Here is a 57,671-nt window from a genome sequence, read left to right as displayed (position 1 = left end):
GTCGGACAGGAGTTAACCCAATGACCATCAAAAGCGACAAGTGGATCCGCCGCATGGCAGAGCAGACCGGCATGATTGAGCCGTTCGAGCCCGGCCAGATCCGGGAAAGGGAGGGGCGCAAGATCATCAGCTACGGCACCAGCAGCTATGGCTACGACATTCGGTGTGCGCCGGAATTCAAGGTGTTCACCAATATCCACAGCACGGTGGTCGATCCGAAGAATTTCGATGAGAAGAGCTTTGTCGATTTTCATGGGGACAGCTGCATCATTCCGCCCAACAGCTTTGCATTGGCACGCACGGTGGAGTATTTCCGGATCCCGCGCAATGTGCTGACCATCTGCCTGGGCAAGAGCACTTACGCGCGCTGCGGCATCATCGTCAACGTCACGCCGTTCGAGCCGGAATGGGAGGGTTATGTGACTCTTGAGTTCAGCAACACCACGCCCTTGCCAGCTCGCATCTACGCAGGGGAAGGCTGTGCCCAGGTTCTTTTCTTTGAAAGCGACGAAGTCTGTGATGTCAGCTACAAGGACCGTGGCGGCAAGTACCAGGGGCAAGTCGGCGTCACGTTACCAAAGGCGTGACGTATCGGCTGCGAGTCGCCGAGGTTAAGGCGCCGTCCTACGAGGCGATTGCGTGCGTTCGCAACAGGCAAGACTTTTACGCCATGTAGCATCTGGACTCATTCTCTGAACGCCGCGAAAGCGTTGTTTGGACGGTTCGAAACGACTGAGGAGTCGCCATGCTTGCTGCTTACATGCCTGCTACCCGTTCCGGTCGCTCCGACTTGGCCTCGATGTCGCAAACATCCCCGGCTGGCAATCAGCCTGGTTGGGCCCGCTGTACTGAAGCGTACTGGCCGGCCCATGCACTGGACGGATTTCTGCTGCGAATGGCCGCGCACGGCAAGTGCGTCAGCGCTGCCATGATGCTGGGTGATCGGCGATACGCCGCCGAGCAGTTGGAATGTGCCTGGGCTTTTACAGGTGACGCTCAACTGCACGCCCTTGCCACCGAGCTGGCCCCGTACTTCGTTGGCTCTTCGCCGTTTGCGCGAAACAGCTGATGTGACGGCTTGAAGCGAAAGGGCTGCGCGCGTCTCGTTTGAAGCCGGCCGTAAAGGATCCGTCCTACAGATCCTTTCGGGAACGGCTGCAAGAAGCGGCTCAAACCTCGCCCTAGCATTCTCAGCATCGCCAATCACGAGGAATGCTCGATGCCTACCATCAACTTGTCTGCCCAACAACAATCTCAGCACGTGCATGCAGGATCATCCCGCCCGTGGGTGCTGGGTGCCGGAGCCGTGGTGATCGCGATGCAGTTGGCTGCGGTGGGTGTGGTGGTCAGTCGGCAGGTGGAGCAGGCAGCGGCCAAGCAGGCGACCGCACCACTGCAAACAAGCTCGTCAGTGGATCGGCATCCTGCCAACATGGCGCAATGAGCCCCCCTGAGGCCACTTGGGGCCCATGGTTGGCGCACCCGATGTGTTCCTTGCCGCCTGAGCATGAAAGTTTGCACTGAATGAAGATTGACCGCCTTTTGTCGGACGCGCAAAGCAGTTCCGGCGGGCACCCGATTTAGTATTCGTGTCTTATGGTTAGGGCGCCTTGCGAGGCGTAAGGGAGCATTGGCATGAAGTGGGAAGGCAATCGTGAATCCGACAATGTGGAAGACCGGCGCGGCAGTGGCGGCGGAGGTGGCGGGTTCCCAGTCTTCGGAGGCCGCGGAATCGGCATTGGCACGATCGTCATCGCATTGTTGGGCGGCTGGATCTTCGGCATCAACCCGCTGACCCTGCTGGGAATGCTCAGTGGCGGTGGCGCTCCGGCGCAGGTTCAGCAAGCCCCTGTGCAACGCCCACCCGCAGACGACACGATGGCCCGGTTCGTATCCACGGTGTTGGCCGATACCGAAGATGTGTGGGGCGGCATTTTCCGCCAGGGCGGTAGCAATTACGAACAGCCACGATTGGTACTGTTCCGGGGGCGCACGCCGACGGCCTGTGGTACCGGGCAGTCTGCCATGGGGCCCTTCTACTGTCCGGCCGATCACAAGGTCTACATCGACCTGGACTTCTATCAAACATTGAAGACACAGCTGGGTGCGCCCGGCGACTTTGCCCAGGCCTATGTCATCGCACATGAGGTGGGCCACCACGTACAAAATCTGCTGGGCATCAGCGGCAAGGTCGACCAGATGCGCGGCCGAGTCAGTCAGACGGAATACAACCAGCTGTCGGTGCGCTTGGAGTTGCAGGCAGACTGCTTTGCGGGCGTCTGGGCCCACCATGCTCAAAGCGCGCGGCAGATTCTGGAGCAAGGCGACGTGGAAGAAGCGATGAACGCGGCGGCCAAGATTGGTGACGACGCGCTGCAGCGGGCCAGCGGCGGCGCGGTCGTGCCGGACAGCTTCACCCACGGGTCCAGCGCGCAGCGTCAGCGCTGGTTCCATGCCGGGTTGAAGAACGGTAGCGTCAAAGGCTGCGATACCTTTTCTGCCCGCACGCTCTAGTGCGGCTGTGAACACGGCGATTGGGCATGAAAAATGCCCAGATCGCTTATGTATCAAGCGCAATGCGCTATATATTTAATAGCTAAATAAGGGTGTCCTTACAACGCCCGCACGCGCTGTGAGGCCGCGTTTTCATCAAAACATGGCCTTGTCACGCCCTGGTGCGACAATAGAAGGCTCAAATGACAAGTTCCTTTTCCAATCTATCGCTGGCTGAGCCGCTGGCGCGCGCCGTGGCCGACATGGGCTACGAGTTCATGACGCCCATTCAGGCGCAGGCCATTCCCGTCGTGCTCACCGGCAAAGACGTGATGGGTGCAGCCCAGACCGGCACCGGCAAGACGGCTGCCTTTTCGCTACCGTTGCTTCAGCGAATGATGAAGCACGAAAACAGCTCGACCTCGCCTGCGCGGCACCCCGTGCGTGCGTTGGTGCTCCTGCCTACGCGCGAACTGGCCGATCAAGTGGCACAGCAGATCGCGCTCTACGCCAAGCACACCAAGCTGCGCAGCACGGTGGTGTTCGGCGGCATGGACATGAAGCCGCAGACGCTTGAGCTGAAAAAGGGCGTGGAAGTGCTGGTGGCTACGCCAGGTCGTCTGCTGGACCACATCGAAGCCAAGAACGCAGTGCTGAACCAGGTCGAATATGTCGTGCTCGACGAGGCCGATCGCATGCTCGACATCGGGTTCCTTCCCGACCTGCAGCGCATCCTGTCGTACTTGCCCAAGCAACGCACGACCCTGCTTTTTTCGGCCACTTTCTCGCCCGAGATCAAACGCCTGGCCAGCAGCTATCTGCAAGACCCGGTGACCATCGAAGTCGCCCGCCCGAACGAAACCGCGTCGACTGTCGAGCAGCGCTTTTATTCCGCTTCGGACGACGACAAGCGCCGCGTGATCCACAAGGTGCTCAAGGATCGTGGCATACGCCAGGCTTTCATCTTCGTGAACAGCAAACTGGGGTGCGCACGCCTGGCACGCTCGCTGGAGCGCGAGGGGCTTAAGACCACGGCACTGCACGGCGACAAGAGCCAGGACGAACGCCTGAAGGCCCTGGAGTCTTTCAAGAAGGGTGAAGTCGACCTGCTGGTGTGTACCGACGTGGCCGCGCGCGGGCTTGACATCAAGGATGTGCCGGCAGTCTTCAACTTCGACGTACCGTTCAACGCTGAAGATTACGTGCACCGCATTGGGCGCACGGGTCGTGCTGGCGCATCAGGCCTGGCCGTGACGCTGGTGTCCAGTAGCGACGCTCGTCTGGTGGGCGACATCGAGAAGTTGATCAAGAAGAAGATCGAACTCGAACCCGTCGAATTCGAGGCAGAGCGCCCCACCGGCCGCTTCAACGATGGCCGTCGTGCTTGGCGTGAAGAGGAAGAGGGCGGCAATGGTGGTGGCCGCGAGCGCCGCGAAGCGCGCACTTACCGCCAGTCGGCGCCTGCACGCGACCCATTCTTTGACAAGCCGTACGAGGCTACGGGTAATGCAGTCGACGGTGCACCAGGCTGGGAAGCCGCAGCAAAGGCACAGCCCTCGCGCAGCGGTATTTCCGCCAACATCAAGCACAAGCGCAAAGTAGCTGCCCTTTTCAAGGCGCCGCTGCCAGAGACGTCCGAGCAGTCTTGATTTGGAAGGGGAGTGACCTCGCGCCGAGGTCGTCTCGCCCCACTTTTCGTCCTGCTGCGCTGGTTCGCTCGTGCCAGGTGCGGCCCGGCTGTCTTCAGTCTGGTGTCTGCGACGGCTCGCATTCCACTTTCAGGTGTTCGCGGTCGGCCAACGAGGCACCGAAGCGCACCGCGCTGAGGCAGCCGCCCCAGACGCAACCCGTATCCAGCCCCAGCAGGTGGGGCCGCTCGAGCCAGCCCAGGGTTGACCAATGCCCGAACGCGATCAACGTGCCTTGGGTACGGCGTTCCGGGGCTTCAAACCACGGCACGAGGCCTGCGGGCGGCTGTGCTGCCGATTCCGTGCTGTCGAAATTCATCACGCCCTCCGGCGTGCAAAAGCGCAGACGGGTCAACGCATTGACGATCACGCGCAGCCGGTCGGTGCCCTGAAGGTCGGCATTCCACTGGTCAGGTGTGTTGCCGTACATCGTGTGCAGAAATTCGGACAGATCGGAGCTACGCAGCACTGATTGCACTTCGCCGGCATAAGCCAGCACATCGCTACTCGTCCAATCAGGCAGCACACCTGCGTGCACCATCAGCAAATTGTCTTCACCGAGCGTCAATGTTCTCGCCAGCGGTTGCTGGCGCAGCCACTCGAGCAGGATGGCTCTGTCTGGCGCCTGAAGGACGTCGTCCAGCGTGTCTTTGCGCGACGGTTTGCGGGCGCCGTGGGCAGCGGCCAGCAGGTGCAGATCGTGATTGCCCAAAAGCGCGCGGGCACTGTCGCCCAACCTCATGCATCGCCGCAAAACGTCGGCCGATGCAGGGCCGCGATTCACGAGATCGCCCAGTAAATAAATGGTGTCACGGCTTGCGGAGAAATCGATGCGATACAGAAGCTTCTCAAGCGCCGCATCGCAGCCTTGCACGTCGCCAATACAGTAGATAGCCATCGCAGATCGCGTTCAGGATGAAAGTGAACCATTTTGCGCTATTGCCTGCGCGCCATTCCGTAGCACGCCATATTCTTCACGGCGTTTCACCAGCCAAGGGTTCGAAACGGAGACTGGCGTCTATGTGACCGACTTTTGGGGCATATAAATGGCCGAGTGTTGCGTCGTCATTCGTCCCAAGCTTTCGCGTTTTCTGCGGTTGCCTCGGGGTGGATTAGGCCAGATCTTTTCATTTTCTATCGCAGTGGACTTCAAACTACCAAGATTCTTTCCTATAATTTAGCCTTATCTTCATTTTGTGCGGCACATTCCACTATGACTACCAGCTACAAAGACCTTTTGAAGCAGCGCGAAGCGCTTGAGCAGCAAATCGGCGAGGCCCGGCGCCGTGAATTGTCGGACGCCATTGGGCAAGTGCGTGGCCTGATTGCTGAATATGGCTTGACCGCACAAGACGTATTCCCTGCTGGTCGTTCTTCGACGCGCTCTTCTACCAGTGGCACCAAGGTGGCTCCTAAATACCGTGATCCTGCCACGGGCCAGACGTGGACCGGCCGCGGTAAAGCGCCAAAGTGGATTCAAAACGAAAATCGCGAGAAATTCGTCATTTAACGGAATCATGGCAGCCGCATGATGCGTTCGTGCGGCGTCTATCGGGGGTCTCTTGCGCCCGATATTGAAAAGCCTGCAGACAACTGCAGGCTTTTTTGTTTGGAGCCTGCGCGAAATGAACGCACTGCTGACTGGAACGCCGTCGTGGCAGCCTGTGCGGCATGCCCGCTGACACAGGCGTCATAGAAAGCATTGCACAATGGCTGACTGTGTTGAAGGCGCCAAAACAGGGTTGCCATCCGACACGCTTCTTTGTGAGGGCCTCGCTGAGGCAGGACCTTCGCACTCTCCCAAGTGGTTGCGAGTGTGAGGTTAATGGGGTTTTATGACCTGCTCCTGTCTTCATAAGACCCTTAAATGGCAACGGTTTGGGGCGCTGCCAGAATAGGCGCCAGAACTCAGAAGTCTTCTTTTCCCCACAGGAGCACATCATGACCACGACCGCCGCCCCTTCTCACGCGTTTTCTTCCACGCTTCAGCCATTTACGACCGCCTCTGGCAAGCAGGGCCATCTGTATTCGCTGCCCGCGCTGGCCAAGCAGTTTCCATCGGTGAGCCGACTGCCTGTATCTCTGCGTATCGTGCTGGAATCGGTGCTGCGCAATTGCGATGGTCGCAAAGTCACCGCCGAGCATGTGCATCAATTGGCGCATTGGCAGCCGCATGCTGCGCGCACCGATGAAATCCCTTTTGTCGTTTCTCGCGTGGTGCTGCAGGATTTCACGGGTGTCCCGTTGCTGGCGGATTTGGCAGCCATGCGCAGCGTTGCGCTCAAGCTGGGAAAGAATCCTAAAAAGATCGAACCCCTGGTGCCGGTGGACCTAGTGGTAGATCACTCCATCATGGTGGATTATTACGGGACCAAGAAGGCGCTCGATCTGAATATGAAACTTGAGTTCCAGCGCAACCGCGAGCGCTACGAATTCATGAAATGGGGCATGCAGGCATTTGCCACCTTCGGTGTGGTTCCTCCGGGCTTTGGCATCGTGCACCAGGTGAATCTTGAATATCTGGCGCGCGGCGTGCACCGTGCGAAAGACGGCGTGTACTACCCCGACACTTTGGTGGGTACGGACAGCCACACCACCATGATCAACGGCATTGGTGTGGTGGCCTGGGGCGTGGGCGGTATCGAGGCCGAGGCGGCCATGCTGGGCCAGCCGGTGTACTTCTTGACGCCTGACGTGGTGGGCTTTGAATTGACCGGGCGGCTGCGAGAGGGCGTGACGGCCACCGATCTGGTGCTGACGGTGACGGAAATCCTGCGCCGCCACAAAGTGGTGGGCAAGTTCGTGGAATTCTTCGGCGAAGGCACCCGCACCCTGTCGCTGCCCGACCGGGCCACCATCGGCAACATGGCGCCGGAATATGGCGCCACGATGGGCTTTTTTCCTGTCGATGAAAAGACCATCGAGTACTTCAAGGGCACTGGCCGCACCAAGGGCGAGATCGAAGCGTTCGAGGCCTACTTCAAAGCGCAGGGCCTGTTCGGCGTGGCGCAGGACGGCGACATCGACTATTCGCAGGTGGTGCGCCTGAATCTGGCGGACGTGACGCCCAGTTTGGCCGGCCCCAAGCGGCCGCAAGACCGCATTGAGTTGGGCAAGGTGGCGGGCCAGTTCGCGTCGCTGTTCTCATTGCCCGCCGGCGAAAACGGATTCAACCGGCCGGCCGATCTGCTGCACACACGCCACCAGATCCACCGCAAGAGCGAAGAGCCTGTCGCCCGCCCACCCGCAGAGAAACCAGCGCCTGAAGGGGGCCCGCGCTTCCTGGTGGAAATGGAGCAAAACAAGCCGCAGCTGGCTGTCAAACATGCTGATGCTGCCGTGCGGGTGCCCGCCAAAGGCGCCGATCCCACCATTGGCAATGGCGACGTGCTGATCGCCGCCATCACCAGTTGCACCAATACCTCCAACCCGAGCGTGCTGCTGGCGGCAGGTCTGCTGGCCAAAAAAGCCGTCGAGGCGGGCTTGAAAGTGCAGCCGCACATCAAGACATCACTGGCACCGGGTTCGCGCATCGTCACCGAATATCTGACCGAGGCCGGTCTGTTGCCTTATCTTGAAAAGCTTGGTTTCGCGCTGGCGGGTTACGGCTGCACCACCTGCATCGGCAATTCCGGCGACCTGGCTGCGGAACTGAACGAGGCCATCACCAGCAACGAGCTGGTGTGCGCTGCCGTGCTGTCGGGCAACCGCAATTTCGAGGCGCGCATCCATCCCAACATCAAGGCCAACTTTCTTGCCAGCCCGCCGCTGGTGGTGGCCTACGCCATTGCCGGAACGGTGCTGCGCGACCTGATGACCGAGCCCGTGGGGCGCGGCAAGGGCGGACGGGACGTGTACCTGGGTGACATCTGGCCCACCAGCGACGAAGTGCAGGCGCTGATGAAGTACGCCATGAACGGCAAGGCGTTCAAGGAAAACTACGCCAAGGTCAAGACCGACCCGGGCGCCCTGTGGAACAACATCAAAGGCGTGACGGGCGACACCTATGTCTGGCCAGCCAGCACCTACATCGCCGAGCCACCGTTCTTCGCCCAGTTTGCTATCGATTCGATAGCTGTTGGCGCTGATGGGACGGGCGCTGCAGGCCTAAAAGGCTCTGAAACGGTGCGGGGCGCACGCATCATGGCGCTGTTTGGCGACTCGATCACCACCGACCACATCTCGCCTGCCGGCTCCATCAAGGAAACCTCGCCAGCCGGACAGTGGCTCTTGCAGCATGGCGTGCTGAAGGCAGACTTCAACAGCTACGGCGCGCGCCGGGGCAACCATGACGTGATGATGCGCGGCACCTTCGCCAACGTGCGCATCAAGAACCTGATGATTCCGCCTTTGGCCAGCGGGTCGCGCGAAGAGGGCGGCGTCACGCTGTTCCAGAACGACGGACCGCTGCAAGGCTCCAAGATGCCCATCTTCGATGCGGCCATGCAGTACATCGCTCATGAAACGCCCACGGTGATCTTCGCCGGCGAGGAATATGGCACCGGCTCCAGCCGGGACTGGGCGGCCAAGGGAACGCAACTGCTGGGCATCAAAGCGGTGGTAGCGCGCAGTTTCGAGCGGATTCACCGCTCGAACCTGGTGGGCATGGGCGTGTTGCCATTGCAGTTCCGGGGCGACGACTCCTGGGAATCCCTGGGCTTGAAGGGCGATGAGGTGATCGACGTGCTGCCCGATCCTGCCCTTGCGCCGCAAAGCGAGGCCCGGCTGGTAATCCATCGCGCCGACGGCTCGCAGCAGAACGTGCTCGTCACCCTACGCATCGACACACCCATCGAAGTGGATTACTACCGGGCGGGCGGGATCCTGCCGTATGTGCTGCGCCAGCTGCTGAGCTGATTGGAGTGGGGGAAAGTAAGCCGGCAACGTTTGCGAGAGTATCGGCAGGCTGACGATTGGCCACTGAACGGCTTACCAGGCCGTTCCCGCGTGGGCTCCTCAAATTCGCCGATGGACGGGTGGTAGGCGAGGTCTATACACTTGTGTCGATATGTACCGGCTTACCCACCCCGTCCCTTCATGAGCCCACCGTCTCCACGATCGCAGGACACATGCTCGCCGTTGCCCAACGCGCCGGCGTTGACCGTCGTGTTGGTCGTAGGGGCGCTGGCACTGTTCTTGGTGCCGGTGCTGCGTCTGCTGGGCTCGGGCCTGGACGGCCTTTTTGGACTGGAGCCGTTCTTTGATCTCGTCGTCGTGCTGCTGGGCTTGCTGGCCGTGGCGTTGTCGATACATACGCTCGACTCCGAGCCAGATCGCCGCAACCACTTGCTGGCCGGTGGCCTGGCCGTGGCAGCCGTGTGCGGCTTTCTGCACGCCATGCTGTTGCAGTCGGAAGGCCGTGGCACGGCGATGCCGGAGCGGGAGCACGTGTCAGCGTTCTTCAGTATTGGCGCGCGCTGGGTGGAGAGCATTGCGCTGCTGCTGTTCGCCTTGGGCGTGCGTGCCCCCGGGTCGGCGCGCGCCTGGGTAGCGGGGGCGGCCGTTTTCGCACTGGGCCTGGTGTGGCTGGGCGCAGGGGGTCTGCCGGATCGGCTCACGCTGGCATGGCCCTCCGCGCACCTCACGGGCTTGCTGCTGCTGAGCATGGTGTGCATGGGTGTGGCAGCGGCGCTGCTCTGGCGCGGTCGCGCCGCCATGGACGCGGGGCGGCACCACCTGCTGGCCTGGGCTGCTGCCGTGCTGGCGCTGGCGCAGGGCGCTGCGCTGCTTCAACCAGCGTGGCCGCAGGCGGGCGACATGGCGGCGCACACGTTGCGGGTACTGGCGTACGCCCTGCTGTTCCAGGCCATGTTCACCACCGGCATCCGCTGGCCCTACGTGCGGGCCCGCGACGTCGAGGCCCAGTTGCGCGAAAGCGAGATGCGCCTGCAACTGCTGGGCCGCAACCTTCCCGACAGCGTGACCTACCAATTGGTGCGCGAGCATGACGGCCGCCGCCGCTTCGTCTACGTGGGTGACGCGGTGGAGCGTCTCATCGGCGTGCGGGCCGAAGACGTGCTGCGCGATGCGGCGCTGCTCTACGACTGCATCCTGCCCGAGGACCGCAATGCGAACGGGCTGGTGGAAGATCAGTCTTTCCGCTCCATGGGAGTCAGCGACAACGTGGTGCGCTTGCTGCGCGTCGACGGGCAGGTGCGCTGGATGCGAATGAGCTCGTCGCCCCGCCAGCTGCCCGATGGCCGTGTCATCTGGGATGGCGTGGCGACCGACGTGACCGCACAGCGCGAAAACGAGTTGCTGGCCCGGGGACGCGACCTGCAACTGGGCGGGCTGCTGCGCAACCTGCCAGGCGGGGTTGCGCGCATCGGGCCCGACATGCGGCTGTTGTACGTGAACCCGCTGCAGGCGGACTGGCTGCAGACCGACGTTAGCGCGCTGGAGGGACAGTTGCTGGAAGACGTGCTGCCCAGCGACGTGCTGGACCGCACATGGCCGCATCTGCATCGCGCGTTTGGCGGCCAGTCGGCGGTGTTTGAAACCCGCATCGACTACCCCGACGGCCCGCAGTTTCGCCACACCACTTTTGCGCCGGAGTTCGGCCCGGACGGCAGTGTCGTGGCCGTGGTCAGCTTTGCCTATGACCTGACCGCGCAGCGCCGCATGGCGCATGAGCTGGACCAGCAGCGCAGCCGGCTTGCGGGCCTGGTGAGCGCCATTCCCGACATGGTGTTCCTCAAGGATGCCGACGGGCGCTATCTGTCGGCCAATCCGGCGTTCGAGCGCTTCATCGGACGGCCCGAGCGCGACATCCTGGGCAAGACTGACGAGGACTTCTGGTCGCCGGCCGAAGCCCAGCGCATGCGTGCGCTCGACGTGCGCGCCATGGAGGCGTGGCAGCCACTGGTGTACGAAGAAGACCTGACGCTGGCCGACGACGGCTACGCCGGCTGTTTCGAGACCATCAAGACCCCGATCCGCGACGTGCATGGCCGCGTCACGGGCGTGCTGGGCGTGTGCCGCGACATCACCGACCGCAAGAAGGCCGAGCACGAGATCGAGCGGCTGGCTTTCTACGACGCGCTCACCAGCCTGCCCAACCGCCGCCTGCTGCTGGACCGGCTGCAGCGCGCCACCGCGATCTGCCAGCGCAGCAACCAGCTTGGCGCCTTGCTCTTCATCGATCTGGACAACTTCAAAGACCTGAACGACACGCTGGGCCACGACATGGGCGACCGCTTGCTGGCCCAGGTGGCGCAGCGGCTGGTGGCCTGCGTGCGGGCGACCGACACCGTGGCCCGCTTCGGCGGCGATGAATTCGTCGTCATGCTGGAGAACCTGGACGGCGTGATCACCAACGCTGCCGCGCAGGCCGAGCACGTGGCCGACAAGCTGCTCGCACGCCTGAACGAGCCGTTCGAGCTGGCCGCCCAGCAGCACTACAGCACGCCCAGCATAGGCATCACGCTGTTCGGCGACCAGCCCTGCAGTGTGGACGAGCTGCTCAAGCGCGCCGACCTGGCGATGTACCAGGCCAAGGCCGCCGGCCGCAATACGCAGCGCTTTTTCGACCCCCACATGCAGGCGCAGGCCAACGCCCGGTCGCACCTGGAGGCCGACTTGCGCCAGGGCCTGGCCCGGGGCGAACTCTGCGTGCACTACCAGCCCATCGTGGACGGGCGCACCCGCATCTGCGGGGCCGAGGCGCTGGTGCGCTGGCCGCACCCCGGGCGCGGAATGATCAGCCCGATGGACTTCATTCCACTGGCCGAGCAGACTGGGCTGATCCTGCCGCTGGGACGGTTCGTGCTGAAGTCGGCCTGCGAGCAACTGGTGCGCTGGAGCCGGCATGCCGACACGCGCCACCTGAGCGTGTCGGTGAACGTCAGCGCACGTCAGTTCCGCCAGCCCGGCTTCGTGACCGAAGTGCTGGATGTGCTGCGCGTCACCGGCGCCGAGCCGCGTCGCCTGAAGCTCGAACTCACCGAGAGCATGCTGCTGGGCGACATCGAAGACACCATCGGCCGCATGAGCCAGCTCAAGAGCGAAGGCGTCGGATTCTCGCTGGACGATTTCGGCACCGGCTACTCGTCGCTGAGCTATCTGAAGCGGTTGCCGCTCGACCAGGTCAAGATCGACCAGGGCTTCGTGCGCGACGTGCTCACCGACCCGAACGACGCGGCCATCGTGCGCACCATCCTGGCACTGGCCGACAGCCTGGACCTGGACGTGGTGGCCGAGGGGGTGGAGACGATGGGCCAGCTGTCGTTCCTGAAGCTGCACGGCTGCAACGGGTTCCAGGGCTATCTGTTCGGCCGGCCTGGCCCTGCCGAGGCGCTGGAAGGCGCCATGGCCAGCGCCCAGGTCTGAGCGCTCTCTGAACCTGCAGCTGTCTTCCTTGACGCAGGCCAGCAGGCACAGCACGGGGCGCCCGCACAATCGCGGCATGCAGAAAAAAAACGAGTGGGTGTTGATTGCGGGGGGTGGCATCGGCGGGCTGGCGGCGGCCATTGGCGCGTCGCGCGCGGGGTGCGAGGTTCGGCTGTTCGAGCGGGCTGCCGCCTTCGCCGAGGTGGGCGCGGGCGTGCAGATCGGGCCGAACGTGGTGCGGCGCCTGCAGGACTGGGGGCTGCAAGACGCGTTGCACGCCGTGGCGGCGTTTCCCGAGCGGCTGCAGGTGCGCAGCGCGCTGTCGGGCGCCGAGCTGGCCGCGCTGCCGCTGGGCGCGCACATCGCCCGGCGCTACGGCGCCGCCTACGCCACCATCCACCGGGCCGACCTGCACGGCGTGCTGCTGGCTGCCGCGCAGGCGCACGGCACGGTGCAGTGGCACCTGGGCGACGCAGTCGTGCGGCATGGCGACGACGGCGGGCAGGTCGTCGTCGGCCTGGCCAGCGGGCACGTCGCCGCGGGCGACGCACTGATCGGCGCGGATGGCCTGCACAGCGGCACGCGTGCGCGGTTGCTGGGCGAGGCGCCGGCCCGCGTGTCTGGCCACCTGGCGTACCGCGCCGTGGTGCGGCAAAGCGATTTGCCGGCGGCGCTGCGCACCGCGCAGGTCACCGCATGGCTGGGCCCGCGGCTGCACGTGGTGCAGTACCCGCTGCGCCGGGGCGAGCTGATGAATGTGGTGGCCATACGCCATGGCGAGCCGCCGGCCGATCTGGAGGGCTGGGATCACGCGGCCAACGCGGTCGATCTGGAATCGGCCGTGGCCGGCACCTGCGCGGCGCTGCAAGACCTGCTGCGCGCCGTGCCGCAGGCGGGCACGGGCTGGCGGCTCTGGCCGTTGTCCGACCGGCCGCCGGTACGCGGCGCGCAAGAGATGGCGAAAGGCCGCGTGGCGCTGCTGGGCGATGCGGCGCACCCCATGCGGCCCTATCTCGCGCAAGGCGCAGGCATGGCCATCGAAGACGCAGCGGCGCTGCAAGCGGCGCTGTCGCTGGGTGACCTGCCCATGGCCGAGCGGCTGCAGCGCTACGCCGCCCGGCGTTGGCAGCGTGTGGCGCGGGTGCAGGAGCGGTCGCGGCGCAACGGCCGCATCTTCCACGCCGTGGGCCCGGTGCGCTGGGGGCGCGACCTGGCGCTGCGCCTGGCGGGCGACAAGCTGCTGGACTTGCCATGGCTGTACGGCGACGACACGGCCGTGCAGTCTGTAAATTAATAAACGCTATAAATAATATAGCTGCCTGCGCTTGATGGATAAGCGCTAGAGACCGATTTGGCTTGAATTTCTGCCTGGGACAGCTACATCGCCTTGAACAGATGCGCGTACAGCCGGCTGACGGGCAGCCGTTCGGGCCGGTCGCGCAATTGCACGAACAGGCGCCCCGATTCATCACGCGTGGCGGTGGCGATGGCGGCTGCGCGCACCAGCGTGCCGCGGTGCACTTGCCAGAACTGCTGCGGATCGAGCTGCGCTGCCAGTTCCTTGAGGGGCGTGCGCACCAGGTATTCGCGTGTGGCGGTCAGCACGCGCACGTATTTGTCGGCGGCCTCGAACACCAGCACGTCCTGCACCGGCACCAGGTGGATCTGCGAGCCCACGCCGGCCTGTAGCACCTGCAGCGGTGCGGACGGCGCCGTGTGCGTCGCGGGCTGGGCCGTGGTCAGCGCGCGCAACTGGCCCAGCAGCGTTTGCATGGCGTCGCCCGCATCGGCGCTGGCGTTGCGGCGCGCCAGGGCCTCGCGCACGCGCTCCACGGTGCGGGCTAGCCGGTGCGGCTGCACGGGCTTGAGCACGTAGTCGATGGCCTGGGCCTCGAAGGCCTGCACGGCGTACTGGTCGTAGGCAGTGACGAAGACGAGCGCAGGGAACGGTGTCGCTGGGGGCGTGCCGGGTGGCGGCCAGGCGTCGGCCAGTTCGTGGGCGGCATCGAGCCCGTCCAGCCCCGGCATGCGGATGTCGAAGAACAGCACGTCGGGCTGCAGGGCCAGCGCCTCGCGCACGGCGGATCGGCCGTCGCCGACGGTGGCAGCGATCTGCAGCTCGGGCCAGGCGCGGGCCAGTTCCTGGCGCAGGGCCTGCGCCAGCAGCGGCTCGTCTTCGGCGATCAGGGCGCGGGGTGCAGCGGGCATGGCGATGGGGTGGGGTAGAGGTCAGACAAGGGCTGTGCGAAAGTGGAATTCAAAGGAAAAACCACTCGAGCGCTTGTCCCGCCGGCGCTGGTTGCTATCAATTCAAGAGTGGCCTGGTCGCCGAACAGCGTAGCCAGCCGTTCGCGCACCTGCACCAGGCCGAAGTGGCGGGTGGCGTCGACAGTCGCTGCCGGCGCCGTGCTGCCAGCGGCCAGGCCGGCGCCGTTGTCCTGCACGGTCAGCTCCACACGGGCCGGCAATGCGCCGGAGGCCTCCAGCTGGCGGGCGCGCACGGTGATCGTGCCGCCCGCCAGCATCGGCTCCAGCCCGTGGCGAATGGCGTTTTCCGCCAGGGGCTGCAGCAGCAACGGCGGCACGGGCACCGCCTGCAGCTCCGCAGGCAGATCGAGCGTGAACGCCAGGCGCGAGCCCATGCGCACGGCCATCAGCTCCAGATAGTCGTTCAGCCGTGCGAATTCATCGGCCAGCGGATGCAGCGGCGCGCGCGAGGCCCCGAGCGTGGCGCGCAGGTAGTCGATGAGGTGGTCCAGCATGGTCTGGGCGCGCGGCGGGTCGGTGGCCACCAGCACGCGCAGGTTGGCCAGCGTGTTGAACAGCATGTGCGGCTCCAGTTGCGACTGCAGCAGCGCCAGCCGTGCCTCGGCCGCGTCGCGCTGCGCCCGGGCGATGCGCGCCATCAGAAAGCGCGAGCGGCCCTGGCTGTAGAAGAAGAACGAGGTGGCAGCGCTGGCGGCGGCCGTAATGAGCAGCGGGTGCGAGCCACCTTCGCCGCGCAGCAGATCGGCGAGGTCCCATTCGCGTCCGCTGTAGATGTGGCCCAGCGCCATTCCGACCACGAAGCCGAACAGCGTGCCCGCGACCACCACCAGCCAGCCTGCCAGACCGTGCAGTCCTTGCGGCCACCGTATCTCCTGGCGCCGGGTCAGCCACAGCCGGCCTACGGTGATGGAAAGGCACGACGCCATGCCGATGCCCAGCGAGTAAACGAGGTTTTCATCCAGCGAGCCATGCCCTGCCAGCGTGAGGGCGGCGGCAATGGCCACCGACACTGCGCAAGCCAGCAAGGCATTGCGGGCAGGCATGTGGAGTGAGGAGGGTGACATGAGGACGATGGCCGCGGTAGGGGCAAGCAAGTCGGTCGGTGGGTCGGTCGTGGGATTGTGAACGCCTCGATGTGCCGGCTGTGTGTGGCCTGCACGTTGGTGGGCGTCAGGTCAGCGGCCAGCGCGCTGGGCAACCAGCCTGTCGCGCTCGCGTTGCACCCAGCGTTCGCGCCAGCCGCTGCCCGGCAACGCCAGCCAGACCACGGCGCCATGCAGCGCAAAGCCCAGGCCCCAGCCCAGCAGCGGGCCGGCGTGCAGCGGTTGGCCCAGTTGCAGAGCGTGCAGCGCGAGGGCGCCGTTGACGACGGCATAGACGGTCGCGTGGATCAGCCAGCCGAGCCGGGCGCGCACGCGTCGGTGCGCCAGCCGCTCCGGCGAGTCGCCATGGGTGGCGAAGTCAGGGGGTGATTGGGCAATACGGACCACGGTGGTTCTCCGGTGAAGGTCAAACTGCACTCTGCACGCATTGCGCACGGCCCGCCACGCCTGCGCGACAAAGCGGTGAGCCGGTGGTGCGGACGGCAGGCACACGGCGCGACAAGTCGACTGCAACGAAGGCCAGGCCCGATGCGCAAGGGATAATCCGCACCCGTTGTATTCATCCTCCAGTCAGGGCTCTCGTGGACATTGTTTTGCTGCTCAAGGCCGCCGTCATGGGCGTGGTCGAAGGGCTGACCGAATTCCTTCCCGTTTCATCGACCGGGCATCTGATTCTGGCGGGCGCGCTGCTCGGCTTCGACGACGACAAGGCCAAGGTGTTCGATATCGCCATCCAGACGGGGGCGATCTTCGCGGTCATCCTGGTGTACTGGCAGAAGATTCACAGCACGGTGACAGCCTTGCCGCACGACGCACGGGCGCGGATGCTGACGCTGAACGTGGTGGTCGGCTTTCTGCCTGCCGTGGTGCTGGCGCTGCTGGTGGGGGCCTACATCAAGGCGCACCTGTTCACGCCGGTGGTGGTGGCCACCACCTTCATTCTGGGCGGCTTCGTCATTCTGTGGGCCGAGCGCCGGCCTGCGGCCTGCACGCGCGTGCAGACGGTGGACGACATGACGGTGCTGGATGCGCTCAAGGTGGGCCTGGCGCAGTGCCTGGCCATGGTGCCGGGCACCAGCCGCAGCGGCGCCACCATCATCGGCGGCATGCTGCTGGGCCTGTCGCGCAAGGCAGCCACCGACTTTTCCTTCTTCCTGGCCATTCCCACGCTGATCGGCGCGGGCGTCTACAGCCTCATCAAAGAGCGGCACCTGCTGTCGGTGGCCGACATTCCGCTGTTTGCCACCGGTCTGGTGTTCGCCTTCGTCAGCGCCTGGATCTGCGTGCGCTGGCTGCTGCGCTACATCAGCACGCACAGCTTCGTGCCGTTCGCGTACTACCGCATCGCCTTCGGCGTGATCGTGCTGGTCACTGCGTGGACCGGGGCCGTCAACTGGGTTGAATGAGATGAAGGGTTGACCGATTGACCCGTTGGCTGGTTGATCGGCGAATCAGATGGACGACAGCGCCAGATCGCCAGTGTTGCGGCGCACGCAGAAACGGCCGCTCTGCTTGCCGCTGTACATGGCGGCATCGGCCAGCTTGATCAGCACGCTGGCCTCGCGCGCGTCGGTTGGCGCCAGGGCGTAGCCGATGGTCAGGCCCACGCGAATTTCATGCGGGCCGACGGCAAATGCGGTGCGGAAGGCATCCAGCAGCTTGTTGCCCAGCTCATGGGCTTGCTCGGCGTCATGCAGCTCGCTGGCCATCACCACGAACTCGTCGCCGCCGATGCGCGCAACGGTGTCTGCATGGCGCAGATGCTCGCGCAGGCGCGCGGTCACGGCAATCAACAGGCGGTCGCCCACGTCGTGCCCGTATTGGTCATTCACCGGCTTGAAGCCGTCCAGGTCCAGCACGTACACCGCCAGCAGCCCTTCAGGCCGCGAGCGGGGGAGGGCAGCATGCAGGGCGATGTCGAGTCCGCGCCGGTTGGGCAAGTCAGTCAGCGGGTCGGTATGCGCCAATGACCGCATGGCATCGCGTTCGCGGCTGGCGTGCAAAGCCTCCAGCCGCAGGCTGGCGGTGCGCAGGCCCAGCATGCGCATGAATAGCAGCATGTCGAACGCTGAGCCGGCCTGGAACGCATGCATCGTCCAGCCGTTGGCCGGTAGCCTGCCCTGAACCAGCAAGCCCAGCGCGATGGCCGCGATCAGGTAGGCTGCCCAGGCCGTCAGCAATGTGCCGCCCAGCGAATCGCCCTTGCGCGCCAGCCGTAGCGCAGCCGGCACGCTGATGATCGAAGGCATCGGCCCCAGTACGCTCAGCACGGCCATGGCGGCGCGCGTCGGCAGGATGTCGAGGGCGAAGGCCGTGCCCAATGCCACGCTCAGTGCCGCACCGGCATGCATCACCCGCGGAAGACGGCCACCGGGCTGTAGCTCGGACAGCACCTGGCCCATGAAAAGAAATGAAGCGGTCACCGCTACGAAGCTCAGCAGGCTGCCGATGTGCTGTTCCATCCACAGGTTGTTGGGCCACAGGAACTGGCCACCGACACCGAAGAACTGCATGGAGAACCCGGCGCTTCCCACCACCAGCATCGCGTAGTACACAAACAGTCGCTGGCGCAGCGTCACCCACTGCGCCAGGCTGTACACCACCAAGCACGCGGCCAAGCCCGCAAAAAGGCCCTGCAACATCTGTTCGCGCAGCGCCAGGGGATACAGCTGGTGCTTGTCGCCGATGCGCATGGGCGCGATCATGCCGCCCGCGGTGCGTAGGCGAATGAAAAGTTCGTGGTCCGCCCCCGGTGTGAGAAGCAGATCCATGGCCGGCGTGCGCCACAGCAGCGACCGGCCCGAAACCGGCTGGAGATTTCCCATCGCGGCATGCTGCAGCACCGTGCCATGCCGCGTGAGGTACACGTCCACCTCGTGCAAAAGTGCGTAGTCGATGTTGATCGCCCATGGGCCCGTCGCGCCCTCGGGCGCCCACAGTGGAATGCGCAGCCACACCGCGTCGTTGCGCACGCCCAGCGAACCGGAAGGCGTGGTGGGCGGGGCGAAGGTATCGGGCTGCTGCAGCATGCTCTCCACCGTCAGTTGCCGGGTCGGGTCGGAGCGCATCGCCACGTGCGGCCATGCGTTGACGGGTGCGGCGCCCGCCTGCAGCACCAGCACGGGCTGAGCGAAAGCGGTACCGGCGCAAAGCGCGCACCAGCAGAGCACCAATACCTGCAGGCCGATTTGCCATGCCCAGCCGCCGCTGGCCGCTGGCAGGGCACGGGCTTCGAGGTCGAAAAGGCGAAGTGACGGCGACATGGCGGGACGGCGGCAGGTTCGGGGTCAGGATACCAGCAGCATGTCGTGGTTTCGCGTCAGCGCGTGGTGCCCGGCGTATCGCCAGCCGTGGAGGCGCCCAGTTGCGTCGCCTTTGCACAGCTGGGGACGGGGTGCCAGGTACCGGTGGTCGTCAATCGGTCTTCGACCCGGTTGATCCACCGGGGGGCTCGCGGGTCGTCGCTCCAGGCTGCCACCAACTGGCCCATCTGGTGGAGCAGGCGCACGGGCAACTGCAACGGCCGTGTCTGGTCCATCAGGATCTTCACCAGAAAGTGGTAGCCGAGCACGCGTGTGAAGCTGCGCGCCAGCGAGAACTGCGGCCAGAACCACCGTGCGACGGTGTCGATGGCGCGGCAGGCGATGAGCAGCGTCCAGAACAGCAACCACGACGCCCAGGGGGCACCGGGCTGGCTCAAGCCCAGATCGCCGGTCGTTGTGCGGCCGCACAGATAGCGCGTCATCAACCGGGGGAAGGGGCGGGCGATGGCCCAGGGCATCGCCTGCTCCATGGTGGACATCAGCGCTGCGCCCAGGGCGGGTCGTGCATCGGGCTGTGTGACCTGCGCCCGGCCGCGCGCCTGCAGCCGGTCCAGCAACTGGGCGGCTTCGTCCATGGTGTGCACCATCAGGGAAGCGTCGATGCCCAGCACGTGGCCGACCACGTTCCAGGCGTGCAGGTAGGCCTCTTCATCGGCAGCTGGCAGGCCGATGCCCAGCCGGCGCAGGCTACGGAGGAACACGTAGCTGAAGGTGAGCAGGGTGTAGGCCAGTTCGGCCTGGTTGCAGGGCAGGCCGTCGCGTTCCACGTTCCAGCCGTTGGTGAACAGGGTTTGGTAGAGCCCCGCGTCGGCCGGCCGCTCCAGCGGCGCCACTTGGCCAGGCGGCGCGCCAGGCACCGGCGCACCGCGCAGTATCAGGTTGCGGATGGTGGCGTGGATCAGCCGCACCTTCAACACCTGCGCCACGCCCGCGCCGGCAGGCTGCGTGAGGCCGCCGTGCATCATCACGGGAAAGATCATGGCTGCCGTGGAGCGGATGCGGTGCTCGGTGTGTTGCTCCAGCTGGCCGGCCGTGTGCAGCACACTCGCCAGATCGGGAATGACGTAGCACTCCGGCAGGCTGGAACAAAACAGCAGCACGCAGGAGAGCGCGCCGTAGTCCATGAACAGCACCTCGGCCCGTTCGATGCGGGCGGGGTCGGCCCAATTAGGCAGAATCTGGCCCGCTTGAATGAACGATTGCAGCGGTTGAGCGATGTCGTCGGGCGTGCCCGGCGGTGCTTGCCATCCGGTCAGCGCGGCATTGTCGGCCCAGGTGGAGAAGATGCGATTCACGCAGTTGATGCGCTGCCACTGTTCGGCCTGCGCCCCGGGCAGCTCGCTGTCTTCGGGCCAGGGGCCCAGGATGCGCGCGATGGTGGCGTCGGCCAGCGGGTCGGCTTGCCAAGGTTGCGCGGCCAACAGGGCGTCAGTGGGTTGACCGGCGCCACGTCTCATGCGGCGCTTTTCCGATAAACAAGATCAGCCGATGAGCGGCTGCAGCCCGATGTGCCGGCAGCCCACGGAATGAAAAAGCAAGTGGCAGGGACTGGAAACACGGAAGCAGACATCGGTGTATCACGCTGTAACGATGCTGCAGTGTAGGGGATGTGCAGACTGTTAGCGGCAGTTTCTGGGCTGCCTTCAGCTGCGACTGGCCTGCACCGCCGCCAGGTTGAGCAGCGCGGCTTCGATCGCTGCCGCGGCGGCGATGGGGTGCTCCATCGGAAACAGATGGCTGCCGTCCAGCAGCGTGATACGGCCTTCGGTGATGCGTTGCGTCATGGTCATGCCGACCTGGCGCATCTCCTGCGACGCGAGCCCGCCGATGAAGGCGGCCGGGCAGCGCAGTGGGTTCGCGTGCAGGAGCCGGTCCAGGTCATGCGGAATGGTGTTGTAGATGGCAGTCTCCACTGCCCGGTCGAACGACAGCAGGCGCTGGCCTTCGTGGTCGCGCAGCGCGTGGGTGACGTAATCGCGTAGCACCTGCTCATTCCACCGCGCAAAAGCCTTTTTGCGACCGAAATGCTCAAAGGCCTCGTCGCTGGTGACCCAGCTGTTGCGCCGCGCCCGGCTGATCTTGCCCGGCGATATGGAGCCCACCAGCTGCGTGCGCTTGGCGACCTGGAGCGCACGCGCGCGCCAGCCGCTCAGCAGGGGCGAATCCAGCAGCAGCACCGCGCGCGCCAGGTGTGGATGGCGCGCCGCAGCCATCACGCTGAGAAAGCCGCCCAGCGAATGCCCCACTAAGAAGGCAGGCTCATCACCGCCGCTGCGCTGCTGCTCGGCCTCGGCGAAATCGGCCAGCTGCTGCACCAGGTGCGGCCAGTTGTTGGTGACGGGATAGCGCTCGTCGTGCCCGAACTGTTCGACCGCACTGACTTCGAAGCCGCGCCGGCGCAGCTCGTTAAAAAGCACCCGGTAGGTGCCGGCGGGAAAGCTGTTGGCGTGCGAGAAGACGATGCGTGGCATGGGAGGCCGCTGTGGGTCTGTCTTAAATGAGCTTGTCGCGCGGATTGGTGATCTTGCGGATCGGCCGGCTGCGCATAGGGTCCACGCAGATCGGCACTTCCGTCTGCCCGCCGTTCCAGGCCGGGTCTTCGATGCTGTCGAACACCTGGCGCAGCTTTTCGCCCCAGCTGTTGTGCAGCATGCGGAAGTACGGGTTGTTCTCGTCGATGCAGACGATCTTGTCCGTGGCGAAGCGCCCCTCCTCGTACACCACCAGGTCGAGCGGCAAGCCCACCGATAGGTTGGACTTGAGCGTGCTGTCCATCGACACCAGTGCGCACTTGGCGGCTTCGTCGAGCGGGGTTTCAGGCGTCAGTACACGGTCGAGCACCGGCTTGCCGTATTTGGATTCGCCCACCTGGAAGTAAGGCGTCTCGGACGTGGCTTCGATGAAGTTGCCTGCCGAATACACCTGGAAGAGACGCATGCCTTCGCCGGCGATTTGCCCTCCCAACACCAGAGACACGTTGAAGTCCACGCCGGCGCGCTTGAGGGCCAGGCCGTCGCGTTCGTGCACGCGGCGCACGGCGGCACCCAGCACGCGGGCCACCTCGAACATGCTGGTGGCGTTCCAGATGGTGATGGGCTCGTCGCCCTCTTCGCGGCCCGGCATCTGCTCGATCTGCAGAATTTCACGTACCGACTGCGAGATGCTCAGATTGCCAGCCGACAGCAGCACCATGAAGCGATCGCCGGTCTTCTCGTAGATCATCATCTTGCGAAAGGAGCTGATCTGATCCAGTCCTGCGTTGGTGCGGGAATCGGAGAGGAACACCAGTCCGGCATTGAGTTTGATGGCGACGCAATACGTCATGGTGGAATGCGATCAGGGGGAAAAGCCGCAAGTGTAGGGGGTGTCATCACACGGCACCGCCAAGCGGTTTTCCCGGCCCGAGGCCAGAGCGCCCCCAGCGGCCCAGCACCAGCGTGCGGCAGGCAGCGCTCCCTGCATCCACCCCTGCTGCAGCGTGGTGCGTTCGGCGCGCACACGGTCAGTGCATTTTGTGTACAAAACGACTAACTCATTGCATGCAAACATGGCATGCGGTTTGCATAGGGATGGATATGCAAGCCATATCTCCCACCCCGGTTCCTGCCGCCATCGAAGTCGTTGCGCTGACCAAGCATTACGCGCACGCAAAGCCTGCGGTGGACAACATCAACCTGCGCATCGACAGCGGCAGCTACTGCTGCCTGCTGGGCCCTTCCGGTTGCGGCAAGAGCACCACACTGCGCATGATCGCGGGGCACGAGTCGGTCACCAGCGGCGATGTGCTGCTGGACAACCGCAACATCACCGACCTGCCTGCCGCCGCGCGGGGCACGGCCATGATGTTCCAGAGCTTCGCTCTGTTCCCGCACCTGTCGGCGCTCGACAACGTGGCCTTCAGCCTCAAGATGAAGGGCGTGGGAAAGGCCGAGCGCCATGCTCGGGCCGGGGCGCTGCTGGAGCGCGTGGCCATGGGCCATCTGGCCGGGCGCAAGCCAGCGGAGCTGTCTGGCGGGCAGCAGCAGCGCGTGGCGCTGGCGCGCGCACTGATCACGCAGCCGCGCGTGCTGCTGCTCGATGAGCCGCTGTCGGCGCTCGACCCGTTCCTGCGCATCCAGATGCGGGCCGAACTGCGCCGCTGGCAGAAGGAGCTGGGCCTGACTTTCATCCACGTGACCCATTCGCAGGAAGAGGCCATGGCGCTCGCCGACACCATGGTGGTGATGAACAACGGCCTGATCGAGCAGGTGGGCGCGCCCTACGACGTGTACAACCGGCCGGCCAGCGAATTCGTCGCCCGTTTCATGGGCGGCCACAACGTGATCGACACGCTGCAAGGCAAGGTGGGTGTGCGCACCGACCACCTGAGCGTGCTGCCCGAGGGCTCCACACCGCCCCATGGCGCGATGCACATGCCCGCCGTGGTGACCGATGTGGAGTACCAGGGCACCTATGTGCTGCTGGGCCTGCAGCGCGCAGGCGTGGCCTTGTCAGCCCATGCTACGGCGGAATACTCGGTCATGGTGTCCGAGTCGGCCCACCTGACTCAGCCCTGCACCGTGGGGCAGCCCGTGCTGCTGCACTGGCAACCCGCCATGGCCCATCCGCTAGAGCCGGCCGCGGCCTGAGCTGCACTGCCCGATTTCCTTCACCTCCATTTGCTTCCCCTTCCGCCTTCGCAAGAAGACCTTGTTTCGTCCTTCATTCCTTCAAGGAGCTTTCACCATGTCCGATGTGCTGCCCCCATCCCCCGTCGCCAACGCCTCCGGAGTGAAGCGCCGCTCACTGCTGCAAGGCACGGCGGGCATCCTGGCCGCCGGTATGTTCCCCGCCGTCCACTCGCAGGAAAAGATCGTGCTGCGCTACCTGGGCACGGCCGTGAACCAGGACAAGGCCATCGCCGAGAAGTTCAAGGCGGACACCGGCATCGACATCCAGTACGTGGCCGTCACTACCGATGACGTGACCAAGCGCGTGGTTACCGCACCCAACAGCTTCGATCTGGTCGACACCGAGTATTTTTCGCTGAAGAAGATCGTGCCCACGGGCAATCTCAAGGGCATCGACGCCAGGCGCATCAAGAACGCCGACAAGATCACCACGCTGTTCACCACCGGCGAGGTCGCCGGCAAGAAGGTCGGCGACCAGGGCACGGCGCCCAAGAAGGTGATCTACCTCGAAGGCGAGAAGAGCAAGGTCTTCGCCAAGAGCCCGACGCAGTTCATGAGCCTGATCCCCACCGTGTACAACGCCGACACGCTGGGTATTCGCCCCGATCTGATCAAGCGCCCCATCGACTCATGGGCCGAGTTGCTGAACCCTGAATTCAAGGGTAAGGCGGCCATCCTGAACATTCCCTCCATCGGCATCATGGACGCGGCCATGGTCGTGGAGGCGATGGGTCTGTACAAGTACCCCGACAAGGGCAACATGACCAAGAAGGAGATCGATCTCACGATCAAGACCTTGATCGAGGCCAAGCGGGCGGGCCAGTTCCGCGCCCTGTGGAAGGACTTCAACGAGTCGGTGAACCTGATGGCCTCGGGCGAGGTCGTCATCCAGTCGATGTGGAGCCCGGCCGTGACGGCTGTGCGCACCAAGGGCGTCGCCTGCAACTTCCAGCCGCTCAAGGAGGGTTACCGCGCGTGGGCTGCGGGCTTCGGTCTTCCCGCCACGCTGTCGGGGCGCAAGCTCGACGGGGCCTATGAATTCATCAACTGGTTCCTCGACGGCTGGGCCGGTGCATACCTGAATCGCCAGGGCTACTACAGCGCCGTGCTGGACACCGCCAAGTCGAAGATGGAAGCCTACGAGTGGGCCTACTGGATGGAAGGCAAGCCCGCCGCGCAAGACATCAAGAGCCCCACCGGTGACGTGCTGGCGAAGGCCGGCAGCGTGCGCGATGGCGGCAGCTTCGAATCGCGCATGGGCGGCATTGCCTGCTGGAATGCCGTCATGGACGAGAACAACTACATGGTTCAGAAGTGGAACGAGTTCGTGGCGGCCTGATGGTTTGAGGGCTGTGGCTGGGCTTCGACAGGCTCAGCCAGAACGGTTGGGGGCAGGGTGTGCTCACCCCGCGCACCACCGTTCGCACTGAGCTTGTCGAGGTGCCCCTCTGACATACCGCGCTCCTGCGCCCTGATTACCTTCTAGAAACCAGCTCATGAGCACCAACACACCCACTCTGCCCGCTGCTGCCACTCCGGGCCGCAGCATTGCCGCCTGGTGGCAGGCCGCTCCGTTCACGGCCGTGTTTGTTCTGTTCTTTCTCGTGCCCCTGGCGCTGATCGCGATGGTCAGTTTCTGGGACTTCAACGAATACGAGCTGCTGCCGGCCTTCACATTCAAGAACTACGTGGCGATCTTCGACGGCTGCACGAATGTCTCGGATGCCTGCACCACGCTGCGCACGTACTACTCCACGTTCAAGTTCAGCATGCTGGTGTGGCTCATCACGCTCGTGGTGGGCTTCGCCGTAGCGTATTTCCTCGCGTTCCACGTGCGCTCGGCGGGCATGCAAACGCTGCTGTTCGTGCTGTGCACGGTGCCTTTCTGGACATCGAACGTGATCCGCATGATCTCGTGGGTGCCGCTGCTTGGGCGCAACGGGCTGGTGAACCAGACGCTGATGGACCTGCGCCTGGTGGACCAGCCCATCGAATGGCTGCTGTTCTCTGACTTTGCAGTGGTGCTGGCCTTCGTGCACCTCTACACCATGTTCATGATCGTGCCGATTTTCAACAGCATGATGCGCATCGACCGCAGCCTGCTGGAAGCCGCCAACGATTCCGGCGCCTCGGGCTGGCAGACTCTGTGGAACGTGATCGTGCCGCTGTCGCGCACGGGCATCATCATCGGCTCGATCTTCGTCATCACCATCGTGATGGGCGACTTCGTCACCATCGGCGTGATGGGCGGCCAGCAGATCGCATCGGTGGGCAAGATCATTCAGGTGCAGACCTCATATTTGCAATTTCCGCTGGCGGCGGCCAATGCAGTGATCCTGCTGGCCATCGTGCTCATGATCATCTGGGGCCTCACACGCCTCGTCGACATTCGCAAGGAGCTGTGAGATGGCCATCCGCGAAAAACGCTCCGCTAGCTTTTGGCCCCTGGCCATCGTCTTCGCCCTGTTCGTGCTGTTCATGTATGGGCCGATGTTCGTCATCTTCGTGCTGAGCTTTCAGGGGCCTGAAGGCGGGCTCACCTTCCCGATGCGCGGCGTGTCGCTCCACTGGTTCCGCAAGCTCGCCGAGGGACTGGGCGTGGTCGACATCGGCGCGGCGCTGTGGCGTTCGCTGGGCCTGGGCCTGGCTGTGATGCTGTGCACCGTCGTGCTGTCGGTGCTGGCCGGGCTCGCATTTCGCAAGAAGCTCAAGGGCGGCAACGCGCTGTTCTTCATCGTGGTGTCCAGCCTGATCATGCCCTCCATCATCGTGTCGCTCGGCATCGGGCTGGAGTTTCGGCTGCTCGACACGGCCATCAAGGGCGTGCTGGGCTGGCTGGGCATGGAAGGCGCGCTGGAGGGCTTCGGCACCTCGCTGGGCCTGTTCACTTCGGCGCTTGGGGCGCACCTGACGTGGACGCTGCCGTTCGGGCTGCTCATCATGTTCGCGGTGTTCAACCGCTTCAACCCGGCTTACGAAGAGGCCGCGCGCGACCTGGGTGCCACGCCGTGGCAAGGCTTCGCGCACGTGGTGCTGCCGCTGGTCGCGCCGTCGGTCGTGGGCATCGGCATGTTCGGCTTCACGCTCAGCTGGGATGAGATCGCACGCACCTCGCAGGCCATTGGCGACGTGAACACGCTGCCGCTGGAACTGCAGGGCCTGACCACCACCGTGACCACGCCGTCGATCTACGCACTGGGCACGCTCACCACGCTGGTGTCGTTCTTGGTGATGGGTGTGGCGCTGGCTCTGGTGTGGGCTCTCGGCCAGGGGCGCAAGGGCCGGCCCGCATGACCGATCGTGCGCCCGCCAAGAGCCAGAGCCCACGGCGCAGGCCTGCCAAGGCCCCGGCCCTGCCGCCGAAGGCGGCAACCACCAGCGCCGCCGCGCTCCCCAGCGACAGCGACATGTACGAGCGCATGGTGTCCGCCATCCTCGACCACCAGTTGCCGCCCGGCACCAAGCTGGTCGAAGACAAGCTCGCCGCCGCATTCGGCGTATCGCGCACGCGGGTGCGGCCGGTGCTGGTGCGGCTGGCCAACGAGCAGGTGGTCACGCTCACGCCCAACCGCGGCGCCACCATTGCCGAGCCGTCGGTGCAAGAGGCGCGCGAGGTGTTTGAGGCACGCCGCCTCATCGAGCCGCGCCTGGTGGCCCTGTTCATCGCCTCGGCCAGCGCCGCCGACATGGCTCAGCTGCGTGCCTGCATCGAAGACGAAGAGGCCGCCCGTGCGGCCGGCGACATGCGCCGCGCCATCCGGCTGTCGGGCGACTTTCACCTGCACATCGCGCAGGCAGCCGGCCACCAGACGCTGGGCCGCATCCTGCGCGAGCTGGTGTCGCGCACCTCGCTCATCCTTATGACCTACAGCCCCAGCCATGCCCGCGAGCGCGTCGATGCCACGGCCTGCGGGTGCCGCGAGCACCGGGCGCTGCTCGACGCCATCCGCCTGCGTGACGCCAAGGAGGCCGCGCGCCGCATGCTCGACCACCTGCAGCGCATCGAATCGCAACTCGAATTCGCCCCGCCGCCCACCGAGCCGCCTGACCTGGCCCGCCTGCTGCGCCAGCCGGTCTGATTCCGCCTGAACGTAACCGCCATGCGCCAACTGCTCGTCATCAACCCCAACGCATCTGAGAGCGTGAGCAGCCTGCTGCAGCGCCATGTGCAAACGGCCGCCGGCCTGCACGTGGCGGTGCGCACGACCACCGCGCGGTTTGGCGCCCCCTACATCGCCTGCGAAGCCAGCTATGCCGTGGCCTCGCACGCCGCGCTTGACGCCTGGGCCGCTGCGCTGGCGCAGCCCGATGCACCCGCGCCCGACGCGGTGCTGATCGGCTGTTTTGGCGACCCCGGCCTGATGGCGCTGCGCGAGAGCAGCCCCGTGCCGGTCACCGGCCTGGCCGAGGCATCGTTCATCGAAGCCGCGCGCCATGGCCGCTTCGCCATCGTCACGGGCGGCGAGCGCTGGGGCCCCATGCTTCAGCGCCTGGCCCAGGCGCTCGGCCATGCGCCCGCGCTGGCAGGCATTCATACCGTGGCACCCACCGGTGCCCAACTGGCCGCCGACCCTGAAGCCGCCCGCGCGCTGCTGGCCCAGGCCTGCCGCGACGTGGTGCGCCAGATGGGCGTGCAGGCCGTCATCCTGGGCGGCGCGGGCCTGGCCGGCATGGCCGCGGCCATTCAGCCCCAGGTAGAGGTGCCGGTGATCGACAGCGTGATGGCGGGCGCCCGTTGGGCTCTGCGCACCAGCGCACTGCCGCCCGAGCGCCTGCGCGCCGGTTGCGACGTGGTGTGGGAGCGGGTGTCGCCGGAGCTGGCGGCGCTGGGCCGCCTTGCTTGACGGCCCAACCCGTGCTTGCGTGACGCGGCCACCCAATGGATGGCTGCTGCTCGCTGTTAGCGAATGCTATTTAATTAATAGCATATGGCGCTTGCTGGATAAGCGCTAGAGGCCAATTTGGCTCTAAATTGTCGCTGAGGTTTCTGCTGCGCCCTGTGTCAGCCGCTTGAGCTGATACAGCGCATCCAGCGCCTCGCGCGGGCTCATGGTGTCGGGGTGAATGGCTTCCAGCGCTGCCTCCACCGCGCTCAGGCCGGCGCCGGGCTCTTCGGGCGGCGGCGCAAACAAGTCGACTTGCGTCTTGCCCTCACTCGCGCGCGCTTCCAGCGCATCCAGCGCATGGCGGGCGTGGTTCAGCACGGCGCCGGGCACGCCCGCCAGCTTGGCCACATGAATGCCGTAGCTGCGGCTGGCGGGGCCGGGTTGAATTTCATGCAAAAAGGCGATGGAGCCCCCCGACTCCGTCGCACCGACATGCACGTTCACCGCGTGCTGGTGGCGTGCCGACAGCTCCGTCAGCTCAAAGTAGTGCGTGGCGAACAGCGTGAACGCCTTGGTGCGGTCGTGCAGATGCGTGGCGATGCCGCTGGCCAGCGCCAGGCCGTCGAAGGTGCTGGTGCCGCGGCCGATCTCATCCATCAGCACCAGGCTGTGCGGCGTGGCCGAGTGCAAAATTTGCGCCGCCTCGGTCATCTCCATCATGAAGGTCGACTGCGCGTTGGCCAGGTCGTCGGCCGCGCCGATGCGGGTGTGGATGGCGTCGATCGGCCCCAGCCGGCAGGCGGCTGCCGGCACGTGGCTGCCCATGCTGGCCAGCAGCACGATCAGCGCCACCTGCCGCATGTAGGTCGACTTGCCGCCCATATTCGGGCCGGTGATGACCTGCATGCGCGTGTTGGTGTTCAGCCGCGTGTGGTTGGCAATGAAGGCGCCGGCCGAGGTCTCGGCCAGGCGAGCTTCCACCACCGGGTGGCGGCCGGCCTCGATGTCGATGCAGGGCTCGGCCACGAACTGCGGCGCGCACCAGCCCAGCGTCAACGAGCGTTCAGCCAGCGTGCACAGCACGTCCAGCGTGGCCAGCGCCTGAGCCAGGCGGGCGAGGGCGGGCACGTGCGGCTGTAGCTGGTCCAGCACTTGTTCGTAGAGCCACTTTTCGCGCGCCAGGCCGCGCTCCTGCGCCGACAGCGCCTTGTCCTCGAAGGTCTTCAGCTCGGGCGTGATGAAGCGTTCGGCATTCTTGAGCGTTTGCCGGCGGCGGTAGTCTTCGGGCACGCGGCCCACGTGGCTGCTGGTGACTTCGATGTAGAAGCCGTGCACCTTGTTGAACTGCACGCGCAGGTTCGGGATGCCGGTGCGGGCCTTCTCGCGCGTTTCCAGGTCGAGCAGAAAGTCGTCGCAATGCGTCTGAATGCCGCGCAGCTCGTCCAGCTCGGCGTCGAAGCCCGTGGCGATCACGCCGCCGTCGCGCACCAGTGCAGCGGGTTCTTCATGGATGGCCGCGCGCAGCAGCGTGCTGCAGTCCACCGGCGGTTGCAGTTGCTGGAAAATTTGAGCCAAAAACGGCTCTGGCGCTTGATGGGATTGCGCAAGCAGCTCTGCTTTTTGTAGCGTCTTGCACAAACCGACCAGCTCGCGCGGGCGCACCTGGCGCAAGGCGATGCGGGCGGTGATGCGCTCCACGTCGCTTACGCCGCGCAGCTCTGCGCGCAGCACCTGCCAGGGGCCGGCGCCCGATCCGTTGCCGCGCAAGGCGGCCGTGGCGGACAGGCGCTGGCGGGCATCGGTGCGGTCGCGGCGCGGCTCCAGCAGCCAGCTCTTGAGCAGGCGGCTGCCCATGCCGGTCATGCAGGTGTCCATCAGCGAAAGGAGCGTGGGCGCGTCTTCGCCGCGCAGCGTGCGCACCAGCTCCAGGTTGCGCCGCGTGGCGAGGGGCAGGGCAATGAGTTCGTCGTCGCGCTGCACCCGCACGCTCTGCACGTGCGTGAGCGCGCGCCCCTGCGTGTGCTCGGCATACGAGAGCAGCGCGGCGGCGGCTGCATGAGCCTGCGCCAGTGATTCGGCATTCCAGGCAGCCAGGCTGGCAGCTTGGAGGTGTTCGAGCAGCTTGCGCTCGCCCAGGCTGGCGTCGAACTGCCAGTCGGGCCGCAGGCTCAAGGGGCACACCAGCGCGCCGGTTTGGCGCAGGGCCTGCAGTTGCTGCTCGAAGCGCTCGGTCACGCCGGCGCTGTAAATCACTTCGCTGGGCGCCACGCGTGCGAGCCAGGCGCCCACTTCGTCGTGCGTGCATTCGGCCAGGTGCACGATGCCCTGCGTCACCGACATCCAGGCCAGCCCGCAACGCGCACGCGGGCCCTGGTGTACCGCCAGCAACATCGATTCGGCTTTGTCGGAGAGCAACTCGCTGTCCGTCAGCGTGCCCGGCGTGACGACGCGCACCACCTTCCGCTCCACCGGCCCTTTGCCCGTGCCTACTTCGCCTACCTGCTCGCAGATGGCCACTGATTCGCCCATGCGAATGAGCCGGCCCAGGTAGTTCTCCAGCGCATGGAAAGGCACACCGGCCATCACCACCGGCTGCCCGCCGGACTGCCCCCGCTGCGTGAGCGTGATGTCCAGCAGCCGAGCGGCCTTTTCGGCGTCGGCGTAGAACAACTCGTAGAAGTCGCCCATGCGGTAGAGCAGCAGCGTGTCAGGGTGCTGGGATTTCAGGCCCAGGTACTGCTGCATCATGGGCGTGTGGGCTGAAGCGTCTGGCTTTTCCATAGATATCCATCACTTGGCAGGGGCCGCAGCAGAGCGCCGCGGCCTCGGGGACGAACCCGAGGGCCTGCATTGTCCCCAAGATTGACGAGCCCAGAGTTTTGATGGGTCTCAGATATCGGCGCTGCGCTATGCCATGTAGGGCACACCTCGAATCCCCGGGGCGTGGCGCTGCTGCCAAGGTCCGGGGGCCCGGGCGATCGTGGGCCCGCCAGGGAGTGTCAGACCGCTGCGGGTCTTTTGTTCAGATAAGCCGGCAACAGCCGCGCAGCCTTTTGCAGCAGGGCGAATTCTTCGTCGGGCAGTGCGTGCCGCTCCGTGTCGAAGTGGCAGAGCGTGCCGTAGAGGCTGCCATGGTTGTCCAGCAGCGGCAGGCCATGGTATGAGCCCATCACGCCCTGGTATTTGTGGCCATCCAGCCGGCTATCGGCGCCCGTATCAGTGGAGGTGAAGCCGCCGTCGCGCATCACGAACTGACAAAAGCTGTCCTGCAGGGGAATTTCCGCCAGGAAGTCGGGGGTGACCACGCCCTGCTTATCGAAAAGATGCATGTTGCGCAGTACAGAACCCTCCAGGCGATACACCGCCGTGTAACGGTGCTTCACCCGCGCGTTCAAGAAAGACAGCCCTGCGGGCCCGGTGACCTGAAGCAGGGCTTTATAGGCTTCAAAAGCATCACGCGTTTCGACAGAAGGTGGGCTCATGTAACAGCCTCGTCGGGTGTTTTTTTAGAATGCGGGAGTGTAACGATCTGCCATTCCCTGTGTTTTGCAGGGCTGCTGAAGAACTGCTTTGGAACGGGGCAAGGACAAGCCGCGTCGCTGTCACGCTGCTGTAACGCGATTCTTTCCAGCCCGCTTGGCCAGGTACATGCCCTGGTCCGCCCGGCGAATGGCGTCGTCGCTGCTTTCCAGCGCTGCCAGCTGCGCGACGCCGGCGCTGAAGGTGATGAGCACCTTTTCCTGCTCGCGCATGAAGTAGCGGGTGGTCAGCTCCCGCTGCAGGCGGGTCATGGCGTCCACGCCCTGCGGCAGAGCCGTGTCGGGCAGCACCAGCACGAATTCTTCGCCTCCGTAGCGCGCGAGCATGTCTTGCGGGCGCATGACTTCGCGAGCGACTGTGGCGAGGTGGACCAGCGCCTGGTCACCGCTGGAATGCCCCAGCCGGTCGTTGATGGCCTTGAAGTTGTCCAGATCCAGCAGCGCGACGCACAGCGGCGCATCGTTGCGCCGCGCACGGGCGATTTCCCGCTCCATCACCTCATCCAGCCCCTTGCGGTTGAGCGAGCCGGTCAGCGGATCGTGCCGCGCCTGGGCGCTCGCTTCATTGAGTGCCTGCTGCAGCTGTGCGATCTGGGCGTGGCGGACCTCGGAGCGCTCGCGCAAATGATGCAGTTCGTCACGCGCCACGCGGCTGTCGACCGCCATGGCGCGAGTGGCCGACATCACCCGTTCCAGCAGCGGAGTGATTTGCTGCAGTTGCGTAGCCTGCCCAATGCGTTCGGCGCAGTCTTCCAGCGTGTCGTGGTACGAGTTGCTCGACTGATCCATCTGTGCAAGGCGGTCGATGAAGGCAGCCAGCAGCTCCTTCATCTGGTCCTGCGCTTCCAGCAGGCGTGTCTTGGCCTCGGTCTGCTTAAAGATCACGTCTTTCAGACGGCGCTGCACGTCGTCGAGCCGGCGCAGGGTCAGCGGCGGCGTGGACGCAGCAATCAGTGCTTCGACCTGGCCATGCAGCCATTGGTCGTCCAAGCTTAGCGCGGCGATGTTTTCAAACACCATCTGCAGCAGCGCCAGCAGACTGGTGCGGATCGCCGCCTGGTCCTCTGTGGCAAAAGACAGGCGATAGCTGAAGTTGTTCAGCATCAGTTGCAGGGTGGACGCTGGTGGCGATGGCTGTTTCAGAAACTGGATGAGCTGAGCCGCCAACTCGTGTACCCGGGCGTCGTCTTCGCCCAGCGCAGGCATCAAGGTGTCGACCAGTCGCACTAATTGTTCGGCCAGTTCGTCAGGCAGGTGGGCCGTTACTGCAGCGCTCGCGTGGCTCTCGGGCAAAGAAGCGTGTGCAGATGCAGTCGTAGATGCAGATGCGGTGCCGGTCAGCCCCAGATTGGCGTAGCCGACCAGCACTCCCTGCATTGCGGCCCAGTCGTTGGCTGCCACGGCGTTTTCGAACATCCCCAGCAATCGCTTCTGCGCGGGCGTCTGGCCCGGCAGAACGCGTGCGATCTGCCGCAACGGGCCTTCGGGGAAGGCCGGGGCGCTGTTGATGCCGGCGATCTCGTCATAGAGCGCCTGGTAATTGTTGGGAGTAGGCGGCAGCCTGCGTGAAGCCAGCAGCTTGAATGTTTCACGCGCGAGTTCGGAAGGGTTTCGGTCTGCCATGCGAGGCGCCACCATCAGGTCGAGAGGGTTGCGAGTTTGCCAGAGCCGGGCTTTGTTGAACAGGAATGCGATCCCGGCGTCGGCGGCGCGCTACGCCGGTCCCGTGTGAAGCTCAGTTCACCATCACCAGTTTGCCCATCACCCCGCGCGAACCCATGTGGGCGTAGGCGGCCTTCAGCTGCGCCATCGGCATGGTGCGGTCGATGATGGGTTTGATCTTGCCTTCGGCATACCAGCGCGCCAGCTCGCCCATCATGGCCGCGTTGTTCTTGGGCTCCCGTTTGGCGAAGTCCCCCCAGAACACGCCCACCAGCGATGCGCCTTTGAGCAGCGCCAGGTTCAGCGGCAGCGAGGGAATCGGCCCCGCTGCAAAACCAACGACCAGATACCGGCCGCGCCAGGCGATGGAGCGGAATGCGGGCTCGGCATATTCGCCGCCCACCGGGTCATAGATCACGTCGGGGCCGCGGCCCTCGGTCAGCGCCTTGATGGCGTCGCGCAGGTTTTCCTGGCTGTAGTTGATGACCGCGTCAGCACCGACCGAGAGGCAAAGCGCGCATTTTTCTTCCGTCGATGCCGCGGCGATCACGCGGGCGCCCTTCGCCTTGGCGATCTGGATGGCAGCCGTGCCCACGCCACCGGCGGCGCCCAGCACCAGTACGGTCTCGCCAGCCCTGAGTTGCGCCCGGTCCACCAGAGCGTGGTGCGATGTCGCGTAGATCATGATGAACGCGGCAGCGTCCACGTGCGAGAAGCCATCGGGCAGGGGCATACACAGTGCGGCCGGCGCGATCACGTGGGTGGCGAATCCGCCTGTGCCGCTGAGGCAGGCAACGTTCTGCCCGGGGTGAAGGTGGGTGACGCCTTCGCCCACGGCCTGCACGACGCCCGCGTACTCCGAACCCGGAACGAAGGGCAGGGGAGGTTTGATCTGGTATTTATTCTGAACGATCAGCAGATCGGGAAAGTTCAGGCTGGCCGCCTTGATGTCGATGAGCACTTCGCCTGGCTTGGGTGCTGGCGTGGGTTGTTCGGTCCAGGTGAGCGCGTCAACGCCCGTGGGGTCGGTGCAAAGCCAAGCGTGCATGGTGAAGTCTCCGTTCTTCGATGCGCCGCATCATAGGTGTGGGGCGGTGGTGGCATTGTCCCTGTAGCGACGGCATGCGGCCCGGGAGCACTGCGCAGGCTGTGTAGGGCGACGCCTACAATCCGCCGCATCCAGCCACACCCCGATCATGAAGATTCTGATTTCCAACGACGATGGTTTCCAGGCGCCCGGCATCGTGGCGCTGCACGATGCGCTGCAGTCCATTGCCGAGGTGGAAGTGGTAGCTCCTGAACACAACAACAGTGCGAAGTCCAACGCGCTGACGTTGCATTCGCCGCTGTACGTTCACCGTGCGTCCAATGGGTTTCGCTACGTGAACGGCACACCAGCCGACTGCGTGCACATCGCGCTCACGGGGCTGCTGGGTTACCGGCCCGATCTGGTGGTGTCTGGCATCAACAATGGCGCCAACATGGGCGACGACACCATCTATTCAGGCACCGTGGGCGCGGCGATGGAAGGCTATCTGTTTGGCATTCCAGCCATCGCTTTTTCGCAGGTGGACAAGGGGTGGGGCGAGATAGAAGCGGCCGCAAGCAAGGCGCGCGAGATCGTGCTGCAGATGCAGCAGCAGAGCCTGTGGGGCGACGCCGAGGCTCCATGGCTGCTCAATATCAATATTCCGAACATGCCGTTCGATGCGCTGCGATCCATCAAGCTCTGCCGGCTCGGCCGGCGTCACGCGGCAGAGCGCGTTATCGAACAGCAAAGCCCGCGCGGTGAAATGATGTACTGGATCGGCAGTGCAGGTGCTGCCAAGGATGAGGCGGAGGGCACCGACTTTCACGCCACGGCGCAAGGACATGTTGCGATGACGCCGCTGAAGGTCGATCTGACCGATCACGACGGGCTCGGGTACTGGGCGCAGGCTGCAGCACGCCTTGCACCAGAAGACGCTTCAAAATCCCCGGCCAGCGAGGCTTCATGACGCAGCGCCGGCCAGGCTTTCCTGCGCGACTCGATGCGTCGCCGAATGCTGCTTCCCCCCGCCCGGCGAACGGCGTGCCACGCGTGATGGCACCGGCCGCGCCTCAAGGGCTGGGGCTCGATTCCGCAGCGGTTCGCGCTCGCATGGTGCAGCGCCTGGTGTCATCCGGTATCCAGGCGGGTGCGGTGCTGTCCGCCATGGGTGCCGTGGAGCGGCACCGCTTCGTGGACAGCGCTCTGGTCAATCAGGCCTACGAAGACACCAGCCTGCCGATCGGGCTGGGTCAGACGATCTCCAAGCCCAGCGTCGTTGCACGCATGGTGGAACTGCTGATGGGCGCGGAGATCGCACGCGGTGGTCGTGGCCTGGGACGCGTGCTGGAGATCGGCACGGGTTGCGGCTACCAGGCGTGTGTGTTGGCGCGCGTGGCACGCGAGGTGTACACCGTCGAGCGGCTGCGTGCGTTGCATGAAAAGGCGCGTGACAACCTGCGCCCGCTGCGGCTTGCCAATGTGCATCTTTTGTTGGGTGACGGCATGCTGGGCTACGCGAAGGGCGCGCCGTATGCCGCGATCATCTCGGCGGCCGGCGGCGAGATTCTTCCGCAGCATTGGTGCGATCAACTGGCCGTGGGCGGCCGGCTGGTGGCGCCCACTGTGGGTACGAACGGCCGGCAAGTGCTGCTCGTTATTGACAAGACTCCGCACGGACTTCAACAGAGCGTTCTGGAGGCCGTGCACTTTGTCCCCCTAAAATCGGGGATTGCCTGAAGGGATTGCTTATGTTGGTATCGCGTGGTCTTGTTGCTTGGGGTTCTATCGCGCTGGCTGGCTTGGTGCTGGCGGGCTGCGGCACCCGTGTCAACAGGGCTCCGGTCGAAGATCGCGGCACGGCCGCCGGTTCGATCGCAACGCCAGCGACGGTGGTCGCTCCTGCCGTCAAGCCGTTGCCTGGAGCTGAAAACGCTGGCAAGGCGGGCTACTACACCGTCAAGCCGGGCGATACGCTCATTCGCATTGGACTGGAGCATGGTCAGTCCTGGAAAGACATTGCCCGCTGGAATGGCTTGGACAATGCGAATCTGATCGAAGTGGGTCAGGTGCTGAGAGTGGCGACGCCCGGAGCCGCAGCGCCCACTGGTAATGCGGTTGTTGCCGCTGATTCCGGGGTTGTCACGCGCCCCGTGAACTCGTCCCCTCTGGCGCCGCTGCCAGCTGCCAGCGCGGCCAAGCCCGGCGCTTCTGCTGCGGCGCCTGCGCCTGCAGCTCCTGTTGCGGCGACTGCTCCTGTCACTGCGGCCAACGAAGACGACATGCCCTTCATCTGGCCGTCTTCTGGCCCGTTGCTGGCAGGGTTTGATGAGGCGCGCAACAAGGGTTATGACATCGGTGGCAAGGCTGGAGATTCCGTACTGGCTGCTGCAGACGGCCGGGTCGTGTACGCGGGTGCTGGCCTGCGTGGCTACGGAAACCTGGTCATCCTCAAGCACAACAATACGTATCTCACGGCCTATGCCCACAACCAGACTTTGCTGGTCAAGGAAGATCAGAACGTGCGCCGTGGACAGAAGATCGCCGAGATGGGCAGCACCGACACCGATCGCGTGAAGCTGCACTTCGAAATCCGCCGGCAGGGCAAGCCCGTGGATCCCGTGCGCTACCTGCCCTCCCGTTGAGCGGCGAGACTGCGTCCGCGCCAGAGGGCTATCAGCCCGACGACGGGGATGATACAGGCCCTGCGGATTTCGATGCGCAGGCGCCTGCCGATGGGGCGGAGAGCGAGATCCGGCATCTGACGGCCGGCGCTGCACACCACGGCTCGCGCCTGGACAGGGCGTTGGCAGAGATGGTTCCGGAGTTGTCCCGAAGCTATCTGCAGCAACTGCTGTCGCTGGGGTTGGTGCATTGCAACGAAGTGCCAGCGTCCAAGCCCGCTTCCAAGGTGAAGGCAGGCGACCGCATCACGGTGGAAATACGTCCCACCGAGCAAAGCCAAGCCTTCAAACCCGAAGCCATGTCTTTGAACGTGGTGTACGAAGATGAACACCTCTTGGTGATTCACAAGCATGCTGGTTTGGTGGTGCACCCCGCGCCGGGCAACTGGAGCGGAACGCTGCTCAATGGCTTGCTGGCGCGAGATACGCGGGCATGCCTCGTTCCCCGAGCAGGAATCGTTCACCGGCTGGACAAGGACACCAGTGGTTTGATGGTGGTTGCACGTGACAGAGCCACCATGGATGCATTGGTGCGAATGATTGCTGCCCGTGAGGTGTCGCGACAGTATTTGGCGCTTGCGTGGGGACGCTGGCGCCACGGTGCGCAGCGCCGTGTGGACGCACCCATTGGCCGCGACCCTCGCAATCGCTTGCGCATGGCGGTGGTCGATCTCGGAGTGAATGCTGGCAAGCCTGCGCGTACCGATATCGACGTACTCGATACCAACGCAGAGGCAAGCTTGGTGCGTTGTACGCTGCACACTGGTCGAACGCATCAGATTCGGGTGCACATGGCTTCGCTCGGACATCCGCTGGTGGCTGACTCTCTCTATAGCGGAGCTGCTGGTGCTGGGCTGCAGCGGCAAGCGTTGCACGCCTATCGACTGGCCTTTGTGCACCCTGTGACAGGCGCCCCCATGGACTGGGCAGCACCGTTACCCTTGGATATGCAAGCGGCCATTGATTTTTGGGGCCTGCGCTACAATCGGGCTTGAGTCCGCACTGACTTGGTGTCGACAGAATTTCTGCTCCGGCATGGCGTGATGCCCATCGCTGCTTAAGCGCTTCTCCTCTCTCTTGTTCCCTGTTGTGCTGCTAGGTGGTGTAACGCACACCCCGCTGCGCAATTTCTCCGGGACTGCTGAAAATCATGAATACGGTGGATGCAAAAAGGGTTCTTGAAACCGCCCTGATCTGTGCGCCCCAGCCCGTGACTGTGCGCGAATTGCGCGGTCTTTTTGATGATGCTTTGGGTGCTGACACACTAAAGACTATCTTGCTGGAACTGCAGCAGGATTGGTCCCAAAGCGGTGTCGAACTGGTGCAGGTGGCGTCTGGTTGGCGCTTTCAGAGCCGGCCTGAAATGCGAGAGTATCTTGATCGCTTGCACCCTGAGAAGCCGCCTCGCTACACGCGTGCGGCGTTGGAGACCCTGGCCATCATTGCGTATCGGCAACCGGTGACCCGGGGCGACATCGAAGATGTTCGTGGCGTGACGGTGAACAGCCTGATCGTTAAGCAGTTGGAAGATCGTGGTTGGGTCGAGGTGATCGGTCACCGCGAGACGGTAGGTCGGCCAGCGCTTTTCGCCACGACTCGGCAATTCCTGGATGATCTGGGCTTGCAGTCGCTGGATCAATTGCCGGTGTTGGACGACTCGGTCGTTCAAACCAGCATGTTCGATGCGCTGGAACTGGTCGACACAGAGACGACCGAGCAGCCCCAGTTGGCAGATCTGACAGAGACGCAAGGGCAGAGCCCGTCCACCACGCAGATCACGGATGTGGAACAAGCGGACATCGTTAGCGAGGGCGGGCAGGCCGCTGTAGCAACAACGCAGGTTGATGGGGCTGATGAGCCGGATCGAACTGCTACAGGAAAAAAACAATGAATGACTCCACTCCAGACGAGCCCGTAGCTGACTCGAATTCCGTGCCAGCGGCAACGAGTGCGGCCGGCTCACCACGCGGTAGCGATGCTCGCAAGGGGCGTGATGACCGCTCTCGCAACGGGGCGGCGATCCCTCGTGGCAAAGAGCACCCGCGGGCAAAAAAAAATGAGCCTGAGCAAGGTTACGAATTCGCCGATGTGGTCTCAGGGCAACTCGATCAGGACGAAGCGGCCGACGACTTGGTGCCCGCAAAGCGGGTGTTGCAGCCGCAGGTGGAAACGCCGAAGTTGCACAAGGTTTTGGCCCAGGCTGGCTTGGGTTCGCGGCTGGAAATGGAGCAGTTGATCCTGGAGGGGCGAATTTCGGTCAACAACGAGCCCGCCCACGTAGGCCAGCGCATTCAGCATGGCGACCAAGTGAAGGTCAACGGAAAGCTGATTCGCTACCGTATCGATCCGCCGCCGCCGCGTGTCATTGCTTATCACAAGCCTGCAGGTGAGGTGGTGACCCATGACGACCCGCAAAACCGCCCCACGGTCTTTCGCAAGCTGCCTCGTTTGATGCAGGGCAAATGGCAATCGGTGGGGCGGCTGGATCTGAACACTGAAGGTCTACTTCTTTTCACCAGTTCCGGGGAGCTGGCCAACCAACTGATGCACCCCCGCTTCGGGCTCGAACGCGAATACGCTGTTCGAGTGTTGGGTGCCTTGAGCAACGAAGAAAAGCAAAGGTTGCTCGACGGGGTGCAGTTGGACGACGGTTTTGCTGCTTTCGGTTCCATCGAGGATGGTGGTGGCGAGGGTTCCAACTGCTGGTATCGCGTGACGATTTCGGAAGGGCGTAACCGTGAGGTTCGCCGCATGCTGGAGGCCGTCGGCCACGCCGTCAGTCGTCTTATCCGCATTCGTTACGGCGCCATGATGTTGCCTCGCGGACTCAAGCGCGGCGCTTGGCTGGAACTGGATGAGCGGGATATCCGGGCCTTGGCCAGCGCAGCCGGCACTGGCCGTGCACGAGCCGATGAGAGTCAGGTCAGCACCGACGTGTCAGCCGAGCGTGCAAGCGTACGAAGCCCTAGCGGCGCGCAAGGTCGTCCCGGCGGCGGGTATGGCAAGGCGGGGAATGGAGCTGCTGGCCGGGCACCCCAGACGCGCAGTGGAGATGGTCGAGGCAAAGGCAGCGGAGCAGGCGGTGTGCCGGGTAAGGGTGGTCAACCAGACCCCATGAAGACATCGGTGGGCTACATTGGCAGCGATAGTCTGCAGAGGCAACGTCAAGACCAGAAGCGCAGCAACGGTGGGCCTGGCCCTCGCCGCAGCGGGCGCTAGGGAATTGCGGCCGGGCTAGAATCGAGAGCTTTGTCCGCAGGGCAAAAACTACCGAAACCTCTTGTTCATCAGGAATAAAACAATGGCTATCGAACGCACTCTCTCCATCATCAAGCCCGACGCAGTGGCTAAAAACGTCATCGGTCAAATCTATGCTCGCTTCGAAGCTGCCGGCCTGAAGGTTGTCGCTGCGCGTATGGCTCACCTGTCGCGTCGCGAAGCTGAGCAGTTTTATGCAGTGCACAAAGAGCGTCCTTTCTTCAAGGATCTGGTCGATTTCATGATCTCCGGTCCTGTGATGATCCAGGCGCTGGAAGGCGAAAACGCGATTTTGAAGAACCGCGAATTGATGGGTGCAACAGACCCGAAGAAGGCAGAAGCCGGCACGATCCGTGCTGATTTTGCAGACAGCATCGACGCCAATGCCGTGCATGGTTCAGATGCGCCTGAAACGGCACAAGTCGAAATTTCGTTCTTCTTCCCTGGCCTTAATATTTACTCGCGGTAATGGGAACTTGCTGCGTGCGGCTGCTGAAGCCTGATGCTTTGCTTGAGTGTGCTGCACGCGGCCAACGGCGGTTGCCGGCCCGAATGACGTCATGACCACGAACCTGCTTGATTTCGATCTGGACGGGCTGGCTGCTTTTTGTGAGCGGCTGGGTGAGAAGCGTTTTCGGGCAACTCAGCTCTTTCGCTGGATTCATCAGCGTGGGGCGAGCGAATTCGACGCAATGAGCGATCTTGCCAAGTCGCTGCGTGAAAAGCTGAAAGGCGCTGCCGATGTGACCGGCCTTCGTGTCATCAGCGAGCACGTATCAACTGATGGAACGGTCAAGTGGCTGTTCGACGTCGGTGATGGCAACGCGGTCGAGTCGGTATTCATCCCCGAAGACGATCGTGGCACGTTATGTGTGTCGTCTCAGGCGGGATGTGCGGTGGGATGCCGTTTCTGCTCCACGGGACACCAGGGGTTCAGCCGTAATCTGACCACTGGCGAAATTGTCGCTCAGCTTTGGTTTGCGGAACATGCTCTGCGCACCCGGTTGGGTGTATCTGAGCGTGTGATTTCCAATGTGGTGATGATGGGAATGGGCGAGCCGCTGCAGAACTACGGTGCGTTGGTGCCGGCGCTGCGGGTCATGCTAGACGATCATGGCTACGGGCTGTCTCGCCGCCGAGTTACTGTGTCTACCTCGGGCGTTGTCCCGATGATGGACCGCTTGGCTCAAGATTGCCCTGTTGCGCTGGCAGTGTCGCTGCACGCGCCCAATGATGCGCTTCGTGACAATCTCGTGCCCCTGAATCGCAAGTATCCGATTGCCGAGTTGCTGGACACTTGCAATCGCTATCTGCAGCATGCACCCCGTGACTTCATCACGTTCGAGTACTGCATGCTGGATGGCGTGAATGATCAACCAGAACATGCGCAGCAACTGATCGAATTGGTGCGAGTGCACGCCAGCAAGGGCGTGTGGTGCAAATTCAATCTGATCCCCTTCAACCCTTTTCCTGCTTCTGGGTTGCATCGCTCGTCCCCTCAGCAAGTGTCGGCTTTTGCCAAGCTGCTGAGCGATGCAGGTATCGTCACGACAGTGCGCAAGACGCGCGGTGATGACATTGACGCTGCATGTGGTCAGCTTGCAGGGGATGTGAAAGATCGCACGCGGGTCTCAGAGCGCATGGCCAAGCAGCGAGTGATAGCGCTCAAGCAAGTGTCTTAGCGGCGGGCATGCACACCAAGGGGACAGACATGACGAATTCAAAGGCCCGATGGCAACGCGTGGGTGCCATGGCAGGCACTGCGTTCGCGAGTATGTTTCTCATGAGTGGATGTGGAACTGCAACGACCGACCAGTCGGCCTATGCGGCCGATCCGGTCGTTACGCCATCGGATGAGTCGGAGGTGCGCAGGCGCGCGCGCATTCGCCTTGAATTGGCGGTCAACTATTTTCAGATGGGACAGACGACTGTGGCGCTGGATGAGGTCAAGCAAGCGGTTGCGACAGATCCTGCTTTTGCGGATGCCCACCATCTGATGGCGCTCGTCTACATGCGGCTGGGGAATTTCGCCCAAGCCGAAGAAAGCCTTCGACGGGCTCAGGGGCTGAAGCCGGGCGACCCAGACATCATGCACAACTTCGGTTGGCTCCAATGTCAGCGCCAGCGCTACGCCGAAAGTAGGCAGTGGTTCGACCGTGCGTTGGCCGTGCCTACTTACACGGCTCGCAGCAAGACGCTGATGTCGCAAGGAATCTGTCTGGAGCGTTCGGGTGACACGGCTGCGGCAGAGCAGGCGCTGACCAAGGCATATGAGCTCGACGCGGGCAGTCCTGTCATCGGATACAGCTTGGCATCGCTGAAATTTCGAAAAGGTGACGCCAAGCAGGCTCAGTTCTATGTCCGAAGAGTGAACAACGGAGAGTTTGCGAACGCTGAATCGTTATGGCTCGGGGTGAGGGTCGAGCGGGCGTTGAAGGACTCGATCGCGATGCGCCAGTTGGGCGAGCAGTTGCGCAAGCGGTTTCCAGATTCGAGAGAGTTGCTAGCTTATGAGCGAGGCGCATTCGATGAGTGAGATGCCAGAGAATGAAGTGAATAGATCAGATGATCCTGTAAGCGGTGCAGGCGAGACGGCAGGCATGTTGCTGCGCGATGCCAGGCAGACGGCAGGAGTCCACATCGCCGCGTTGGCAGTAGCCTTGAAAGTGCCCGTGTACAAGCTGGAGGCGCTGGAGGCCGATAGCTACGATGTTTTTCCTGATGCCGTATTCGTGCGTGCTCTGGCTTCCAGTGTGTGTCGCGCCCTGAAGGTTGATCCCGCTCCTGTTCTGGCATTGTTGCCTCAGGGGGCTGCGCCCCGTCTTTCCGCTGATCGCGGAATCAATGCGTCCTTCAAGGATGGCAATGCGCGTGGCTCCAGTGGTGGCGGGTCTGCGGTTCCCCGGTCAGTCGTGGCTGTGGTGCTAGTGCTGTTGCTGGCGGCACTCGCCATGGTTTTTGTTCCTCGCGCGGTCGATGCGCCTCTGGCATCGGTGGAGTCAAAGCTTTCGGATTCGACGGTGGGCTCCCCGAGCAGCATACCGACGGCGTCTGCCAGCGTGGGGTTGTTGCCAGCGTCATCGTCCACGCCAACGAATGCCAATGCCTTGGTTGCCGGTCAACCTCAGTCCAATGCTCCTGGATTTGTGGCAGCGCCTTTGGTTGCAGCTAGTCAGCCGACTCCCACGCCCGCTGCGAGTGATGCGGTGCTCGTCATCACGGCGACCGCGTCTTCATGGGTACAGGTGCGAAATCTGTCTGGTGGGGGTGTGACGCAGAAAATCTTGAATGCAGGTGATAGGCTGGTAGCGTCGGGGTCACCACCATGGGCTGTGGTGATAGGAAAGGCTGATGCAACGACCGTGCTGCTGAGAGGCCGTCCGATGGACATCACCAGTGCGACGCGCGAGAACGTAGCTCGGTTTGAGGTGAAATAAGTGACAAATGACACTTCGGCAAGCCCCATTGCGATGGCGGCACCCACTAAGCGAATTTCCCGTCAAGCAAGCATTGTTTGGGGCTCGCGTGTGGTGACTGTGGGCGGCGGAGCGCCTGTGCGCATTCAGTCCATGACCAACACGGATACCGTCGATGCCATTGGCACCGCGATCCAGGTGAAAGAACTGGCGCAGGCGGGCTCCGAGTTCGTCCGCATCACTGTGAATACGCCTGAGGCGGCAGCTGCAGTACCTTACATTCGGGAGCAGCTGGATCGCATGGGTGAAACCGTGCCTCTCGTCGGAGACTTTCACTACAACGGTCATCGCTTGCTGACCGAATATCCCGACTGCGCCCAGGCGCTTTCAAAGTATCGGATCAATCCGGGCAACGTTGGCAAGGGTGACAAGCGGGATCGCCAATTTGGCCAGATGATCGATGCGGCCATGCGGTGGAACAAGGTCGTAAGGATTGGGGTGAATTGGGGCAGTCTGGATCAGGAACTGCTGGCCCAATTAATGGATGTGAATAGCCGGCGCGCTGAGCCTTGGGATGCGCGGCAGGTCATGTATGAGGCGCTGATTACCTCGGCTGTGGAGTCCGCCCGTCGTGCCGAAGCCATGGGTCTTGATGGAAACCAGATCATCTTGTCGTGCAAGGTCAGCGGTGTGCAAGACCTGATTTCGGTGTATCGCGAGTTGGCAAAGCGCAGTGACTATGCCTTGCATTTGGGCCTGACTGAGGCGGGCATGAGTACAAAAGGAACGGTTGCTTCTACGGCGGCGTTGTCGGTGCTGCTTCAAGAAGGCATTGGCGACACCATTCGGGTATCGCTGACGCCCCAACCTGGTGAGGCTAGAACCCAGGAGGTCGTAGTGGCCTCTGAAATCTTGCAGGCACTGGGCATGCGCTCATTCGTTCCAAGCGTCACGGCCTGCCCGGGCTGCGGACGCACTACAAGTACGACCTTCCAGGAGCTTGCAAAACAAATCGATGACCACTTGCGATCGCAGATGCCTGTATGGCGCCTTCGTTATCCCGGCGTGGAAAAAATGAAGGTCGCTGTGATGGGGTGTATCGTCAACGGCCCAGGTGAGAGCAAGCATGCTGATATCGGGATAAGCCTGCCTGGAACTGGCGAGGCGCCCGCTGCACCGGTCTTCATTGATGGACAGAAAGTTTTGACACTGCGTGGCGACAACATAGCCCAGGAATTCCATGAGCTTGTGGACCAATACATTGCCAAGCGCTTTGGCCAAAATCAACCGGCTGTAATCACCGGCTAAAGCGCTTTCCTCCGCAGGCTTAGCAAGACAGGGCAATCAAGGCCCAAATAAAACATCAAAAATCGTGAGTAACAATCAACAAACACTGCACAAGCCACAGAAGCTTGTTGCGGTGAAGGGCATGAACGATGTTCTGCCTCCAGAGTCAGCCCAATGGGAGTGGTTGGAAGGCAAGGTTCGCCATCTCATGGAGCGATACGCCTATCGCAACTTGCGCACTCCGATCGTCGAACCGACAGCGCTTTTCGTGCGCGGTTTGGGAGAGGTGACCGACATTGTCGAAAAGGAGATGTATTCCTTTGAAGACCGACTTAACGGCGAACAACTCACATTGCGGCCAGAGGCGACAGCTGGTGTCGTGCGGGCTGTGGTTGAGCATTCCATGCTGTATGACGGCGGTAAGCGTCTCTACTACATGGGCCCCATGTTCCGCCATGAGCGCCCTCAACGTGGGCGATACCGGCAATTTCATCAAATCGGCGCAGAGGCGCTTGGCTTCTCGGGCGCGGAGGTTGATGCGGAGTTGATCCTTTTAGCCGACGCGTTGTGGAAAGAGTTGGGTCTGACCGAAGTCCGACTCGAGTTGAATAGTTTGGGTCAGCCTGAAGAGCGCAAGAGCCACCGCATTGCTTTGATCGCTTACCTTGAGCAGCATGTAGATCAGCTCGATGAGGAGGCTCGTCGCAGACTGCACACCAATCCGCTGAGAATTCTCGACACCAAAAATCCGGACTTGCAGGGCTTGGTGGACGGCGCTCCCAAACTTCTGGATTTTCTAGGTGAGTCGTCGTTGAGGCACTTTGAAAGCGTCAAGCGGATTTTGGATGCGAACGGCGTGGCTTGGCAAATCAACCCTCGCTTGGTCCGCGGCATGGACTACTACAACCTAACCGTCTTTGAGTTCGTGACCGATCGGCTCGGCTCCCAAGGAACCATCTGTGGAGGCGGGCGCTACGACTATCTCATCGAACAGGTGGGAGGAAAGTCGGCGCCAGCTGTGGGGTGGGCGATGGGTGTCGAACGCGTATTGGAACTGGTCAAGGAACTAGGCCTAAGCGGGCAAGAAATCATTCCCGATGCCTATGCCATCGTACCTGACATCAATTTCTTGCCGGTGGTGATGGCATCACTTCAGCAACTACGCGCACTGGGCGTGAGTGTGCAGATGCACGCATCGACGGGCGACTCCATGGGAAGCATGAAGTCCCAATTCAAAAAAGCCGATGCAAGCCTTAGCCGCTATGCACTGGTGTTCGGCGCGGATGAACTGGCGCGCGGGAATGTCATTGTCAAATCGCTGCGGGATGGCAGTGGCGACCAGATCGAACGCGTTCTGGCTGACTTATCCAATTGGGCCGTCACCCTACAATCTTCTCGCTGAAACACATCACCATCATGGCAAATCATTTCGATCTTGAAGAACAAGAGCAGCTTGATCAACTCAAGCATTTCTGGAACACATGGGGCACCCTGATTAGCGGCGTTCTGATTGTGGCGTTTGGATCCATTGCGGCCTGGAACGGGTATCAATATTGGCAGAACCGCCAGGCTACGCAGGCTTCGGCTTTGGCTGATGCGATGGAATCTGCCGTCAGTGCATCTGACGCTGCTCGCATCGAACAGGTGTTGGGCGATCTGAAGTCGCGTTATGCCGGCACGATACAGGCCAGCCAAGCAGGCCTGACCGCGGCGCGAGCCCTCGCTGATACGGGCAAGCCCGAGGCAGCTAAAGCGGCGCTGGAGTGGATGACGCAAGGAGCTGTCGACGACGGATATAAGGCGCTTGCTCGGCTTCGTCTTGTGAGTTTGCTTATTGAAGAAAAAGCTTATGACCAGGCGCTGACACAGCTTTCAGGTCCGACACCCGTTGGCTTTGATGCAGCATTCGCGGATCGCCGGGGTGATGTGCTGGCGCTTCAGGGCAAGAAAGCGGAGGCCGTAGCTGAGTACCAGCGCGCTTACAAAACATTTGATGAACGAGTTGAATATCGTCGCCTTGTGGAGGTCAAGCTCAACGCACTTGGCGCACAGGTGCCGCAGCAAGTAGCGGTATCTACTGCTCAGTCCGGAGGTGTTCAATGATGCGTGATTGGGCGAGCCAATGGCGGCCTATGGCTGCCGGTGCGGTGGTAGTCGGTTCGGTTGTGCTTTTGACTGGCTGTTCTCTGTGGGGTGGGGTGTCCAAGCCCAAGCCCGCAGAGCTTGGGCCAAACGTCCCTGTACTCGCGGTGCGCCAAGCGTGGACGGCAAAGATCGGCTCCACGGCCGGCTTGCCGATGGAAATTCTAGTCAATGGCAGCACCGTGACGGTGGCATCTGTTGATGGGACAGTGGCAGCGATCGATGCCCGCACTGGAGGCGATGTGTGGCGAGCGTCTGTGGGCGGAGCTCTTTCGGCGGGTGTAGGCGGTGACGGAAAGTGGACGGCTGTCGTCACGCAGAAAAACGATGTCGTCGTTCTGTCTGGCGGTCGGGAGATTTGGCGGCAACAGCTGCAAGCCCAGTCGTATACACCGCCTTTGGTTGCCGGCAATCGCGTATTTGTTCTGGCTGCAGATCGCTCGCTATCAGCTTATGACGCGGCTACGGGGCAGCGGTTATGGAATCAGCAACGCCCGGGTGAGCCTCTAACGCTGCGCCAACGCGGGGTGCTTATGGCGGTGGGGGATACTCTGGTGGCTGGGTTGTCGGGGAGACTAGTAGGACTTAACCCTGACTCTGGCACCGTGCGCTGGGAGGCGCCGTTGGCAAGCCCCCGCGGAACGAATGACGTGGAAAGGCTGGTGGAAATCGTAGGTCCTACCAGTCGCATTGGAGACGTGGTCTGCGCTCGCGCGTTTCAAGCTGCCGTAGGGTGTGTGGATGCGCGTCGCGGAACTGTCAACTGGACACAGATCGCTAACGGTGCTGAGGGTGTGCACGGTGACGACAATTTCTTGTTCGGCGCCGAAAGCAATGGGACGGTGACTGCATGGCGTCGACAAGATGGCGCCAAGGCATGGTCTTCAGAGCGGTTGCAATATCGCAAATTGACCGCCCCGCTGATGCTGGGGCGATCGGTGGTCATTGGTGATGAATCAGGACTGGTTCACTTGCTTTCGCGTGATGACGGCAGTCCCTTGAACCGCCTTACTACAGATGCGTCAGGCGTCGCCATCGCTCCGGCAGCATCTGCAGACACGCTTGTGGTCGTGACGCGCAGTGGCAGCATTTACGGTTTCCGCCCAGAGTGACAGGATTCCAAATGAAGCCAGTAATCGCTCTAGTGGGGCGGCCCAATGTGGGCAAATCTACGCTTTTTAATCGTTTGACGAAGTCGCGAGACGCGATCGTGGCGGATTTTGCGGGTCTTACTAGAGACAGGCATTACGGTAACGGCAAGCAAGGCAAGCACGAGTACATCGTGATCGATACTGGCGGTTTTGAGCCAGATGCTTCTGCAGGCATTTACCGCGAGATGGCAAAGCAGACGCAGCAGGCTGTCGCCGAAGCTGATGTTGTCGTGTTTGTGGTGGATGCTCGTGCAGGGGTTTCCGCTCAAGACCACGACATAGCGAAATACCTTCGCCGGTTGGGAAAGCCTTGCGTACTCGTTGGCAATAAGGCCGAAGGAATGCTGGAGGGCGTTCAGCTGGCAGAGTTTTATGAATTGGGGTTGGGCGAGGTTCATCCTGTGTCGGCGGCGCACGGGCAGGGAATTCGCAGCTTGGTTGATGTTGCACTGGCGCCGTTGCAGTTACCTGATCCGGGTGATGAGGTGCTGGATGGTGATCCGATTGCCGTTCGTTTGGCTGTAGCGGGGCGGCCCAACGTAGGAAAGTCGACGCTGATCAATACGTGGTTGGGCGAAGAGCGCTTGGTGGCGTTTGACATGCCAGGAACCACGCGAGACGCTATTTCGGTGCCTTTTGAGCGCCAAGGCCAGAAGTTCGAGTTGATCGACACAGCGGGGTTGCGCCGCAAAGGCAAGGTGTTTGAGGCAATCGAAAAATTCTCGGTGGTCAAAACCTTGCAGGCGATCGAATCAGCCAACGTAGTGCTGCTGTTGCTTGATGCCACACAAGGCGTTACTGATCAGGACGCACATATCGCAGGGTATGCCTTGGAGAGCGGGCGCGCAGTCGTGCTGGCGGTGAACAAGTGGGATGCTGTCGATGACTACGGGCGCCAGACGTTGGAGCGTTCAATCGAAACGCGGCTTTCGTTCCTTAAATTCGCGTCGATACATTTCATCTCGGCGAAAAAGCGGCAGGGTCTTGGCCCGGTTTGGGCGTCTATTGTCCAAGCGCACAAGTCCGCAAACTGCAAAATGTCGACCCCAATATTGACGCGGTTGTTACTTGAGGCGGTTCAGTTTCAGAGCCCTAAACGCTCTGGAATGTTCAGACCCAAGCTTCGGTACGCCCACCAAGGGGGGATGAATCCTCCGGTGATCATCATCCACGGGAACTCGCTTGAACACGTCACAGAGGCCTATAAGCGCTTTCTTGAGGGGCGGTTTCGGAAAGAGTTCAACCTCGTTGGAACGCCACTCAGAATTGAGATGAAAACATCCCACAATCCGTTTACCCAAGACGAAGGCAGAACTGATCGCCGGTAAAGCCTTTTGGTCTATGCGGCCTAACGCCTGTGGTAAGGTGCACTTTTACAACAACATTCTTTGAACACGGAGAATATCGTGAGCAACAAGGGCCAACTCCTTCAAGACCCGTTTCTGAATGCGCTTCGCAGAGAGCATGTTCCGGTGTCAATTTACCTCGTTAACGGCATCAAGCTGCAAGGGCAGATCGAGTCTTTTGACCAGTATGTAGTGCTGCTTCGTAACACAGTCACCCAGATGGTCTACAAGCACGCGATTTCGACAATCGTGCCTGGTCGCGCTGTAAATTTCACTACGGCCGACTCTGGAGATGCTGCCGAGGTGGGCGCTCCTGCTTGATACTTGTCGTTCATTTTTCTTACGCGTCTCTTCGGCGCGGCAATTAATCTTCAGTCTTGAGTTCCTCTGACGCTTCTGAATCGCCGACAACGCCTGTCGTATTAGTGGGGGTGGACTTCGGTCTGCCACATTTTGATGGCGAGTTGGAAGAGCTTGGCTTGTTGGCTGAAACTGCAGGTCTCATTCCTGTAGCACGGTTGACCTGCAAGCGAAAAGCGCCAGATGCTGCGCTGTTCGTTGGCAGCGGAAAAGCGGACGAAATCCGGGCGCTGGCGCAAATGCATGGCGCGAAGGAGGTATTGTTCGATCAGGCATTGAGTCCGGCTCAGCAGCGAAATCTCGAGCAGCAGCTAGAGTTGCCCGTAACTGATCGAACATTGCTCATTCTGGAAATATTTGCTCAACGAGCACGAAGTCACGAAGGGAAGCTTCAAGTTGAGCTTGCCAAGCTTCGGTATCTGAGCACAAGGCTGGTGCGTCGCTGGTCTCATTTGGAGCGACAGCGGGGAGGCATTGGTGCGCGGGGGGGGCCGGGGGAGACTCAGATTGAGTTGGACCGGCGAATGATCAGCGATGCCATCAAGAGGACTCGGGAGCGATTGGTAAAGGTTAAGCGGCAGCGATCAACTCAGCGCCGGCAGCGCGAACGGCGTGACACTTTCACTATTTCGCTTGTTGGGTACACCAATGCGGGGAAGTCCACGCTGTTCAATGCGCTGGTTAAAGCTCGAGCTTACGCAGCAGACCAGCTTTTCGCCACGTTGGACACCACCACGCGCCAGCTTTACCTTACTGAAGCTGAGCGTTCTGTATCTTTGTCTGACACTGTGGGATTCATACGTGATCTTCCGCACGGTTTGGTAGACGCTTTTCAGGCGACTTTGCAAGAAGCGATTGATGCTGATTTGCTGTTGCATGTAGTAGATGCGGCAAATCCCGCGTTTCCTGAGCAGATCGCCCAGGTTCAACGCGTTTTGGCTGAAATCGGTGCGGTCGACATTCCTCAGCTGCTCGTATTCAATAAATTGGACGCGGTTGCAGCTGACGCTCGCCCAAACACTCAGCAAGATGAGTATGAGGTGGATGGTGTGCCAGTCCCTCGGTTGTTTGTCAGTGCCCGAACGGGCGAGGGCTTGCCGAAGCTGCGGCAGCACCTCGCGGCGACACTGATAACGGCACGCGATGATATGACCCCTGGCACCGCTGCTGAATTGAATAGAGGCGATGACTGATTGGGCACAATGCCCAACTGCTCCATGTCTTTAGAGAACCTGAGATTTTCCGCATGAACCTGCATCGACGTGCCTTCCGCTGGGCTCCTGTGCCCCAGCGACTTAGGGGAATGTTTAATTTGAACGACCCACGCTGGGGTCGTGGCGACGACAAGAGCGAAAGCTCTGATCGTCCGGAGCCTGACCCCTCTGCGACATCTAGGCCGCAGGGGCAGCGAGGCCGAGAGCAGGGAAACACTGGCCAACCTCCAGACTTGGACGAACTTTGGCGGGACCTTAATCGCAAGCTGGGTGGACTGTTCGGTGGAAAAAATGGAGGAGGGCATGGCCCTTCCCATGGAGGCGGTGGATTCCAGCCGGATATGAAGAATGCAGGGGTAGGTGTTGGCTTGATCGCAGGCGTCGCTCTCCTAATCTGGCTCGGCACCGGTTTTTTCATTGTCCAAGAAGGCCAGCAAGCCGTTATTACTCAGTTCGGCAAGTACAAGAGCACTGTGAATGCCGGGTTCAATTGGCGATTGCCTTATCCCATTCAGCGGCACGAATTGGTTTTCGTGACCCAAATCCGCTCTACTGACGTCGGGCGCGACAGCATCATCAAGAGCACCGGTTTGCGCGAGTCGGCCATGCTCACTGAAGACGAAAACATCGTCGAAATTAAATTTGCAGTGCAGTATCGTTTAAGCGACGCCAGAGCTTGGTTGTTTGAGAGTCGAAATCCCGCAGACGCGGTGGTTCAAGCCGCTGAAACTGCAGTTCGCGAGGTCGTTGGCAAGATGCGTATGGATACCGCTTTGGCTGAGGAGCGCGATCAAATTGCTCCGCGTGTAAGGGCTCTCATGCAGGTCATCCTTGATCGCTACAAAGTAGGTGTCGAGGTGGTGGGCATTAACCTCCAACAGGGGGGTGTGAGGCCGCCGGAACAGGTCCAGGCCGCGTTTGACGATGTATTGAAAGCTGGGCAGGAGCGTGAGCGTGCTAAGAACGAAGCACAGGCCTATGCCAACGACGTGATTCCACGTGCAGTAGGTTCCGCTTCCCGTTTGACGGAGGAGGCTGGCGCTTACAAAGCACGTATCGTTGCGCAGGCGCAAGGGGATGCACAGCGATTCAGCTCAGTGCTTGCGGAATACCAAAAGGCTCCGCAGGTAACCAGGGATCGGATGTATTTGGAATCTATGCAGCAGATCTATACCAACGTAACGAAGGTTTTGGTGGATTCACGCCAAGGTTCGAATTTGTTGTATTTGCCACTGGACCGAATTATGCAAAGCGTTGCTCAAACCACAGCGGGCGCTTCCGTGCCAGCGTTGGAAACCCCGCCAGCCGCAACAACTGGGTTGCCTCCTGCGGCTTCGTTTCAGAACGATCCCCGTGTACGTGATACCGGCCGCACGCGTGAGCGCGAGTCGCGATAGGAGATAGCTGTGAATAGAGTCGGACTTATCGCTTCTACCTTCTTGGTATTGCTAGCGCTGTTGAGCTCAATGCTGTTTGTTGTGGATCAGCGCCAGTTTGGTGTGGTTTACGCATTGGGGCAAATCAAGGAGGTAATTACTGAGCCTGGGCTGAACTTCAAATTGCCTCCTCCGTTCCAAAACGTACGCTATATCGACAAGCGGCTTTTGACGCTTGACAGTTCAGACACTGAGTCTATGTTAACTGCTGAGAAACAGCGTGTCGTTATTGATTGGTATGTGCGTTGGCGCATTTCAGATCCTTCTGAATACATCCGTAATGTGGGACTCGACGAAAACGCAGGAGCCGTTCAACTCAATCGCGTAGTTCGCAATGCCTTTCAGGAGGAGGTCAACCGCCGCACGGTTAAAGAACTTCTTTCGCCCAAGCGAGAGGAGCTAATGTCCGAGGTGAAGCGTGAAGTCCTTGAGTCAGTGCAAGGCAGCAAGCCATGGGGTGTTGATGTTGTCGATGTACGAATCACCCGCGTCGATTATGTGGAAGCGATTACGGAATCGGTTTACCGACGAATGGAAGCTGAGCGGAAACGTGTTGCTAACGAGTTGCGTTCTACTGGTGCCGCTGAGGGTGAAAAAATCCGTGCAGATGCTGATCGGCAACGGGAGATTACGATTGCCAATGCCTATCGCGACGCTCAGAAGTTGAAAGGAGAGGGGGATGCTGATGCCGCGCGGATATACGCAGAGGCGTTCGGTCGTGACCCGCAGTTTGCCCAGTTTTATCGTAGTCTCGAAGCTTACAAGTCCAGTTTCAATAAGAAAAGCGATGTGATGGTGGTAGATCCCTCATCTTCTGAGTTTTTTAAGGCGTTCCGTGGCACCCCTCCCACCTCCCAAAGGAATTAGGGGCTGTTATGCGGTTGCTTGCAGAGGCCGCGGGATTGTGGTGCCGTGAATGAGAAGTAGGCGTGCGTTTGCCTCCTTCACCTCGCAACGGCTAACTTTGTGATTTGTATGATGGCATTGGGCTCGCGTTGCGCGAATCCAGCGCCCCACTGACACGCGATTCGCCTTTATAGAACAGCTAAGGCGGATCGCAGCATGGGAGTTAGAGGCATAGCCGGTAGAATCGCGTTTTTAACAGCCTCAACTTTTCTCATGTCTGCTTGGGTCCTGCCGGATCACATTGCTGATGTGCTGCCTTCTGAAGCGCGGCACATCGAAGAATTGCGCAGAGGACTGCTAGACACTGCTCGGAGCTATGGCTACGAGTTGGTCATGCCGCCTATGCTCGAACATCTCGAGTCTTTGTTGACGGGGGCTGGGGAAGCGCTCGAGCTTCAGACATTCAAATTGGTGGATCAACTATCAGGTCGCACTTTGGGCCTGCGCGCCGACACTACACAACAGGTAGCGCGGATTGATGCACATCTTCTGAATAGACGTGGTGTCAGTAGGCTGTGCTACTGCGGTCCGGTGCTCCACACCCGGCCAGATAAGCCGCATGCAACTCGCGAGCCATTACAGTTCGGTGCTGAAATCTATGGTCACTCGGGCATTGAGGCCGACGTGGAGAGCGCGCTACTTGCCTTGGAGTGCCTGTCCGTTGCACAAGTGGCCGGAGTCAGTGTGGACTTGGCCGACGTGCGCGTACTGCGCTGCATGCTAGCCGGCATTCATGTTGATGCACTCCGTCTTCACAACATCCACAATGCGTTGGCGGCTAAGGATGCTGGGGGTCTGAAGTTGCTGACGGTTGATTTTCCTTCCGAGGTGTCGAACGGGCTCAACGCACTGCTGCGACTTTACGGAAACATTGACGTCCTGGATGACGCGCAAGGCTTGTTGGGGCACATACCCGGCGTGACCTCAGTCTTGAACGACCTGCGGAGCTTGGCGAGCAGGCTGCAGCCTGCAAGTATCACTGTTGATCTCGCTGACCTTCGCGGGTATGCCTATTACAGCGGCGCTCGTTTTACCATGTATGCGCCAGGGGCGAGTGATGCCTTGGTGCGGGGTGGGCGTTACGACGAAGTAGGCGCAGCCTTCGGACGCAATCGTCCAGCCGCAGGGTTCAGTCTTGATATCAAGCAACTGGTTAGCGTGATCTCACCTCGACCTCTTAAAGCCGCGATTCGCGCGCCGTGGGGTGATGGTTTTGACGCAGATGCTGCGGTCGCTGCTCTTCGCCGTCAGGGCGAAACGGTAGTTTGCGTACTGCCAGGGCATGAGAGCGAGGTGGATGAATTCCACTGCGACAGAGAGCTCTATCAAGTGGATGGACGCTGGGCCGTTCGGTCTGTCTAAGCATTTTGACAATTCAATCGGGTTAGAAATGAAAGCAAGCAAAGGTCGTAACGTCGTTGTCGTTGGCACTCAGTGGGGTGACGAAGGCAAAGGTAAGCTGGTTGATTGGTTGACCGAAAGTGCGCAAGGCGTAGTGCGATTTCAGGGTGGACACAATGCAGGGCACACGCTAGTCATCAACGGGGTAAAGACCGCATTGCACTTGATTCCCAGCGGAATCATGCGTCCTGGGGTGAAGTGCTACATCGGGAATGGCGTAGTGTTGTCGGCCGCTAAATTGTTCGAAGAGATTGAAGGGCTCGAGAAGGCAGGTGTCGAGGTGCGTTCGCGTTTGCGTGTAAGTGAAGCATGTCCGCTGATCTTGCCTTTCCATGCAGCACTTGACGTCGCCCGCGAAGCCGCTCGGGAGCACGGGGGCGTCGAGAAAATTGGCACAACTGGCCGAGGTATCGGGCCCGCTTATGAGGACAAGGTCGCGCGACGAGCCTTGCGTGTGCAAGATTTGAAGTATCCAGATCGGTTTGCGGCAAAGCTCCGCGAACTCTTGGAGTTGCATAACCATGTGCTGCGCTCTTTCTTGCACTCCGGAGATTTCATATTCCCAGAGACGCTTAGGCCTTATCTTCACGATGGGGAGGTTGTGTTCGAAGTGGTGTATGAAGAAGCCATGCGTCATGCTGAGTTACTGCGCCCCATGATGGCTGATGTTTCTCGCGAACTAAATGAAGCGCACGTAGCGGGCGAAAACCTGTTGTTCGAAGGTGCGCAAGGTACGCTGCTCGATGTTGACCACGGCACTTATCCCTATGTGACCTCTAGCAACTGTGTTGCCGGGAATGCTTCAGCGGGTGCGGGCGTGGGCCCCAGCATGCTTCATTACGTTCTGGGCATCACAAAGGCATACTGCACTCGTGTGGGTGGGGGACCATTTCCAACGGAGCTCGATTGGGAAAAGCCGGGTACTCCTGGATATCACATGAGCACGGTTGGCGCTGAAAAAGGTGTCACTACCGGTAGAAGTCGCCGGTGTGGCTGGTTTGATGCCGCCCTTCTTAAGCGCAGTGCGCAAGTCAACGGGTTGACTGGTCTTTGCATCACCAAGCTCGATGTGCTTGACGGATTAGAAGAACTGCAGCTTTGCGTGGGGTACGAACTAGATGGTGCCCGAATCGATCTGTTGCCGATGGGTGCCGATGAGATTGCCCGTTGCACACCTGTTTACCAAACAATGTCTGGATGGAGTGATTCGACGGTAGGGATCACTCGTTATGAAGCGCTGCCACTGGGAGCACAAAGGTACCTCAAGCGAATCGAAGAAGTCACGGGCGTGCCGATCGCGATGATCTCCACTAGTCCTGATCGCGATCACACCATCCTTGTGAAGAACCCATACCTCGCTGATTGATGGGCATACCCACGAGTCGTTCGGCTCGTGAGCGCTCTTTGCTATTAATTTAGGACCCACTATGTTGACGGAAGACGGCAAGCATCTTTATGTGAGCTATGACGAGTATCACAGCCTCATTGAAAAGTTGGCCCTCAAGGTTCATCAGTCTGGGTGGGAGTTCGATACCATTCTTTGCTTGGCCCGAGGTGGCCTGCGCCCGGGCGACATCCTCAGCCGAATTTTCGATAAGCCGCTTGCCATCATGTCGACCAGTTCTTACCGCGCTGAAACGGGTACTGTCCAAGGGCATCTCGATCTGGCGCGATTCATCACTACACCCAAAGGTGAAATAGCCGGGCGTGTGTTACTTGTCGACGATCTGGCGGATTCGGGGCACACTTTGAACTCGGTCATTTCCATGCTCAAGACGAATTACGTACCGATCACAGAACTCCGAAGTGCAGTGATCTGGACTAAGGGCTTGTCTGCGTTCACGCCGGACTACTCGGTAGAGTTTTTGCCTACCAACCCCTGGATCCATCAACCATTCGAGGGTTACGACAGCTTGAGTCCGTCAAAGTTGCTTGAAAAATGGCGTGTTTGAAGAAAGAACAGGCAAGTTGTTGCTAGCAGCCAGTTGAAAGCTGTATACTTCACGGCTTGGCAGTGCGGAGGGTTTCTTGGAAAGCTTCTGTGGTGTTGGGAAGAAATTTTGGGTTTTGAGTTGCGGCGGGTTAAAAAGTCGTTGTAGAATTCAAGGCTTCGCTGATGAGGTGGGATGCTGGTGACGGCAGA

At 62.0% G+C, this 57,671-nt stretch carries 50 protein-coding genes; 38 read left to right on the top strand and 12 right to left on the bottom strand.

Annotated elements, in window-relative coordinates; genetic code table 11:
- Window positions 1-20: 20 nt before the first annotated feature.
- The 5 genes from dcd (at window position 21) to RQI28_RS05615 (ending at window position 4,142) form a co-directional block, all read left to right on the top strand.
- Window positions 21-587: a dCTP deaminase gene (gene dcd, locus RQI28_RS05635; protein ID WP_311221637.1), complete on the top strand. Its 567-nt coding sequence runs from the start codon at window positions 21-23 to the stop codon at window positions 585-587.
- Window positions 588-745: 158 nt separating this feature from the next.
- A complete protein-coding gene (locus RQI28_RS05630) occupies window positions 746-1,069 on the top strand; it encodes a hypothetical protein (protein ID WP_311221636.1) in 324 nt (107 codons plus the stop codon).
- 150 nt (window positions 1,070-1,219) lie between these two features.
- Window positions 1,220-1,444 (top strand): hypothetical protein, encoded by a 225-nt coding sequence (locus RQI28_RS05625; RefSeq protein WP_311221635.1) that lies wholly within the window; start codon window positions 1,220-1,222, stop codon window positions 1,442-1,444.
- A 191-nt stretch (window positions 1,445-1,635) separates the two neighbouring features.
- Window positions 1,636-2,514, top strand: a complete 879-nt coding sequence (locus tag RQI28_RS05620; RefSeq protein WP_311221634.1) for a neutral zinc metallopeptidase — start codon at window positions 1,636-1,638, stop codon at window positions 2,512-2,514.
- 182 nt (window positions 2,515-2,696) lie between these two features.
- Complete coding sequence (locus RQI28_RS05615) at window positions 2,697-4,142, top strand: DEAD/DEAH box helicase (RefSeq protein ID WP_311221633.1); 1,446 nt, start codon at window positions 2,697-2,699, stop codon at window positions 4,140-4,142.
- Between the two features lie 94 nt (window positions 4,143-4,236).
- Here the strand turns inward: RQI28_RS05615 and RQI28_RS05610 are convergent, their stop codons facing one another.
- Window positions 4,237-5,079 carry a symmetrical bis(5'-nucleosyl)-tetraphosphatase gene (locus RQI28_RS05610; RefSeq protein WP_311221632.1) on the bottom strand — a complete coding sequence of 281 codons (843 nt, stop codon included), beginning with the start codon at window positions 5,077-5,079 and terminating at the stop codon, window positions 4,237-4,239.
- Between the two features lie 315 nt (window positions 5,080-5,394).
- On the opposite strand from RQI28_RS05610, the gene RQI28_RS05605 reads away from it, so the two are divergent.
- From RQI28_RS05605 to RQI28_RS05590, 4 genes are all read left to right on the top strand, one after another.
- On the top strand, window positions 5,395-5,691 hold the full coding sequence (locus tag RQI28_RS05605; protein ID WP_311221631.1) for an H-NS histone family protein: 297 nt from the start codon (window positions 5,395-5,397) through the stop codon (window positions 5,689-5,691).
- Between the two features lie 431 nt (window positions 5,692-6,122).
- A complete protein-coding gene (locus tag RQI28_RS05600) occupies window positions 6,123-9,038 on the top strand; it encodes an aconitate hydratase (RefSeq protein ID WP_311221630.1) in 2,916 nt (971 codons plus the stop codon).
- Between the two features lie 180 nt (window positions 9,039-9,218).
- Window positions 9,219-12,509, top strand: a complete 3,291-nt coding sequence (locus RQI28_RS05595; protein ID WP_311221629.1) for an EAL domain-containing protein — start codon at window positions 9,219-9,221, stop codon at window positions 12,507-12,509.
- Between the two features lie 76 nt (window positions 12,510-12,585).
- Window positions 12,586-13,803 (top strand): FAD-dependent monooxygenase, encoded by a 1,218-nt coding sequence (locus RQI28_RS05590; protein ID WP_311221628.1) that lies wholly within the window; start codon window positions 12,586-12,588, stop codon window positions 13,801-13,803.
- Window positions 13,804-13,886: 83 nt separating this feature from the next.
- Here RQI28_RS05590 and RQI28_RS05585 read toward each other — a convergent pair whose 3' ends face one another.
- The 3 genes from RQI28_RS05585 to RQI28_RS05575 all read right to left on the bottom strand — a co-directional run bounded on the left by RQI28_RS05585 (window position 13,887) and on the right by RQI28_RS05575 (window position 16,267).
- On the bottom strand, window positions 13,887-14,717 hold the full coding sequence (locus tag RQI28_RS05585) for a LytTR family DNA-binding domain-containing protein (protein WP_311221627.1): 831 nt from the start codon (window positions 14,715-14,717) through the stop codon (window positions 13,887-13,889).
- Window positions 14,693-15,820, bottom strand: a complete 1,128-nt coding sequence (locus RQI28_RS05580; protein WP_311221626.1) for a histidine kinase — start codon at window positions 15,818-15,820, stop codon at window positions 14,693-14,695. The genes RQI28_RS05585 and RQI28_RS05580 overlap by 25 nt, the downstream gene beginning before the upstream one ends.
- A 132-nt stretch (window positions 15,821-15,952) precedes the next feature.
- Window positions 15,953-16,267, bottom strand: a complete 315-nt coding sequence (locus RQI28_RS05575) for a 2TM domain-containing protein (protein WP_311221625.1) — start codon at window positions 16,265-16,267, stop codon at window positions 15,953-15,955.
- Window positions 16,268-16,461: 194 nt separating this feature from the next.
- Between RQI28_RS05575 and RQI28_RS05570 the strand changes: the two genes are divergently transcribed.
- Window positions 16,462-17,286, top strand: a complete 825-nt coding sequence (locus tag RQI28_RS05570; protein ID WP_311221624.1) for an undecaprenyl-diphosphate phosphatase — start codon at window positions 16,462-16,464, stop codon at window positions 17,284-17,286.
- A 45-nt stretch (window positions 17,287-17,331) separates the two neighbouring features.
- Here the strand turns inward: RQI28_RS05570 and RQI28_RS05565 are convergent, their stop codons facing one another.
- From RQI28_RS05565 to RQI28_RS05550, 4 genes are all read right to left on the bottom strand, one after another.
- Entirely contained in the window at window positions 17,332-19,143 is a 1,812-nt protein-coding gene (locus RQI28_RS05565) for a diguanylate cyclase (protein WP_311221623.1), read from the bottom strand.
- Window positions 19,144-19,199: 56 nt separating this feature from the next.
- Window positions 19,200-20,660: an oxygenase MpaB family protein gene (locus RQI28_RS05560; RefSeq protein WP_311221622.1), complete on the bottom strand. Its 1,461-nt coding sequence runs from the start codon at window positions 20,658-20,660 to the stop codon at window positions 19,200-19,202.
- 186 nt (window positions 20,661-20,846) lie between these two features.
- Entirely contained in the window at window positions 20,847-21,674 is an 828-nt protein-coding gene (locus RQI28_RS05555) for an alpha/beta hydrolase (protein WP_311221621.1), read from the bottom strand.
- 22 nt (window positions 21,675-21,696) lie between these two features.
- Window positions 21,697-22,527, bottom strand: a complete 831-nt coding sequence (locus tag RQI28_RS05550) for a proteasome-type protease (protein ID WP_311221620.1) — start codon at window positions 22,525-22,527, stop codon at window positions 21,697-21,699.
- A 251-nt stretch (window positions 22,528-22,778) separates the two neighbouring features.
- Between RQI28_RS05550 and RQI28_RS05545 the strand changes: the two genes are divergently transcribed.
- The 6 genes from RQI28_RS05545 (at window position 22,779) to RQI28_RS05520 (ending at window position 28,717) form a co-directional block, all read left to right on the top strand.
- Entirely contained in the window at window positions 22,779-23,831 is a 1,053-nt protein-coding gene (locus RQI28_RS05545) for an ABC transporter ATP-binding protein (protein ID WP_311221619.1), read from the top strand.
- Between the two features lie 97 nt (window positions 23,832-23,928).
- Window positions 23,929-25,212: a PotD/PotF family extracellular solute-binding protein gene (locus RQI28_RS05540; protein WP_311221618.1), complete on the top strand. Its 1,284-nt coding sequence runs from the start codon at window positions 23,929-23,931 to the stop codon at window positions 25,210-25,212.
- Between the two features lie 157 nt (window positions 25,213-25,369).
- The gene (locus tag RQI28_RS05535) at window positions 25,370-26,278 is read left to right on the top strand and encodes an ABC transporter permease (RefSeq protein ID WP_311221617.1); all 909 of its coding nucleotides are present in this window, start codon (window positions 25,370-25,372) and stop codon (window positions 26,276-26,278) included.
- Window position 26,279: 1 nt separating this feature from the next.
- Window positions 26,280-27,167 carry an ABC transporter permease gene (locus RQI28_RS05530; RefSeq protein ID WP_311221616.1) on the top strand — a complete coding sequence of 296 codons (888 nt, stop codon included), beginning with the start codon at window positions 26,280-26,282 and terminating at the stop codon, window positions 27,165-27,167.
- Complete coding sequence (locus RQI28_RS05525; protein ID WP_404976872.1) at window positions 27,164-27,952, top strand: GntR family transcriptional regulator; 789 nt, start codon at window positions 27,164-27,166, stop codon at window positions 27,950-27,952. Before RQI28_RS05530 ends, RQI28_RS05525 begins: the two co-directional genes overlap by 4 nt.
- A 21-nt stretch (window positions 27,953-27,973) precedes the next feature.
- On the top strand, window positions 27,974-28,717 hold the full coding sequence (locus RQI28_RS05520) for an aspartate/glutamate racemase family protein (protein WP_311221615.1): 744 nt from the start codon (window positions 27,974-27,976) through the stop codon (window positions 28,715-28,717).
- A gap of 123 nt (window positions 28,718-28,840) precedes the next feature.
- Here RQI28_RS05520 and mutS read toward each other — a convergent pair whose 3' ends face one another.
- From mutS to RQI28_RS05500, 4 genes are all read right to left on the bottom strand, one after another.
- On the bottom strand, window positions 28,841-31,480 hold the full coding sequence (mutS, locus tag RQI28_RS05515) for a DNA mismatch repair protein MutS (protein WP_311221614.1): 2,640 nt from the start codon (window positions 31,478-31,480) through the stop codon (window positions 28,841-28,843).
- Between the two features lie 218 nt (window positions 31,481-31,698).
- Window positions 31,699-32,181: a GAF domain-containing protein gene (locus tag RQI28_RS05510; protein WP_311221613.1), complete on the bottom strand. Its 483-nt coding sequence runs from the start codon at window positions 32,179-32,181 to the stop codon at window positions 31,699-31,701.
- Window positions 32,182-32,301: 120 nt separating this feature from the next.
- Window positions 32,302-33,861 (bottom strand): diguanylate cyclase, encoded by a 1,560-nt coding sequence (locus RQI28_RS05505; protein ID WP_311221612.1) that lies wholly within the window; start codon window positions 33,859-33,861, stop codon window positions 32,302-32,304.
- A 112-nt stretch (window positions 33,862-33,973) separates the two neighbouring features.
- On the bottom strand, window positions 33,974-34,948 hold the full coding sequence (locus RQI28_RS05500) for an NADPH:quinone oxidoreductase family protein (RefSeq protein WP_311221611.1): 975 nt from the start codon (window positions 34,946-34,948) through the stop codon (window positions 33,974-33,976).
- 148 nt (window positions 34,949-35,096) lie between these two features.
- Between RQI28_RS05500 and surE the strand changes: the two genes are divergently transcribed.
- From surE to RQI28_RS05390, 22 genes are all read left to right on the top strand, one after another.
- Entirely contained in the window at window positions 35,097-35,897 is an 801-nt protein-coding gene (surE, locus tag RQI28_RS05495) for a 5'/3'-nucleotidase SurE (protein ID WP_311221610.1), read from the top strand.
- Window positions 35,894-36,667, top strand: a complete 774-nt coding sequence (locus RQI28_RS05490) for a protein-L-isoaspartate(D-aspartate) O-methyltransferase (RefSeq protein WP_311221609.1) — start codon at window positions 35,894-35,896, stop codon at window positions 36,665-36,667. The genes surE and RQI28_RS05490 overlap by 4 nt, the downstream gene beginning before the upstream one ends.
- Window positions 36,668-36,678: 11 nt before the next feature.
- Window positions 36,679-37,572 carry a peptidoglycan DD-metalloendopeptidase family protein gene (locus RQI28_RS05485; RefSeq protein WP_311221608.1) on the top strand — a complete coding sequence of 298 codons (894 nt, stop codon included), beginning with the start codon at window positions 36,679-36,681 and terminating at the stop codon, window positions 37,570-37,572.
- On the top strand, window positions 37,569-38,606 hold the full coding sequence (locus tag RQI28_RS05480; RefSeq protein ID WP_311221607.1) for an RluA family pseudouridine synthase: 1,038 nt from the start codon (window positions 37,569-37,571) through the stop codon (window positions 38,604-38,606). The genes RQI28_RS05485 and RQI28_RS05480 overlap by 4 nt, the downstream gene beginning before the upstream one ends.
- 155 nt (window positions 38,607-38,761) lie before the next feature.
- Window positions 38,762-39,502 carry an SMC-Scp complex subunit ScpB gene (gene scpB, locus RQI28_RS05475; RefSeq protein ID WP_311221606.1) on the top strand — a complete coding sequence of 247 codons (741 nt, stop codon included), beginning with the start codon at window positions 38,762-38,764 and terminating at the stop codon, window positions 39,500-39,502.
- Entirely contained in the window at window positions 39,499-40,830 is a 1,332-nt protein-coding gene (locus tag RQI28_RS05470) for a pseudouridine synthase (protein ID WP_311221605.1), read from the top strand. The genes scpB and RQI28_RS05470 overlap by 4 nt, the downstream gene beginning before the upstream one ends.
- A gap of 82 nt (window positions 40,831-40,912) precedes the next feature.
- Window positions 40,913-41,338 (top strand): nucleoside-diphosphate kinase, encoded by a 426-nt coding sequence (ndk, locus tag RQI28_RS05465; RefSeq protein ID WP_311221604.1) that lies wholly within the window; start codon window positions 40,913-40,915, stop codon window positions 41,336-41,338.
- 91 nt (window positions 41,339-41,429) lie between these two features.
- Window positions 41,430-42,551, top strand: coding sequence for a 23S rRNA (adenine(2503)-C(2))-methyltransferase RlmN (rlmN, locus tag RQI28_RS05460; protein WP_311221603.1), 1,122 nt, complete (start codon window positions 41,430-41,432; stop codon window positions 42,549-42,551).
- 29 nt (window positions 42,552-42,580) lie between these two features.
- Window positions 42,581-43,405, top strand: coding sequence for a type IV pilus biogenesis/stability protein PilW (gene pilW / locus RQI28_RS05455; protein ID WP_311221602.1), 825 nt, complete (start codon window positions 42,581-42,583; stop codon window positions 43,403-43,405).
- A 64-nt stretch (window positions 43,406-43,469) separates the two neighbouring features.
- Window positions 43,470-44,306, top strand: a complete 837-nt coding sequence (locus RQI28_RS05450) for a RodZ domain-containing protein (protein ID WP_311230410.1) — start codon at window positions 43,470-43,472, stop codon at window positions 44,304-44,306.
- Between the two features lie 33 nt (window positions 44,307-44,339).
- Window positions 44,340-45,593: a flavodoxin-dependent (E)-4-hydroxy-3-methylbut-2-enyl-diphosphate synthase gene (ispG, locus tag RQI28_RS05445; RefSeq protein ID WP_311221600.1), complete on the top strand. Its 1,254-nt coding sequence runs from the start codon at window positions 44,340-44,342 to the stop codon at window positions 45,591-45,593.
- 121 nt (window positions 45,594-45,714) lie between these two features.
- The gene (gene hisS, locus RQI28_RS05440) at window positions 45,715-46,974 is read left to right on the top strand and encodes a histidine--tRNA ligase (RefSeq protein ID WP_311222049.1); all 1,260 of its coding nucleotides are present in this window, start codon (window positions 45,715-45,717) and stop codon (window positions 46,972-46,974) included.
- A 14-nt stretch (window positions 46,975-46,988) separates the two neighbouring features.
- Window positions 46,989-47,675: a tetratricopeptide repeat protein gene (locus RQI28_RS05435; RefSeq protein WP_311221599.1), complete on the top strand. Its 687-nt coding sequence runs from the start codon at window positions 46,989-46,991 to the stop codon at window positions 47,673-47,675.
- A 29-nt stretch (window positions 47,676-47,704) separates the two neighbouring features.
- A complete protein-coding gene (gene bamB / locus RQI28_RS05430) occupies window positions 47,705-48,826 on the top strand; it encodes an outer membrane protein assembly factor BamB (RefSeq protein ID WP_311222048.1) in 1,122 nt (373 codons plus the stop codon).
- A gap of 11 nt (window positions 48,827-48,837) precedes the next feature.
- Complete coding sequence (gene der / locus RQI28_RS05425) at window positions 48,838-50,193, top strand: ribosome biogenesis GTPase Der (protein WP_311221598.1); 1,356 nt, start codon at window positions 48,838-48,840, stop codon at window positions 50,191-50,193.
- A 78-nt stretch (window positions 50,194-50,271) separates the two neighbouring features.
- Entirely contained in the window at window positions 50,272-50,532 is a 261-nt protein-coding gene (gene hfq / locus RQI28_RS05420) for an RNA chaperone Hfq (protein WP_404976873.1), read from the top strand.
- A gap of 56 nt (window positions 50,533-50,588) precedes the next feature.
- Entirely contained in the window at window positions 50,589-51,764 is a 1,176-nt protein-coding gene (gene hflX, locus RQI28_RS05415; RefSeq protein WP_311221596.1) for a GTPase HflX, read from the top strand.
- Window positions 51,765-51,817: 53 nt separating this feature from the next.
- Window positions 51,818-53,182 carry an FtsH protease activity modulator HflK gene (gene hflK / locus RQI28_RS05410; RefSeq protein ID WP_311221595.1) on the top strand — a complete coding sequence of 455 codons (1,365 nt, stop codon included), beginning with the start codon at window positions 51,818-51,820 and terminating at the stop codon, window positions 53,180-53,182.
- A gap of 9 nt (window positions 53,183-53,191) precedes the next feature.
- A complete protein-coding gene (gene hflC, locus RQI28_RS05405; protein ID WP_311221594.1) occupies window positions 53,192-54,088 on the top strand; it encodes a protease modulator HflC in 897 nt (298 codons plus the stop codon).
- A 252-nt stretch (window positions 54,089-54,340) separates the two neighbouring features.
- A complete protein-coding gene (locus RQI28_RS05400; RefSeq protein WP_311221593.1) occupies window positions 54,341-55,489 on the top strand; it encodes an ATP phosphoribosyltransferase regulatory subunit in 1,149 nt (382 codons plus the stop codon).
- A 28-nt stretch (window positions 55,490-55,517) separates the two neighbouring features.
- Entirely contained in the window at window positions 55,518-56,894 is a 1,377-nt protein-coding gene (locus RQI28_RS05395) for an adenylosuccinate synthase (RefSeq protein ID WP_311222047.1), read from the top strand.
- 61 nt (window positions 56,895-56,955) lie between these two features.
- Complete coding sequence (locus tag RQI28_RS05390) at window positions 56,956-57,480, top strand: phosphoribosyltransferase (RefSeq protein WP_311221592.1); 525 nt, start codon at window positions 56,956-56,958, stop codon at window positions 57,478-57,480.
- Window positions 57,481-57,671: the final 191 nt, after the last annotated feature.

This window comes from Acidovorax sp. WCS2018Noco2-16 (genome assembly GCF_031843945.1).
GTDB lineage: Bacteria > Pseudomonadota > Gammaproteobacteria > Burkholderiales > Burkholderiaceae_C > Paracidovorax.
This window is presented reverse-complemented; position numbering and strand designations above follow the sequence as displayed.

What these genes read in the sequence shown, in the direction of transcription:
- RQI28_RS05560 (WP_311221622.1), bottom strand. Translation starts at nt 20,660, where the DNA reads ATGAGACGTGGCGCCGGTCAACCCACTGACGCCCTGTTGGCCGCGCAA.
- RQI28_RS05580 (WP_311221626.1), bottom strand. Translation starts at nt 15,820, where the DNA reads ATGCCTGCCCGCAATGCCTTGCTGGCTTGCGCAGTGTCGGTGGCCATT.
- RQI28_RS05535 (WP_311221617.1), top strand. Translation starts at nt 25,370, where the DNA reads ATGAGCACCAACACACCCACTCTGCCCGCTGCTGCCACTCCGGGCCGC.
- RQI28_RS05525 (WP_404976872.1), top strand. Translation starts at nt 27,164, where the DNA reads ATGACCGATCGTGCGCCCGCCAAGAGCCAGAGCCCACGGCGCAGGCCT.
- RQI28_RS05585 (WP_311221627.1), bottom strand. Translation starts at nt 14,717, where the DNA reads ATGCCCGCTGCACCCCGCGCCCTGATCGCCGAAGACGAGCCGCTGCTG.
- RQI28_RS05625 (WP_311221635.1), top strand. Translation starts at nt 1,220, where the DNA reads ATGCCTACCATCAACTTGTCTGCCCAACAACAATCTCAGCACGTGCAT.
- RQI28_RS05605 (WP_311221631.1), top strand. Translation starts at nt 5,395, where the DNA reads ATGACTACCAGCTACAAAGACCTTTTGAAGCAGCGCGAAGCGCTTGAG.
- surE (WP_311221610.1), top strand. Translation starts at nt 35,097, where the DNA reads ATGAAGATTCTGATTTCCAACGACGATGGTTTCCAGGCGCCCGGCATC.
- dcd (WP_311221637.1), top strand. Translation starts at nt 21, where the DNA reads ATGACCATCAAAAGCGACAAGTGGATCCGCCGCATGGCAGAGCAGACC.
- RQI28_RS05530 (WP_311221616.1), top strand. Translation starts at nt 26,280, where the DNA reads ATGGCCATCCGCGAAAAACGCTCCGCTAGCTTTTGGCCCCTGGCCATC.
- RQI28_RS05500 (WP_311221611.1), bottom strand. Translation starts at nt 34,948, where the DNA reads ATGCACGCTTGGCTTTGCACCGACCCCACGGGCGTTGACGCGCTCACC.
- RQI28_RS05590 (WP_311221628.1), top strand. Translation starts at nt 12,586, where the DNA reads ATGCAGAAAAAAAACGAGTGGGTGTTGATTGCGGGGGGTGGCATCGGC.
- RQI28_RS05565 (WP_311221623.1), bottom strand. Translation starts at nt 19,143, where the DNA reads ATGTCGCCGTCACTTCGCCTTTTCGACCTCGAAGCCCGTGCCCTGCCA.
- RQI28_RS05620 (WP_311221634.1), top strand. Translation starts at nt 1,636, where the DNA reads ATGAAGTGGGAAGGCAATCGTGAATCCGACAATGTGGAAGACCGGCGC.
- RQI28_RS05540 (WP_311221618.1), top strand. Translation starts at nt 23,929, where the DNA reads ATGTCCGATGTGCTGCCCCCATCCCCCGTCGCCAACGCCTCCGGAGTG.
- RQI28_RS05600 (WP_311221630.1), top strand. Translation starts at nt 6,123, where the DNA reads ATGACCACGACCGCCGCCCCTTCTCACGCGTTTTCTTCCACGCTTCAG.
- RQI28_RS05615 (WP_311221633.1), top strand. Translation starts at nt 2,697, where the DNA reads ATGACAAGTTCCTTTTCCAATCTATCGCTGGCTGAGCCGCTGGCGCGC.
- RQI28_RS05435 (WP_311221599.1), top strand. Translation starts at nt 46,989, where the DNA reads ATGGCAAATCATTTCGATCTTGAAGAACAAGAGCAGCTTGATCAACTC.
- RQI28_RS05490 (WP_311221609.1), top strand. Translation starts at nt 35,894, where the DNA reads ATGACGCAGCGCCGGCCAGGCTTTCCTGCGCGACTCGATGCGTCGCCG.
- RQI28_RS05395 (WP_311222047.1), top strand. Translation starts at nt 55,518, where the DNA reads ATGAAAGCAAGCAAAGGTCGTAACGTCGTTGTCGTTGGCACTCAGTGG.
- ndk (WP_311221604.1), top strand. Translation starts at nt 40,913, where the DNA reads ATGGCTATCGAACGCACTCTCTCCATCATCAAGCCCGACGCAGTGGCT.
- RQI28_RS05550 (WP_311221620.1), bottom strand. Translation starts at nt 22,527, where the DNA reads ATGACGTATTGCGTCGCCATCAAACTCAATGCCGGACTGGTGTTCCTC.
- hisS (WP_311222049.1), top strand. Translation starts at nt 45,715, where the DNA reads ATGAACGATGTTCTGCCTCCAGAGTCAGCCCAATGGGAGTGGTTGGAA.
- rlmN (WP_311221603.1), top strand. Translation starts at nt 41,430, where the DNA reads ATGACCACGAACCTGCTTGATTTCGATCTGGACGGGCTGGCTGCTTTT.
- RQI28_RS05470 (WP_311221605.1), top strand. Translation starts at nt 39,499, where the DNA reads ATGAATGACTCCACTCCAGACGAGCCCGTAGCTGACTCGAATTCCGTG.
- RQI28_RS05610 (WP_311221632.1), bottom strand. Translation starts at nt 5,079, where the DNA reads ATGGCTATCTACTGTATTGGCGACGTGCAAGGCTGCGATGCGGCGCTT.
- RQI28_RS05510 (WP_311221613.1), bottom strand. Translation starts at nt 32,181, where the DNA reads ATGAGCCCACCTTCTGTCGAAACGCGTGATGCTTTTGAAGCCTATAAA.
- RQI28_RS05555 (WP_311221621.1), bottom strand. Translation starts at nt 21,674, where the DNA reads ATGCCACGCATCGTCTTCTCGCACGCCAACAGCTTTCCCGCCGGCACC.
- RQI28_RS05595 (WP_311221629.1), top strand. Translation starts at nt 9,219, where the DNA reads ATGAGCCCACCGTCTCCACGATCGCAGGACACATGCTCGCCGTTGCCC.
- RQI28_RS05450 (WP_311230410.1), top strand. Translation starts at nt 43,470, where the DNA reads ATGTTGCTGCGCGATGCCAGGCAGACGGCAGGAGTCCACATCGCCGCG.
- der (WP_311221598.1), top strand. Translation starts at nt 48,838, where the DNA reads ATGAAGCCAGTAATCGCTCTAGTGGGGCGGCCCAATGTGGGCAAATCT.
- mutS (WP_311221614.1), bottom strand. Translation starts at nt 31,480, where the DNA reads ATGGAAAAGCCAGACGCTTCAGCCCACACGCCCATGATGCAGCAGTAC.
- pilW (WP_311221602.1), top strand. Translation starts at nt 42,581, where the DNA reads ATGACGAATTCAAAGGCCCGATGGCAACGCGTGGGTGCCATGGCAGGC.
- RQI28_RS05485 (WP_311221608.1), top strand. Translation starts at nt 36,679, where the DNA reads ATGTTGGTATCGCGTGGTCTTGTTGCTTGGGGTTCTATCGCGCTGGCT.
- ispG (WP_311221600.1), top strand. Translation starts at nt 44,340, where the DNA reads ATGGCGGCACCCACTAAGCGAATTTCCCGTCAAGCAAGCATTGTTTGG.
- RQI28_RS05390 (WP_311221592.1), top strand. Translation starts at nt 56,956, where the DNA reads ATGTTGACGGAAGACGGCAAGCATCTTTATGTGAGCTATGACGAGTAT.
- RQI28_RS05520 (WP_311221615.1), top strand. Translation starts at nt 27,974, where the DNA reads ATGCGCCAACTGCTCGTCATCAACCCCAACGCATCTGAGAGCGTGAGC.
- RQI28_RS05505 (WP_311221612.1), bottom strand. Translation starts at nt 33,861, where the DNA reads ATGGCAGACCGAAACCCTTCCGAACTCGCGCGTGAAACATTCAAGCTG.
- bamB (WP_311222048.1), top strand. Translation starts at nt 47,705, where the DNA reads ATGGCTGCCGGTGCGGTGGTAGTCGGTTCGGTTGTGCTTTTGACTGGC.
- scpB (WP_311221606.1), top strand. Translation starts at nt 38,762, where the DNA reads ATGAATACGGTGGATGCAAAAAGGGTTCTTGAAACCGCCCTGATCTGT.
- hflK (WP_311221595.1), top strand. Translation starts at nt 51,818, where the DNA reads ATGAACCTGCATCGACGTGCCTTCCGCTGGGCTCCTGTGCCCCAGCGA.
- RQI28_RS05630 (WP_311221636.1), top strand. Translation starts at nt 746, where the DNA reads ATGCTTGCTGCTTACATGCCTGCTACCCGTTCCGGTCGCTCCGACTTG.
- RQI28_RS05400 (WP_311221593.1), top strand. Translation starts at nt 54,341, where the DNA reads ATGTCTGCTTGGGTCCTGCCGGATCACATTGCTGATGTGCTGCCTTCT.
- RQI28_RS05545 (WP_311221619.1), top strand. Translation starts at nt 22,779, where the DNA reads ATGCAAGCCATATCTCCCACCCCGGTTCCTGCCGCCATCGAAGTCGTT.